Annotated in this window: 57 protein-coding genes and 1 other annotated feature (2 of these 58 only partly in view); of the genes, 31 read left to right on the top strand and 26 right to left on the bottom strand. The window is 72.9% G+C overall.

Annotation, left to right across the window (positions count from 1 at the left end; translation table 11 throughout):
* Window positions 1–308: the 5' portion of an RNA polymerase sigma factor gene (locus BKA00_RS17365; protein WP_230298706.1), read on the bottom strand. The gene continues 217 nt to the left of window position 1, outside the view; 308 of the gene's 525 nt are visible here — the first part of the coding sequence; its start codon is at window positions 306–308; the stop codon falls past the left edge of the window.
* Window positions 309–341: 33 nt separating this feature from the next.
* The gene (locus BKA00_RS17360) at window positions 342–1,532 is read right to left on the bottom strand and encodes a S8 family peptidase (protein ID WP_185026296.1); all 1,191 of its coding nucleotides are present in this window, start codon (window positions 1,530–1,532) and stop codon (window positions 342–344) included.
* A gap of 331 nt (window positions 1,533–1,863) precedes the next feature.
* Here BKA00_RS17360 and BKA00_RS17355 point away from each other — a divergent pair, with 331 nt between their 5' ends.
* The 3 genes from BKA00_RS17355 (at window position 1,864) to BKA00_RS17345 (ending at window position 4,470) form a co-directional block, all read left to right on the top strand.
* Window positions 1,864–2,358: a DUF3145 domain-containing protein gene (locus BKA00_RS17355; RefSeq protein ID WP_185026294.1), complete on the top strand. Its 495-nt coding sequence runs from the start codon at window positions 1,864–1,866 to the stop codon at window positions 2,356–2,358.
* Window positions 2,359–2,501: 143 nt separating this feature from the next.
* Window positions 2,502–3,329, top strand: coding sequence for an alpha/beta fold hydrolase (locus BKA00_RS17350; RefSeq protein WP_185026292.1), 828 nt, complete (start codon window positions 2,502–2,504; stop codon window positions 3,327–3,329).
* Window positions 3,313–4,470, top strand: coding sequence for a SpoIIE family protein phosphatase (locus BKA00_RS17345; protein ID WP_185026290.1), 1,158 nt, complete (start codon window positions 3,313–3,315; stop codon window positions 4,468–4,470). Before BKA00_RS17350 ends, BKA00_RS17345 begins: the two co-directional genes overlap by 17 nt.
* Before the next feature lie 100 nt (window positions 4,471–4,570).
* On the opposite strand, the gene BKA00_RS17340 is transcribed toward BKA00_RS17345, so the two are convergent.
* From BKA00_RS17340 to BKA00_RS17295, 10 genes are all read right to left on the bottom strand, one after another.
* Entirely contained in the window at window positions 4,571–5,878 is a 1,308-nt protein-coding gene (locus tag BKA00_RS17340) for a beta-ketoacyl-[acyl-carrier-protein] synthase family protein (protein ID WP_185026288.1), read from the bottom strand.
* Between the two features lie 78 nt (window positions 5,879–5,956).
* Window positions 5,957–6,208 carry an acyl carrier protein gene (locus BKA00_RS17335; RefSeq protein WP_185026286.1) on the bottom strand — a complete coding sequence of 84 codons (252 nt, stop codon included), beginning with the start codon at window positions 6,206–6,208 and terminating at the stop codon, window positions 5,957–5,959.
* A 56-nt stretch (window positions 6,209–6,264) separates the two neighbouring features.
* A complete protein-coding gene (locus BKA00_RS17330) occupies window positions 6,265–7,233 on the bottom strand; it encodes a beta-ketoacyl-ACP synthase III (protein WP_185026284.1) in 969 nt (322 codons plus the stop codon).
* A complete protein-coding gene (locus BKA00_RS17325; protein WP_185026282.1) occupies window positions 7,230–8,159 on the bottom strand; it encodes an ACP S-malonyltransferase in 930 nt (309 codons plus the stop codon). Before BKA00_RS17325 ends, BKA00_RS17330 begins: the two co-directional genes overlap by 4 nt.
* A gap of 157 nt (window positions 8,160–8,316) precedes the next feature.
* A complete protein-coding gene (locus BKA00_RS17320; RefSeq protein ID WP_185034371.1) occupies window positions 8,317–9,444 on the bottom strand; it encodes a PucR family transcriptional regulator in 1,128 nt (375 codons plus the stop codon).
* 115 nt (window positions 9,445–9,559) lie between these two features.
* Complete coding sequence (locus tag BKA00_RS17315) at window positions 9,560–10,585, bottom strand: alpha/beta hydrolase (protein ID WP_185026280.1); 1,026 nt, start codon at window positions 10,583–10,585, stop codon at window positions 9,560–9,562.
* Window positions 10,586–10,971: 386 nt separating this feature from the next.
* Window positions 10,972–11,118, bottom strand: coding sequence for a hypothetical protein (locus tag BKA00_RS17310; protein ID WP_185026278.1), 147 nt, complete (start codon window positions 11,116–11,118; stop codon window positions 10,972–10,974).
* On the bottom strand, window positions 11,111–12,058 hold the full coding sequence (locus BKA00_RS17305) for an alpha/beta hydrolase (protein WP_185026276.1): 948 nt from the start codon (window positions 12,056–12,058) through the stop codon (window positions 11,111–11,113). The genes BKA00_RS17310 and BKA00_RS17305 overlap by 8 nt, the downstream gene beginning before the upstream one ends.
* A gap of 150 nt (window positions 12,059–12,208) precedes the next feature.
* A complete protein-coding gene (locus BKA00_RS17300; RefSeq protein WP_185026274.1) occupies window positions 12,209–12,874 on the bottom strand; it encodes a response regulator transcription factor in 666 nt (221 codons plus the stop codon).
* A complete protein-coding gene (locus BKA00_RS17295) occupies window positions 12,871–14,148 on the bottom strand; it encodes a sensor histidine kinase (RefSeq protein WP_185026272.1) in 1,278 nt (425 codons plus the stop codon). Before BKA00_RS17295 ends, BKA00_RS17300 begins: the two co-directional genes overlap by 4 nt.
* 84 nt (window positions 14,149–14,232) lie before the next feature.
* Here BKA00_RS17295 and BKA00_RS17290 point away from each other — a divergent pair, with 84 nt between their 5' ends.
* Complete coding sequence (locus BKA00_RS17290) at window positions 14,233–15,261, top strand: PHP domain-containing protein (protein ID WP_185026271.1); 1,029 nt, start codon at window positions 14,233–14,235, stop codon at window positions 15,259–15,261.
* 52 nt (window positions 15,262–15,313) lie between these two features.
* Here BKA00_RS17290 and BKA00_RS17285 read toward each other — a convergent pair whose 3' ends face one another.
* Entirely contained in the window at window positions 15,314–16,642 is a 1,329-nt protein-coding gene (locus BKA00_RS17285) for a tannase/feruloyl esterase family alpha/beta hydrolase (RefSeq protein WP_185026269.1), read from the bottom strand.
* Between the two features lie 261 nt (window positions 16,643–16,903).
* Here BKA00_RS17285 and BKA00_RS17280 point away from each other — a divergent pair, with 261 nt between their 5' ends.
* Genes BKA00_RS17280 through BKA00_RS17260 form a run of 5 tightly spaced genes read left to right on the top strand, consistent with a single transcriptional unit; the run spans window position 16,904 to window position 21,465 of the window.
* Entirely contained in the window at window positions 16,904–17,677 is a 774-nt protein-coding gene (locus BKA00_RS17280; RefSeq protein WP_185026267.1) for an ABC transporter ATP-binding protein, read from the top strand.
* Entirely contained in the window at window positions 17,664–18,356 is a 693-nt protein-coding gene (locus tag BKA00_RS17275) for an ABC transporter ATP-binding protein (RefSeq protein ID WP_185026265.1), read from the top strand. The genes BKA00_RS17280 and BKA00_RS17275 overlap by 14 nt, the downstream gene beginning before the upstream one ends.
* A gap of 10 nt (window positions 18,357–18,366) precedes the next feature.
* Window positions 18,367–19,605: an ABC transporter substrate-binding protein gene (locus BKA00_RS17270; RefSeq protein ID WP_185026263.1), complete on the top strand. Its 1,239-nt coding sequence runs from the start codon at window positions 18,367–18,369 to the stop codon at window positions 19,603–19,605.
* Between the two features lie 13 nt (window positions 19,606–19,618).
* Window positions 19,619–20,479: a branched-chain amino acid ABC transporter permease gene (locus tag BKA00_RS17265; RefSeq protein ID WP_185026261.1), complete on the top strand. Its 861-nt coding sequence runs from the start codon at window positions 19,619–19,621 to the stop codon at window positions 20,477–20,479.
* Window positions 20,476–21,465, top strand: a complete 990-nt coding sequence (locus BKA00_RS17260; protein ID WP_221493191.1) for a branched-chain amino acid ABC transporter permease — start codon at window positions 20,476–20,478, stop codon at window positions 21,463–21,465. The genes BKA00_RS17265 and BKA00_RS17260 overlap by 4 nt, the downstream gene beginning before the upstream one ends.
* A 65-nt stretch (window positions 21,466–21,530) precedes the next feature.
* Here BKA00_RS17260 and BKA00_RS17255 read toward each other — a convergent pair whose 3' ends face one another.
* Window positions 21,531–23,414, bottom strand: coding sequence for a helix-turn-helix domain-containing protein (locus BKA00_RS17255; protein WP_230298708.1), 1,884 nt, complete (start codon window positions 23,412–23,414; stop codon window positions 21,531–21,533).
* An 11-nt stretch (window positions 23,415–23,425) separates the two neighbouring features.
* Complete coding sequence (locus BKA00_RS17250) at window positions 23,426–24,214, bottom strand: 3-hydroxybutyrate dehydrogenase (RefSeq protein WP_185026255.1); 789 nt, start codon at window positions 24,212–24,214, stop codon at window positions 23,426–23,428.
* Between the two features lie 172 nt (window positions 24,215–24,386).
* On the opposite strand from BKA00_RS17250, the gene BKA00_RS17245 reads away from it, so the two are divergent.
* The gene (locus BKA00_RS17245) at window positions 24,387–25,337 is read left to right on the top strand and encodes an alpha/beta fold hydrolase (RefSeq protein WP_185026253.1); all 951 of its coding nucleotides are present in this window, start codon (window positions 24,387–24,389) and stop codon (window positions 25,335–25,337) included.
* Window positions 25,338–25,366: 29 nt separating this feature from the next.
* Window positions 25,367–26,074 (top strand): helix-turn-helix transcriptional regulator, encoded by a 708-nt coding sequence (locus BKA00_RS17240; protein WP_185026251.1) that lies wholly within the window; start codon window positions 25,367–25,369, stop codon window positions 26,072–26,074.
* Window positions 26,075–26,129: 55 nt separating this feature from the next.
* On the opposite strand, the gene BKA00_RS17235 is transcribed toward BKA00_RS17240, so the two are convergent.
* Both BKA00_RS17235 and BKA00_RS17230 read right to left on the bottom strand, forming a co-directional pair.
* Window positions 26,130–26,411, bottom strand: coding sequence for a hypothetical protein (locus tag BKA00_RS17235; RefSeq protein ID WP_185026249.1), 282 nt, complete (start codon window positions 26,409–26,411; stop codon window positions 26,130–26,132).
* A gap of 22 nt (window positions 26,412–26,433) precedes the next feature.
* Window positions 26,434–27,189, bottom strand: coding sequence for a L,D-transpeptidase (locus tag BKA00_RS17230; protein ID WP_185026247.1), 756 nt, complete (start codon window positions 27,187–27,189; stop codon window positions 26,434–26,436).
* A gap of 93 nt (window positions 27,190–27,282) precedes the next feature.
* Between BKA00_RS17230 and BKA00_RS17225 the strand changes: the two genes are divergently transcribed.
* The 5 genes from BKA00_RS17225 (at window position 27,283) to BKA00_RS17205 (ending at window position 33,083) form a co-directional block, all read left to right on the top strand.
* Entirely contained in the window at window positions 27,283–27,972 is a 690-nt protein-coding gene (locus BKA00_RS17225; RefSeq protein WP_185026245.1) for a response regulator transcription factor, read from the top strand.
* A complete protein-coding gene (locus tag BKA00_RS17220; protein WP_230298709.1) occupies window positions 27,962–29,980 on the top strand; it encodes a sensor histidine kinase in 2,019 nt (672 codons plus the stop codon). Before BKA00_RS17225 ends, BKA00_RS17220 begins: the two co-directional genes overlap by 11 nt.
* A 137-nt stretch (window positions 29,981–30,117) precedes the next feature.
* Entirely contained in the window at window positions 30,118–30,675 is a 558-nt protein-coding gene (locus BKA00_RS40470; protein ID WP_185026244.1) for an RNA polymerase sigma factor, read from the top strand.
* On the top strand, window positions 30,672–31,823 hold the full coding sequence (locus BKA00_RS17210) for a hypothetical protein (protein WP_185026242.1): 1,152 nt from the start codon (window positions 30,672–30,674) through the stop codon (window positions 31,821–31,823). Before BKA00_RS40470 ends, BKA00_RS17210 begins: the two co-directional genes overlap by 4 nt.
* Window positions 31,824–32,255: 432 nt before the next feature.
* Window positions 32,256–33,083 carry a DMT family transporter gene (locus BKA00_RS17205; RefSeq protein ID WP_185026240.1) on the top strand — a complete coding sequence of 276 codons (828 nt, stop codon included), beginning with the start codon at window positions 32,256–32,258 and terminating at the stop codon, window positions 33,081–33,083.
* A gap of 168 nt (window positions 33,084–33,251) precedes the next feature.
* Here the strand turns inward: BKA00_RS17205 and BKA00_RS17200 are convergent, their stop codons facing one another.
* Together BKA00_RS17200 and BKA00_RS17195 are read right to left on the bottom strand one after the other, a co-directional pair.
* The gene (locus BKA00_RS17200) at window positions 33,252–35,546 is read right to left on the bottom strand and encodes an ABC transporter permease (RefSeq protein WP_185026238.1); all 2,295 of its coding nucleotides are present in this window, start codon (window positions 35,544–35,546) and stop codon (window positions 33,252–33,254) included.
* Window positions 35,543–36,217 (bottom strand): ABC transporter ATP-binding protein, encoded by a 675-nt coding sequence (locus BKA00_RS17195; RefSeq protein ID WP_185026236.1) that lies wholly within the window; start codon window positions 36,215–36,217, stop codon window positions 35,543–35,545. The genes BKA00_RS17200 and BKA00_RS17195 overlap by 4 nt, the downstream gene beginning before the upstream one ends.
* 139 nt (window positions 36,218–36,356) lie before the next feature.
* On the opposite strand from BKA00_RS17195, the gene BKA00_RS17190 reads away from it, so the two are divergent.
* The 3 genes from BKA00_RS17190 to BKA00_RS17180 all read left to right on the top strand — a co-directional run bounded on the left by BKA00_RS17190 (window position 36,357) and on the right by BKA00_RS17180 (window position 39,210).
* The gene (locus tag BKA00_RS17190) at window positions 36,357–37,133 is read left to right on the top strand and encodes a sensor histidine kinase (RefSeq protein WP_185026234.1); all 777 of its coding nucleotides are present in this window, start codon (window positions 36,357–36,359) and stop codon (window positions 37,131–37,133) included.
* Complete coding sequence (locus tag BKA00_RS17185; RefSeq protein WP_185026232.1) at window positions 37,130–37,777, top strand: response regulator transcription factor; 648 nt, start codon at window positions 37,130–37,132, stop codon at window positions 37,775–37,777. Before BKA00_RS17190 ends, BKA00_RS17185 begins: the two co-directional genes overlap by 4 nt.
* Window positions 37,778–37,966: 189 nt before the next feature.
* Window positions 37,967–39,210, top strand: a protein-coding gene (locus BKA00_RS17180) for an IS3 family transposase (protein WP_230298711.1) whose coding sequence is annotated in 2 segments (ribosomal slippage) — window positions 37,967–38,249 and window positions 38,249–39,210 — 1,245 coding nt in all. Because the reading frame shifts where the segments join, the coding sequence is not laid out codon by codon here.
* Window positions 38,245–38,376, top strand: a sequence feature (AL1L pseudoknot). It overlaps the preceding gene by 132 nt.
* 193 nt (window positions 39,211–39,403) lie before the next feature.
* On the opposite strand, the gene BKA00_RS39895 is transcribed toward BKA00_RS17180, so the two are convergent.
* Genes BKA00_RS39895 through BKA00_RS17170 form a run of 3 tightly spaced genes read right to left on the bottom strand, consistent with a single transcriptional unit; the run spans window position 39,404 to window position 40,624 of the window.
* Window positions 39,404–39,529: a hypothetical protein gene (locus BKA00_RS39895; RefSeq protein WP_268248208.1), complete on the bottom strand. Its 126-nt coding sequence runs from the start codon at window positions 39,527–39,529 to the stop codon at window positions 39,404–39,406.
* A 37-nt stretch (window positions 39,530–39,566) separates the two neighbouring features.
* Entirely contained in the window at window positions 39,567–39,773 is a 207-nt protein-coding gene (locus BKA00_RS17175) for a DUF397 domain-containing protein (protein WP_185026230.1), read from the bottom strand.
* Entirely contained in the window at window positions 39,770–40,624 is an 855-nt protein-coding gene (locus BKA00_RS17170; protein WP_185026228.1) for a helix-turn-helix domain-containing protein, read from the bottom strand. The genes BKA00_RS17175 and BKA00_RS17170 overlap by 4 nt, the downstream gene beginning before the upstream one ends.
* Window positions 40,625–40,858: 234 nt before the next feature.
* On the opposite strand from BKA00_RS17170, the gene BKA00_RS17165 reads away from it, so the two are divergent.
* The gene (locus tag BKA00_RS17165) at window positions 40,859–41,335 is read left to right on the top strand and encodes an ATP-binding protein (protein ID WP_185026226.1); all 477 of its coding nucleotides are present in this window, start codon (window positions 40,859–40,861) and stop codon (window positions 41,333–41,335) included.
* Window positions 41,332–41,706, top strand: coding sequence for a VOC family protein (locus BKA00_RS17160; protein ID WP_185026224.1), 375 nt, complete (start codon window positions 41,332–41,334; stop codon window positions 41,704–41,706). Before BKA00_RS17165 ends, BKA00_RS17160 begins: the two co-directional genes overlap by 4 nt.
* Before the next feature lie 306 nt (window positions 41,707–42,012).
* On the opposite strand, the gene aceE is transcribed toward BKA00_RS17160, so the two are convergent.
* Entirely contained in the window at window positions 42,013–44,802 is a 2,790-nt protein-coding gene (gene aceE / locus BKA00_RS17155) for a pyruvate dehydrogenase (acetyl-transferring), homodimeric type (protein ID WP_185026222.1), read from the bottom strand.
* Between the two features lie 318 nt (window positions 44,803–45,120).
* Here aceE and BKA00_RS17150 point away from each other — a divergent pair, with 318 nt between their 5' ends.
* The 6 genes from BKA00_RS17150 (at window position 45,121) to BKA00_RS17125 (ending at window position 48,591) form a co-directional block, all read left to right on the top strand.
* On the top strand, window positions 45,121–45,318 hold the full coding sequence (locus BKA00_RS17150) for a DUF1918 domain-containing protein (RefSeq protein WP_185026219.1): 198 nt from the start codon (window positions 45,121–45,123) through the stop codon (window positions 45,316–45,318).
* A gap of 73 nt (window positions 45,319–45,391) precedes the next feature.
* Window positions 45,392–45,799: a YjbQ family protein gene (locus tag BKA00_RS17145; protein WP_185026218.1), complete on the top strand. Its 408-nt coding sequence runs from the start codon at window positions 45,392–45,394 to the stop codon at window positions 45,797–45,799.
* A 277-nt stretch (window positions 45,800–46,076) separates the two neighbouring features.
* Window positions 46,077–46,505, top strand: a complete 429-nt coding sequence (locus BKA00_RS17140; protein ID WP_185026216.1) for a DUF3052 domain-containing protein — start codon at window positions 46,077–46,079, stop codon at window positions 46,503–46,505.
* Between the two features lie 18 nt (window positions 46,506–46,523).
* A complete protein-coding gene (locus BKA00_RS17135) occupies window positions 46,524–46,991 on the top strand; it encodes a peroxiredoxin (protein WP_185026214.1) in 468 nt (155 codons plus the stop codon).
* 81 nt (window positions 46,992–47,072) lie between these two features.
* Window positions 47,073–47,423, top strand: a complete 351-nt coding sequence (locus BKA00_RS17130) for a hypothetical protein (RefSeq protein ID WP_185026212.1) — start codon at window positions 47,073–47,075, stop codon at window positions 47,421–47,423.
* 109 nt (window positions 47,424–47,532) lie between these two features.
* Entirely contained in the window at window positions 47,533–48,591 is a 1,059-nt protein-coding gene (locus BKA00_RS17125; RefSeq protein ID WP_185026210.1) for a potassium channel family protein, read from the top strand.
* Window positions 48,592–48,747: 156 nt separating this feature from the next.
* Here BKA00_RS17125 and BKA00_RS17120 read toward each other — a convergent pair whose 3' ends face one another.
* Window positions 48,748–49,698 carry a phosphoribulokinase gene (locus BKA00_RS17120; protein ID WP_185034367.1) on the bottom strand — a complete coding sequence of 317 codons (951 nt, stop codon included), beginning with the start codon at window positions 49,696–49,698 and terminating at the stop codon, window positions 48,748–48,750.
* Window positions 49,699–49,877: 179 nt separating this feature from the next.
* On the opposite strand from BKA00_RS17120, the gene BKA00_RS17115 reads away from it, so the two are divergent.
* The gene (locus BKA00_RS17115) at window positions 49,878–50,534 is read left to right on the top strand and encodes a response regulator (RefSeq protein ID WP_185026208.1); all 657 of its coding nucleotides are present in this window, start codon (window positions 49,878–49,880) and stop codon (window positions 50,532–50,534) included.
* Complete coding sequence (locus BKA00_RS17110) at window positions 50,531–51,676, top strand: GAF domain-containing sensor histidine kinase (RefSeq protein ID WP_230298712.1); 1,146 nt, start codon at window positions 50,531–50,533, stop codon at window positions 51,674–51,676. Before BKA00_RS17115 ends, BKA00_RS17110 begins: the two co-directional genes overlap by 4 nt.
* Window positions 51,677–51,684: 8 nt before the next feature.
* Here the strand turns inward: BKA00_RS17110 and BKA00_RS17105 are convergent, their stop codons facing one another.
* Window positions 51,685–52,863, bottom strand: coding sequence for a saccharopine dehydrogenase family protein (locus BKA00_RS17105; protein ID WP_185026203.1), 1,179 nt, complete (start codon window positions 52,861–52,863; stop codon window positions 51,685–51,687).
* A 120-nt stretch (window positions 52,864–52,983) separates the two neighbouring features.
* Between BKA00_RS17105 and BKA00_RS17100 the strand changes: the two genes are divergently transcribed.
* The gene (locus tag BKA00_RS17100) at window positions 52,984–53,181 is read left to right on the top strand and encodes a hypothetical protein (RefSeq protein ID WP_185026202.1); all 198 of its coding nucleotides are present in this window, start codon (window positions 52,984–52,986) and stop codon (window positions 53,179–53,181) included.
* On the opposite strand, the gene BKA00_RS17095 is transcribed toward BKA00_RS17100, so the two are convergent.
* Complete coding sequence (locus tag BKA00_RS17095; protein ID WP_185026200.1) at window positions 53,138–54,064, bottom strand: LysR substrate-binding domain-containing protein; 927 nt, start codon at window positions 54,062–54,064, stop codon at window positions 53,138–53,140. The genes BKA00_RS17100 and BKA00_RS17095 overlap by 44 nt on opposite strands.
* A 210-nt stretch (window positions 54,065–54,274) precedes the next feature.
* Between BKA00_RS17095 and BKA00_RS17090 the strand changes: the two genes are divergently transcribed.
* Window positions 54,275–55,619: the 5' portion of a form I ribulose bisphosphate carboxylase large subunit gene (locus tag BKA00_RS17090; RefSeq protein ID WP_185026197.1), read on the top strand. It continues 89 nt past the right edge of the window; the window shows 1,345 of its 1,434 coding nt (coding positions 1–1,345); its start codon is at window positions 54,275–54,277; its stop codon lies off the right edge, out of view.

Raw genomic sequence — 55,619 nt, 5'->3', positions numbered from 1 at the left:
GGCTCGCGCGGCGCTGGCACGGTCGGCAGCGCGCGGCCGCGCCGGCGCGCCAGCCGTAAGCTCTCGTGGCGCGCCGTCGTGGCCAGCCAGCATGCGGCCGCGGCGGGCTCGCGGAGCTCGTCGATCCGCTCCACCAGCCGCAGCCACGTGGTCTGCACCGCGTCGCCCGCGTCGGCGTCGTTCAAACCGTACGAGCGGGCGATCGACCACAGCAGCCCGCTGTGCCGCTCGACCAGCCGGGCCCACGCGTCACCGTCGCCGTCGCGTGCCCGGACCACCAGCTCGTCCGTATCGTCCCTACGGGCCACCGAAGTCTCCTCCCGAGGCCCCCCGCTCCCCCTTCACCCTATGGCATCGATCGATGACACGGTGTGCACTTGGGTGCCGAGGCCCGGAAGTACCGGGTGCAGCGCGGGATCGAGCACGCGGTCGGCCGCCGCGGCCGCCTCGATGCCCTCCTGCGCGGCGAGGGCGGCGATCCGTCCCGCCACGACCGGCGTCGCGAACGACGTCCCGCTCCATGTCGCGTAGCCGTCGAACCGGTCGGGGTCGGAGCCGCCCGCCGCGGGCCGGGGGCCGTCGAACCGGACGAAGGAACTGGCCACGCCGACGCCCTGCGCGCACGCGTCCACCCACCATCCGTGGTTGGAGAACCAGGCCCGGTCGTCGCCGTCCAGGGCGGCGACGCCGATGACCGGCTTCATCGCGGCGGGCCAGAACGGGCGGTCCGTGGCCGCGTTCCCCGCGCACGCCACGACGACCGTGCGGCGGCCGAGCGCGGCGATCGCCTGGGAGAGCACCGGCGAGGGCCGGTCGTCGTAGGTGTGGCAGCCGAGCGAGATGTTGACGATGTCGGCGCGGCCCCAGGCGGCGAGCCACTCCAGCGCCCGGATCACGTCCAGCTCGTCGCCGATCCCGTGGCCGTCGAGCACGCGGCGGGCCCGCAGGTCGGCGGACGGCGCCTGCGACAGCACGACGCCCGCGATGAACGTGCCGTGCCCCGCCTGCGCGTCCAGCGCGAAGTCCAGATCGGCGTCCAGGGTCTCGGCCACCTCGTCGCGCTGCTCGCGGTACCACTCCTCGCCCTCGTACCAGGGGTGCGGCGACAGGCCGGTGTCCAGGACCGCGACCGTCACGTCCCGCCGGACCGGCCCGCGCCGCGGCGCGGGCACGGGTGGAGCCGGCCGGGGCAGGTCCGCGGGCCCGCTCCACCACATCGGCTGGCCGAGGACGAGGTGGTTCGGCGCGGCGCTCAGCCTCCGGTGCCGCCGGTCGGCGTTGCCGAGGACGGCCGCCAGCTCGCACACGTCGACCTTCGCGGGGGCGCGCAGGCGCAGCCGCGTGACGCCGCCCTCGTCGTGGCGCGAGTCGTACCAGCGCCGGACCAGCGACTCGGCCGCGCCGGCGTCCCGCCCGGCGACCAGGATCTCGTCCCGGCGGATCAGCGCCGGCCGCCCCGGCAGCGGTTCCACCACGACCGCGTCCGCGTGCCGGGCCAGCACCCGGTCCAACCGCGCCTGTTGATCGAACATCGAGCCTCGCCTCCGCCGGACCGACCGTTTCCGCTCATCGTGCCGGAATGATGACGCTGCGTGGCAGCGAACATGCGGAACGTGGCCGATGGTGGCATCCGTGACGAGACTCACTCCGGCGGGGACGCACACCTCCGTCCCCTTCGCAATAGTGGATCTTGACGGAGGTGCCGGGTGAACGATGTGCATCCTGTGTTCAAGCGTTCAACAAACTGCGAACTCGCGGTGGTGCGACTCCGGCCGATGATGCACAATGAGGGACGCGGACGCCGACTTGGGACGTACGAGGCCGTAGGGGAAGACGAGCCTCGGTACAGATCCAGGAGGTCCGGTGACCGCACGTGGCGTTTTTTACGTCCACTCCGCGCCACCTGCGCTGAGCCCGCACATCGAGTGGGCCGCCGCAGGTGTTCTCGGGGTGCCCGTTTCCCTTGAGTGGGCAGATCAGCCGGCCGCGCCCGGAACCCTGCGCGCCGAGCTGCATTGGGAGGGCAGGCCCGGTACCGCCGCGGGCATCACCTCCGCGCTGCGCAACTGGAAACTGGTGCGGTTCGAGGCCACCGAGGATCCGACGCCCGGCACCGACGGCGTCCGCTTCAGCTTCACCCCGACCCTCGGGGTGTTCACCGGGGTCATCGGCGCCAGCGGCGACATCATGGTCCCCGAGGACCGGCTCCGCGCGGTGATGGCGAACGCCGCCGTCGGCAAGGCGACGCTGGAGCAGGAGCTCGACCGGCTGCTCGGCACGCCGTGGGACAACGAGCTGGAGCCCTTCCGCAGGGCCGGCGACGGCGCCCCCGTCCGCTGGCTGCACGCCGCCGTCTGACGGACCGCGGCGCGGCCGGCGCCGCCCGCGCGGAGCGCGTACCCGTCCCGCGACCCGTACGGTCCCCGTCACCGGGAGGCGGTCCCGCCCGCCGCCGGGCGCCCGTGAGGTGTGGAAACGGGAGCCCGGGGCACGTTGAGTAGATGTCCGCTTTGAGCCGCAACAACGTGCAGGACCTGGGCCGACGGTCCGCGCAGCCCATGCTCTTCGCGCACGGGTTCGGCTGCGACCAGACGATGTGGCGGCTCACCGCGCCGGCCTTCGAGGCCGACCACCGGGTCGTCCTCTTCGACCACGTCGGGTTGGGGAACTCGGACGTGTCGGCCTACTCGGCCGACCGGTACGGCACCCTGGACGCCTACGCCGACGACGTGCTGGACATCGTCCACGAGCTGGACCTGCGGGACGTGATCTTCGTCGGGCACTCCGTCAGCGCGATGATCGGGGTGCTGGCGGCCAACCGGGAGCCGGACCGCTTCGCCCGCCTCGTGCTGGTCGGCCCCTCTCCCCGCTACGTCGACGACGGGGACTACGTCGGCGGGTTCACCGGCGCCGACATCACCGAGCTCCTGGAGTCGCTGGAGAGCAACTTCCTCGGCTGGTCCAGCCGGATGGGGCCGCTGATCATGGGGAACCCGGAACGGCCGGAGCTGGGCCGGGAGCTGACCAACTCCTTCTGCCGCACCGACCCCGACATCATGCGCCAGTTCGCGCGCGTGACCTTCCTGTCCGACAACCGGGCCGACCTGCCCGTGCTGAACGTTCCGACACTGGTTCTGCAGTGCTCGGAGGACATCATCGCTCCCGAGGCGGTGGGGGACTACGTGCACGGTGCCATCCCCGGAAGCGAGCTCGTGCGGCTGCGCGCGACCGGGCACTGCCCCAACCTGAGCGCGCCCGAGGAGACGATCGCGGCGATCAAGGCCTTTCTGAGGAAGGTCCCGAGTGGCCCCGATGTCCGGCACGGATGAGGAGCTCGCCCGGCTGCGGGACCTGTACGAGCACGCCCCCTGCGGCTACCTGTCGCTGACTCCTCCAGGGACGATCACCAAGGTCAACCAGACGCTGCTCGACTGGACGGGCTACCGCGCCGAAGACCTGCTCGACGGCACGCGCTTCCAGGAGCTGCTCCCCGTCGGGGACCGCATCTACTACGAGACGCACTTCAGGCCGCTGCTCACGATGCAGGGCGAGGTCCGCGAGATCGCCGTCGACCTGAGGTGCGCGGGCGGCGAGCGGCTGCCCGTGCTGGTCAACTCGACGCTGCGGCCGGAGGAGCCGGACGGGGCCCCCGGCGTCCGGGTGTGCGTCTTCCGCGCCATCGACCGCCGGGAGTACGAGCGGGAGCTCCTGTACGCCCGCCGGCGCGCGCGTGAGTCGGAGGCGCGCGCCCGGCGGCTCGCCGAGACCCTGCAGCGCAGCTTCATCCCGCCCGTGCTGCCGCCGGTGCCCGGCCTGGAGGTGGGCGACGCCTACCGTCCGGCCGGGGCGGGCGACGAGGTCGGAGGGGACTTCTACGACGTCTTCGAGATCTCCCCCGGCCGATGGGGGCTGGTACTGGGGGACGTGTGCGGCAAGGGAGTCGAGGCCGCGGTGGTGACGAGCCTGGCGCGGTACACGGTGCGGGCCGTCGCCACGGAGGCCGAATCGCCCGCCGACGTCCTCCGGAAGCTGAACTCGTCTCTGCTGGGCCACGACGCGGAGCGGTTCTGTACCGCCGTCTACGCGGGCATCGAGAGCGGCCCCGGCGGCGGGCCGCTCCTGACGGTCTCGCTCGGCGGCCACCCCGCGCCGATCCTGGCCGCCTCCTCCGGTGAGGTCCGCCCCATCGGCCGCCCCGGCGACCTGCTCGGCGTGCTCGACGACGTGGTGCTGACCGACGAGACCGTTGAGCTGCGGTCCGGCGACGCCGTGCTGTTCTTCACCGACGGCGTCAGCGAGGCGCGCCGCGACCGGGAGTTCTTCGGCGAGGACCGGCTCGCCGGCCTGCTGTCCGACGCGCGGGCCTCCGACGCGGGCGCCATCACCGCCCGGATCGTCGACCGCGTCCTCGGTTTCCAGGACGGCGTGCCGCGCGACGACATCGCGCTCGTCACCCTCAGGGTCCCGTAGGCCCTGATCACGGCCGGCGGCGGACCGGTGCCGGCGGAACCCGCGCACGCGCGAACGGCCCGGCGGGCGGGAAGCCTGCCGGGCCGTTCGGACGAGACGGTCAGAGAGCGCGCTGGAAGGCGACCGACACGTTGTGCCCGCCGAATCCGAACGAGTTGTTGAGCGCCGCCGCCGGGCCGTCCGGCAGCTTGCGGGGCTCGTCGCGCGCGATGTCGAGGTCGACCTCGTCGTCGAGGTCCTCCAGGTTGGCCACGAACGGGACGCGGCCCTCCTTGAGCGCGAGGACCGTGAAGATCGATTCGAGCGCGCCGGCGCCGCCGAGCAGGTGCCCGGTCATCGACTTGGTCGCGGTGATGACCACCTGGCGCGCGGCCTCCTCGCCGAGCCCCGCCTTGATGGAGGCGAGCTCCGCGACGTCGCCGGCGGGCGTGGAGGTGGCGTGCGCGTTGATGTGGACGAGGTCGGCGGGCTCCAGGCCCGCGTCCTTGAGGGCCCGCTGCATCGCCTTGGCCTGCCCGGAGCCGGACGGGTCGGGCAGCACGATGTCGTAGGCGTCGCCGGAGTAGCCGCAGCCGGCCGCGATGCCGTGGATCTCCGCGCCGCGGGCGCGGGCGTGCTCCTCCGATTCGAGGATCATCACGGCGGCGCCCTCGCCGAGCACGAAGCCGTCGCGGTTCTTGTCGTAGGGCCGGGACGCGCGCGCCGGCTCCTCGTTGCGGGTCGACATCGCCCGCATGGCCCCGAACGAGGCCATCTGCAGCGGGTGTATGCACGACTCGGTGCCGCCGCAGATCACCACGTCGGCGCGGCCCGCGCGGATCATGTCGATGGCGTACCCGACGGCCTCGCCGCTGGACGCGCACGCGCTGACCAGCGCGTGCGAGCCTGCCATCGCGCCGAACTCGATGCCGACGTGCCCGGAGGCGCCGTTCGGCATCAGCATCGGGACAGTGAAGGGCGAGACCCGCGACCAGCCCTTCTCCCGGAAGACGTCGTAGCTGTTGAGGGCGGTGTGCAGGCCGCCGATGCCGCTGGACAGCACCACGCCGAGGCGCTCGCCGTCCACGGTGAAGCCGCCGTCGACGCCGGGGCGGTCCATGCCCTTCTGGCCCTTGCCGCCCGCCGGCACGGCGAACCCGGCGGAGGCCCACGCCTCGCGCGCGGCGATCAGGGCGATCGCCTGGTTGCGGTCGAGGCGGCGCAGGTTCTGCTTCGGCATCACCTCGGACGGGTCGACCTTCAGGGTCGCGGCGAACTGGACCGGCAGGTCCTCGACCCCCTCCCAGTCCAGTTTGCGGATACCGGACTCGCCGGCGAGCAGGGCGGACCAGGTCGACGGCATGTCGCCGCCGAGTGGGGTCGTTGCACCGAGACCGGTCACCACGACCCTGGTCTGGCTCTTGCTCATAGTTCGTGCTCCTTGCGGACTGTGAGGGGAGGAGGAAGGGCGCGCCGCCTCCCGGGCGGCGGCGCGCCCTCCCGCGGCTCAGCTCTGCAGGTTCTGGACGAAGTTGACGACGTCCTTGACCGTCTTCAGGTTGCGCAGCTCGTCGTCGGGGATCTCGACGTTGAACCGGTCCTGGGCGGCCACCGCGATCTCCACCATCGACAGCGAGTCGATGTCGAGGTCGTCGATGAAGTTCTTCTCCGGGGTGACCTCGGACTTGTCGATGCCGACGATCTCGTCGATGATCTCGGCGAGGCCGTCCAGGATCTGCTGTTCGGTGGCGACTGCCATGGTTCTGCGTTCTCCTTCGGTGGGTTGGTCCAGAGGCTCCGAGCAGGCGTGACGGCCTACGGGATCTGGATGACTTGGGCAGCGTAGGACAGCCCGGCGCCGAACCCGACCAGCAGGGCCGGGGCGCCGGACGGCACGTCGCCGCGTTCGATCATTCGGGACAGCGCCAGCGGGATCGAGGCGCCCGAGGTGTTGCCGGACTGCACGATGTCGTTGGCGACGACGGCGTTGGACGCCTTCACCTTGCGGGCGATCGCCTCGATGATCCGCAGGTTGGCCTGGTGCGGGACGACGGCGGCGAGCTCCTCGGGCTTGACCCCGGCCCGCTCGCACGCCTGGAGCGCGATCGGCGCGATGGCGGTGGTGGCCCAGCGGAAGACCGCCTGCCCCTCCTGCCGGATGAACGAGTTGCGGTCATCAATGATGATCTTGTCGTACTTGTCGCCGGCGCTGCCCCACACGACGGGGCCGATGCCGGGCGCCTCGCTGGGCGCGACGACCGCCGCGCCCGCGCCGTCGGCGAAGATGATGCAGGTGGAGCGGTCGGTCCAGTCGATCCACTGGGACATCTTCTCGGCGCCGATGACCAGCACGTTGCGGGCGCTGCCGGCCCGGACCGCGGCGCTGGCGGTGCCGAGCGCGTAGCAGAAGCCGGCGCAGGCGGCGTTGAGGTCGAAGGCGCCGGGCGCCTCGATGCCGAGGCGGTGCGCGACCTGCGCGGCGTGGCCCGGCATCGGCGTCTCCGCCGAGCAGGTCGCCAGGATCACCAGGTCGATGTCGGAGGGGGCGAGGCCGCTGTTCGCCAGCGCCTTGCCGGCGGCGTGCACGCCGAGCTCGACGATGCCCTCGTCGTCGCCGGCGATGCGCCGCTCGGAGATGCCGACGCGGCTGCGGATCCACTCGTCGTTGGTGTCGACGGTGCGCGCGAGGTCGTCGTTGGTGACGATGCGGGCGGGGCGGTAGTCGCCGAACGCGAGGACGCGGGCGCCGGGCGCCGCCTCGGGGATGGTGAGCCCGGCGGTCATGACGCGTCCGCCTCGATCAGCTCGCGGGCCTTGTCCAGGTCGGCGGGGGTCTTGAGGGCGACCAGCTCGATGCCCTTCAGCTCGCGCCGGGCCAGCCCGACGAGCGTCCCGGCGGGCGGCAGCTCGATGATCCCGGTGACGCCGATCTCCCGCATGGTCTCCATGCACGCGTCCCAGCGGACGGGGGCGCTGACCTGCTCGACGAGCCGGGCGACGAAGTCGCGGCCGCTGTCGACGACGGCGCCGTCGCGGTTCTGGAGCAGCGCGGCCCGCGGGTCGGCGACGGGCACGCCGGGCGCCAGTCGGCGCAGGACGCCGACGGCGGGCTCCATGTGCTCGGTGTGGAAGGCGCCCGCGACCGACAGCGGCCTCAGCCGCGCCTTGGCGGGCGGCTCGTCGGCGAACTTCGCGAGCCGCTCGGTCGTCCCGGCGGCGACGACCTGCCCGGCGCCGTTGACGTTGGCGGGGGTGAGCCCGTGCTTGTCGATCGCGGCGAGGACCTCGTCGGCCTCGCCGCCGAGCACGGCCGTCATGCCGGTCTCGGTGACGGCGGCGGCCTCGGCCATCGCCCGGCCCCGCTCCCGGACGAGGACCAGCGCGGCCTCGGGGGTCAGCACCCCGGCGATCGCGGCGGCGGCCAGCTCGCCGACGCTGTGCCCGGCGACGGCGTCCGGCCCGGTCCTCCCGCCCGGCGCGCCGTCGTAGAGGGCCTCGGCCGCGGCGATCGCGGCGGCGACGAGCAGCGGCTGCGCGACCGCGGTGTCGCGGATCTCCTCGGCGTCCGCGGACGTCCCGTAGCGCACCAGGTCCAGACCCGTGACCGCCGACCACCAGGCGAACCGGTCGGCGACTCCGGGTTTCTCTAGCCATGGCTGCAGGAAGCCGGGGGTCTGGGCGCCCTGGCCGGGCGATGCGAGGAGAATCACAGCGTCCAGCCTGCCGTCATGTGCCCGCGCCCACGATGCCGATCACGACGAACTTTGGTCTTGGCGCTTTGTACGACCTCTACAAGAAACCCTGGTGAGCGCCTGTAGCTCGGGCTGAGACCCTCGGTGCGACGCTCCTCACTCCCGAGGGTCCCCGCTACCCGGTCGTCCTGGCGGCGCGGGCGTGGAAGCGGCCGAGGACCAGGGCGATGCGGAGGGTGAAGGCGTTGCGGCCGTCGGTGGGGGCCAGGCCGGTCAGCTCGGCGACGCGGCGCAGCCGGTAGCGGACGGTGTTGGGGTGGACGAACAGGAGCCGGGCCGTGGCCTCCAGCGACGATCCCTGTTCGAGGTAGGTGGTGAGGGTGTCCAGGAGAGGGGCCCCGGCGGCGAGCATCGGGTTGTAGACACCGTCCACCAGGTAGCGGCGCGCGTCGTCGTCGCCGTCTAGGGCGCGCTCGGGGAGGAGCTCGGTGGCGAGGACGGGGCGGGGCGCGTCCGGCCACCCGGAGGCGGCCCGCAGCCCGGCGACGGCGGCGCGGGCCGACGTCGTGGACTCGTAGAGGTCGGCGACCTGGGGGCCGACGACGACCGGCCCGGGCCCGCACTTGGCGGCGATCGGGCGGGCGGCCTCCATGGGGTCGGTGTCGCCGCCCACGATCACCACGACGCGGTGCCCCTGGACGCCGGCCAGCACGTCGGCGCGGGCGCGGCGCGCGGCCAGCTGCATCTGGTCGATGGTGACCTCGGGCTCCTCGTCCTCCGGGGTGAAGCCGGCGATGACGGTGACGGGCTTGGACGTCCAGCCGAGCGCGGCGGCCCAGGAGTGCATGCCGTCGTCGACCTCGTCGCGCAGCACCGCGTTGACGACGAGGGCCTCCAGGCGGGCGTCCCAGGCGGCGCGCGTCTCGGCGGCGCGGGCGTAGACCTGGGCGGCGCCGAACGCCACGTCCCGGGTGTAGCGCAGGATGGCCTCGCGCAGCTGGGCCTCGCCGCCGGGCGCGGCGAGCTCGCCGAGCCGGGTCTCCACCACGTCGATGATGACGCGGATCATGTCGATGGTGTGCTGGAGCTTGATGGAGCGCAGCAACTCGCGGGGCGCGGTGCCGAACACCTCCCCGGCGATGGCCGGGCGGCTCCGCTCGTTGCTCTTGAACCACTCCACGAACGCGGCGATGCCGGCCTGCGCCACGAGGCCGATCCAGGAGCGCTGGTCGGCGGGCATGCGCCGGAACCAGGGGAGCTGCTCCTCCATGCTGGTCAGCGCCGCGGTGCCGAATGTCCCCATCGCCTTCTCCAGACGCTGGGTGGTCTGCTCGCGGATCTCGGCCTCGTTCGCGGTGTTCACCACAACAGAGTGCCACCACACCTGCGGTGTCCTAACCGGAAGTCGGTAAACCGGGTCAGCCGGGGGTCACCGCGGAGGCGCGCCCGAGCGCGATGTCGGTGAGGTTGCGCAGCGACGCCGAGCGCGGGGCGAGGTAGTCGCTGTGGCCGCCCTGCCCGGTCTCGAAGACCCGGGCGCCGAACCCGGTGGAGACCGGGTCGGGACCGAGCCCGAGCCCGAGGAACCGCACGTGCGGGACGTCCTCCATCCAGTCGGTCGAGCCCCGTCCCGCCCAGACGCGGGTCGTCCCGCCCAGCCTGGACGCCGACCAGGCGGTCGTCCCCGGGCTGCCGTAGAGGGCGATGTCGGTGACCTGTTTCCAGGCGGCACGGTTGGAACCGCCCAGGGCGGCCTGGCCGCAGACCACCGAGCCGTAGCTGTGGCAGAGCAGGCCCACGCTCGCACCGGGGTTGACCTGGTGGACGCCCTTCATGAACTTGCGGAGCCGGACGGCGCCTTCGGCGGCCCGCTCGGCGGTGAGGACGTCGCTGCTGAACGTCTTGGGCGCCGCGTAGCCGAGCCAGGCGACGACCGCCAGGCCGGGCTCGGGCGACAGGGAGCGGGCCTGCTGGTAGACGGCGCGTGCGCCCCCGCCGGGCGTCGACCAGGGCTTGCCGCCCCGCTTGTCGAACGTGGACAGCGTGGTGTCGGCGCCGGGGACGAGCACCGCGACCCGCCGGGCCCGGGTGAGGTCGCCGACGACCTCGATGGCCCGCCCGCGGCCGCGCGGATCGAAGTAGAGGAAGCGGCGTCCGGGCTGGAGGAACGCGCCGAGCGTCCTCCGCCGGTCGGTGTCGCCGACCTTCTCCGCCGTCTTGAGGGCCTCCTCGATGGACCGGCGCTCGGCGGCGTACCGGACGTCCAGCGTCGACGGCGCCATCCCCGGGACCGCGACGGGCGCCGCGTAAGGGTCGGCATGGCCCGTCCCGGCGGTCGTCAGCAGCACCACCCCGATGGACGCCGCGGCGGCGGTGGCCCGGCGGAGGCGGCGGGCCTGCCGTCGCGCGGGGCGCGGCGAGGTCGTCGTGAGGTGCGGCGGCATCGGCGCCTTTCTACCATCGGAGATCGTTCAGCGTGGGTTCGGCTCACCCCCGGTGGATCAGGAGACGCCTCTGCGGAAGTACGGGCGGGGGACGGGGATGGTTCCCTCGGGTGGTGTCCCGCGCGTGCCGCCGCGGTCGCGCGATGGCGGCGGCCAGTGCCCGGCCGGCGGCGAGCGCGCCGCCGAAGGCGACCAGCCACGCGAGGCGCTCGGCGATCCATTCCGGCTGGTCGGGAACGGTGCAACCCAGGTCAGCCTACCGAACGCGAGCAGCGCCCCCACGGTGACGAAGATCATTACGGTCTGGTGCCAGAGGTAGCTCCCCATGGCGGAGCGGTTGGCCGCCGTGATCGCCGACCGCGCCCCGGCGTGTCGCGTCCAGCGGGTCAGGGCCCGTCCAGAAGCGTCGCCGCGTAGACGCAGAGGAACCACGCCGAGTATCCGGCGATGAGGAAGAGCACGGTGAGCGTCTGCAGGGCGTCCACGGCCCGGTCGCGTTCTCCGTATTCGTCGTGGCTCCGGTCCTCAGGCATGGGCGACCTCCGCGTCGCGGCCGAGAGCGATCAGGGTGAGGTTGCGCAGCGCGAGGGAGCCGGGCATCAGGTAGCCGCTGTGCGGGCCCGTCCCGGCGTCGAAGCGCAGGGCGCCGAAACCGGGCGAGGCGGGATCGGCGCCGAACCCCAGCCCGGCGAACCGAACATGGGGGACGTACCGCACCCAGTCGCCCCTCGACCTGCCCGCCCAGACCCGCGCGGACGTCCCGAGGTCGGAGGCGTGGCGCAGGGTCGTTCCGGGGCTGCCGAACAGGGCGATGTCGTCCACCGGCAGGGGCGCCAGCCGCCGGGCGGCCCTGCCGCAGAGCACCGAGCCGTAGCTGTGGCAGAGCAGGGCGAACCGGGCCCGCCCGTTCACCGCGTGCACGCCGGCGAGGAGGCGTGCGAGACTCCGCGCGCCCTCCTCCGCACGTCCGCTCGTCAGGGCGCCGGCGCTCAGCGTCGAAGGGGAGCCGTAGCCGAGCCAGGCGATGACGGCGATCCGCGCGCCGGGCGCGGCGGCGCGGGCCTGCCGGTAGAGCGCCCGGCTGCCGCCTCCGACGAACTTGGGCGAGTCGTAGTTGGCCAGCGAGTTGTCCGCGCCGGGCACCACCACCGCGATCCGGTGGGCGTGCCTGAGGTCGCCCAGGACCTCCACAGCGCGCCCGTCGCCTCGCGGGTCGAACGACAGGAACCGCCGGTCCGCCCCGTGGAGCGCGGACAGGGCCCGTGTCCGTCCCGTGTCGTGGACGCGCGCCGCGGTGGCCAGGGCGCGCGTGATGTCCCGGCCGGTCGCCTGGTAGCGGGCGTCGAGGGCCGACGCCGACAGGGCGCGGGCCGGGGTCGGCGGCGCGTACACCTCGGCGTGCCCCGCGGCGGCCGTCGAGCCGGCGGCCGCCAGCACCGAAACGGCGGCGGCGGTTCTGCGAACGCTGGGCATCCGGCGGGTCCTTCCTGGTCAGCGGTTGGAGCACTGATCAGGAAGGTAGGAATCAGACGTGTTGGCGCACATCGGCCCGCGGTGCCGTCCCGCGCCGTGCGCCCCCGGTATGACGGCATGCGCCCCAGGTATGACGGGAGGCGCCCGGCGTCAGTCGCCGGGCCGCACCAGCCCCACCTCGTAGGCGTAGACGATCGCCTGCGGGCGGTCGCGGAGCCCGAGCTTCATCAGGATCCGTCCGAAGTGCGTCTTGACGGTCTGCTCGGCGACCACGAGCCGCCCGGCGATCTCGCCGTTGGACAGGCCGCGCGCCACCAGCGAGAGCACCTCGGTCTCCCGCTCGGTCAGCTCCTCCAGCCGCTTGCGGGACGGCGCGCGCGGGCCCCCGAGCCGGGAGAACTCCGCGATGAGCCGCCGCGTGACCGACGGGGACAGCAGCGCGTCGCCCGCCGCCACCACCCGGACCGCGTCGGCGAGCTCGGTCGCGGACGCGTCCTTGAGCAGGAACCCGCTGGCCCCGGCCCGCAGCGCCTCGTAGACGTAGTCGTCCAGGTCGAACGTCGTGAGCATGAGGACCTTGGGGGCGCCGTCCCCGGCGTCCGCGAGCAGCCGGCGGGTCGCCTCCAGGCCGTCCATCACCGGCATCCGGACGTCCATCAGCACCACGTCGGGACGCACCTCGGCGACGCGGCGCAGCCCCTCCGCGCCGTCGGCGGCCTCGCCCGCGACCTCGATGTCGGGCTGGGCGTTGAGCAGCACGCCGAACCCGGTGCGCACCATGCCCTGGTCGTCGACGATCACGACCCGGATCGTCACGTCGCCTCCCGCGCCTTCACCGGCAGCGATGCGGTCACGGCGAATCCTCCCTCGGACGTGGGGCGGGCGGTCAGCTCGCCGTCCAGCGCGGCGGCCCGCTCCCGCATCCCGACCAGCCCGTGGCCGCCGCCCGGAAGCGGCGGAACGGACCCCGGCCCGCCCGCGGGCGGGCCGTTGACGACGCCGAGACACACTACGCCGCCCTCGCGGGAGACCTCGACCTCGACGCGGGAACCGGGCGCGTGCCGCATGGCGTTGCTCAGCGCCTCCTGGAGGATCCGGTACGCGGTGAGCCCCACCCCGGGGGGCAGGCCCGCCAGGTCACCGCCCAGCCGGGTCTCGACGCGCAGGCCGGCGCCGCGCGCGTTGCCGACGAGCTCGTCCAGCCGCTCCAGGCTCGGCTGCGGGGCGGTCTCGGCGCCGTCCTCCGCGCGCAGCACGCCGAGGACGCGGCGCAGCTCCGTCAGCGCGTCCAGCGCGGTCGCGCGGATCTCGGCGAGGTCGCGGCGCGTCTCGTCCGGGACGGTCTCCACCTTGTACGGGGCGGCCTCCGCCTGGATGGCGATCATCGACATGTGGTGCGCGACGACGTCGTGCAGCTCCCGCGCGATCCGCTGCCGCTCGGTCAGCACCGCCTCGGCGTCCTGGTGCCGCCTCTCCTGCTCGGCCAGCTCGCGCCGCGAGGTCTGCCGGACGCGGACCGCGTAGCCCACCGCCAGCGGCAGCAGGAGCAGCACCGACGCCCCGGCCCCGGACGCCGGATCCTTGATCCACACCCCGGTGAACGAGATGATCGCGACGCCCAGCGTGACGTCGCGCGAACAGCGCACCGCGACCGTGTACACGGTCACGACCGCCGTGAACGCGCCCGCCGGGACGTAGGGGACGGTCAGCCAGTCGCCGACGTCGACCAGCGCCATCGCCGCGAAGCTCAGCCGCCACGCGCCGAGCGGGTGGCGGTCGCGCAGCGCCAGCGGCGCCGTCACCGCGACGGCGATGAGGAACTTCGTCCCGTCGGAGACGTAGATCCCGCGCCGCAACGTCTCGGTGGACAGCAGCGACACCGTCCCGGCGACGAGCCCGACGGCGAGGGCCAGCCCGAACAGGTTCGCCACCAGCCCGTACGGCAGCCGCCCCACGCCGATGTACCGCGTCCAGCGCAGCGGCAGGGGCCACGGCCGGTTCAGCGGCGCCGGTTCGGCCCTTCCGGTCACGGCGGCGGCGAGCAGCACGTCCCGCAGGACGCCGCGCAGCGTCAGATTCTCCCCGGCCATGAGCACCAGGCTAGGGAGCTCCGGTCTCGCCCGGATGACACCGTGGTGGGACGTGCCGGGTCATACCTGGGTACGGTGCGAGGCGTGGAGCCCGTCGAAGCGCTGCGCCGCATCGCGTTCCTGCTGGAGCGCGCCCATGAGCCGACCTACCGCGTGCGGGCGTTCCGCACGGCCGCCGACCGCGCCGGGCGGACGGCCCCGGACGAGCTGGCCGGCCGGGTGCGCGACGGGACGCTCACCGCGCTGCCCGGCATCGGCAAGGTCACCGCCCTGGTGATCGAGGAGGCGCTGCGCGGCGAGACGCCCGTCTACCTGCGCCGCCTGGAGGCCACCGAGGGCGAGCCGCTGGACGAGGCCACGGCCGCGCTCCGCTCCGCCCTCAAGGGCGACCTGCACACCCACAGCGACTGGTCCGACGGCGGGTCCCCGATCCTGGAGATGGCCGAGACCGCGCGTTCCCTCGGCCACGAGTACCTCGCCCTCACCGACCACTCGCCGCGCCTGAAGGTCGCGAACGGCCTGTCCGCCGACCGCCTGCGCCGCCAGCTCGACGTCGTCGACGAACTCAACGCCTCCCTGGCGCCGTTCCGCATCCTCACCGGTATCGAGGTCGACATCCTGGAGGACGGCGCGCTCGACCAGGAGCCCGAACTCCTCGACCGCCTCGACGTCGTCGTCGCCAGCGTGCACTCCAAGCTCCGCATGGACCGCGTCGCCATGACCAGGCGGATGGTCGCGGCGATCGCGAACCCGCGCGTGAACGTCCTCGGCCACTGCACCGGGCGCATCGTGAAGGCCGGCGGAAGGCGCGGCGGCCTGCGCCCGGAGTCGGAGTTCGACGCGGCGCTCGTCTTCGACGCCTGCGCCGCCTACGACGTCGCCGTCGAGATCAACTCCCGCCCGGAGCGCCTCGATCCGCCGAAGCGGCTGCTGCGCCTGGCGGTCGAGGCGGGTTGCCGCTTCTCCGTCGACTCCGACGCACACGCGCCCGGGCAGCTCGACTGGCAGCCGTTCGGCTGCGAGCGGGCCGCCCGGTGCGGGGTGCCGGCGTCGCAGGTCGTCAACACCCTCGGCGCCGACGACCTGCTCGCCTGGACGCGCTCGAAACTCTGAAGGTCAGCCGCCCAGCGCGCGGACCATGGGGCGGGCGGAGCCACGAATTCTCTTAGTTGAGGGAGCAGGTGTTCACGGGGTCGCCCGAGGTGGGGCGGGGGAGCGTGGCGCTCTTCGGTGGCGTGGTGCCGTGCTGCGTCCAGGACTCCAGGGCCGTGAAGGCCGTGCGCATGCAGGGCAGGAGCGGGCGCAGGCGGTCGGGGAAGGAGTCGTAGAGGCCGTCGACGTGGTTGGCGGCCTCCAGGCGGTAGTAGCGGTAGGGCGCCTTTCGCTTGGCGCGGACGAGTTCGGCGTAGACGTCGGAGTCGGTGGTGATGGGCAGGAGCGTGTCGTAGGTGCCGTGCAGGGTGATCAGGGGCTTGCGGATGCGGCCCGTGAGCGCCACGCGGGCGACGGCGCGGTGGACGCTCTTCGGACGCGCGGCGTAGTTGTAGGCGGCCTCCTCTCCCGTGTAGGCGGGGTCGAACTCCGCGCGGTAGATGCGCTGGGTGAGCTCCCAATAGACCTGGTTGTGGAATGGCCAGAGGAACTCCGAGCCGGGGGCGAGGCCCGCGTTGAGAAGCGCCTTGTGGGCGGACGGGGCGCCGGTGGCCGCGTATGACGGGTAGGCGCGCAGCACCTGCGGGAGGTAGGTGAACAGGTTCGGGCCGTCGGCGCGCCAGAGCGTGCCCTCCGCGTCGATGCCGCCGTCGTACAGCTCCGGGCGGTTCTCCAGTTGCCAGCGGACGAGGTAGCCGCCGTTGGAGATCCCGGCCGCGTACGTGCGTCGCGGGGTGCGTCCGTACCGTTGCGCGACGACCTTCTTGGCGGCCCGCGTGAGCTGCGTGACCCGCTCGTTCCATTCGACGACGGCGTCGCCGGGGCGGCGGCCGTCCTTGTAGAACTCGGTGCCGCTGTTGCCCTTGTCCGTGGCGGCGTAGGCGTAGCCCTTGGCGAGCGCCCAGTCGGAGATGGTGAAGTCGTTGGCGTACTGCCGCCGGTTGCCGGGAGGGCCGGCGACGACGAGTCCGCCGTTCCAGCGCTCGGGCAGGCGGATGACGAACTGGGCGTCGTGGTTCCAGCCGTTGTTGGTGTTGAACGTCGAGGTGTCGGGGAAGTAGCCGTCCAGCTGGATGCCGGGCACCCCGGACGGGTTGCGCGTACCGGCGGCGTGCAGCCCGGCCCAGTCGGCCGGGACGGTGTGGCCCGAGCCGGCCGTCCCCGCGGTCGTGAGGTCTCCGAGGCAGGCGGCCACCTGCTTCTCCGCCCCCGGCACCGCGAGCCCGGGCGCGCAGCCGGGGCTCCGCCGCGCGTCGGCCTGCGCGGCCAGGGGCACGGCCAGCGCCGCGGTGAGGGCGCCGGCCGCGATGCCGGCGGTAAGGGCGGGACGGGCGATGGGCATTCCGGCTCCTCGGGACGGACGTCAGATGTCCGCCATGGTGAGCGCCGGTTGTGACCGCTGCCACGTGGCCCGCGCACATATCCGATCGACCCGCCATGTGCCCGTGGTCGTGACCTGCGCGTGATGTGTCTCACACCCGTATCCGGCCGCCCGAATGTGGGTGCCGGTCACATGGTCCGGTCCGCGGGTGCCACCTAGCGTTCCCGGTCACGGCGGCCCGAGCGCGATTCGGGCCGTCCACGACGAGCGCGAGGAGGGCGCATGGGCGACCCGGACCGAAAGGCCCCGGTGCTGGCGGCGCGCGGCCTGGTCAGGGAGTTCCGCGGCTTCAGGGCCGTGGACGGCGTGGACCTCGACGTCGCCGAGGGGTCCGTCCACGCGCTGGTGGGGCCGAACGGCGCGGGCAAGACCACGCTGTTCAACCTGCTGACCGGATTCCTGAAGCCGACCGCGGGCAGCGTCCGGCTCGGCGCGCACGAGCTGGCCGGGCGTCCCCCCGAGCTGATCGCCAGACTGGGCCTTGCCCGGTCGTTCCAGATCACGAGCCTGTTCGCCGAGCTCACGCCGCGCCAGCACGTGGAGCTGGCGCTCGCCGGGCGCACGGGGCTCGGCTGGCGGTTCTGGCGCTCGGACAAGGCGCTCGGCCGCCACTCCGAGCGCGCCGCCGAGCTGCTCGGGCAGGTCGGGCTGGACGACCACGCGGACGTCCCGGCCGGGTCCCTGGCCTACGGCCGCAAGCGCGCCCTCGAACTGGCGCTGGCCCTCGCGCTGGACCCGAAGGTGCTGCTCCTGGACGAGCCGACCGCCGGCATGGGCGTCGAGGACGTCGGCCGCACCGTCGAGCTCATCAAGAAGGTGCGCGACGGGCGGACCGTGGTGATGGTCGAGCACAACATGAGCGTCGTCTCCAGCCTCGCCGACCGGGTCACCGTCCTGCAGCACGGCCAGGTCCTCGTCGAGGGCCCCTACGCCGAGATCCGCCACGACCCCCGCGTCGTCACCGCCTACCTCGGAGACTCCAATGCTGCGCATTGACGGACTGTCCGCCTGGTACGGCGAGGCCCAGGCCCTGCGCGAGGTGTCGCTGCACGTCGACGAGGGGGAGATCGTCACCCTCGTCGGACGCAACGGCGCCGGGAAGACCACGCTCCTGCGCTCCCTGATGGGCCTGCACCGGGGCGCGTCCGGGACCGTCCGGTTCCTCGACGAGGACATCTCCGGGCTCGGCCCGCACAAGCGCGCCCGACGCGGCCTCGGCTACGTCCCCGACGACCGCGGCGTCTTCGCGACGCTCTCGGTGGAGGAGAACCTCACCCTGCCGCCCGTGACCGGCCCCGACCCCTGGTCGCTGGACCGGGTGTACGAGACCTTCCCGCGCCTGCGGGAGCGGCGCCGGTTCCCCGGGACGAAGCTGTCGGGCGGCGAGCAGCAGATGCTCGCGCTGGCCCGGGTGCTGCGGACCGGCGCCCGCCTGCTGCTGTGCGACGAGCCCACCGAGGGCCTGTCGCCGCTGATCGTCCAGCAGATCGGCGACATCCTCCGCGAGGTCAAGGCGGCCGGGGTGACCGTCCTGCTCATCGAGCAGAACGTGCACTTCGCCGCGACCGTCGCCGACCGCCACCACCTGCTCGCCGAGGGCCGGATCGTCGAGTCCATGGACAACGACGAGGTCCGCGCCCGCGAGAGCGAACTCCTCCAGTACCTCGGAATATAGGGAGACCCCGATGAGAGTTCTCGGACGCTCGGCCGCGCTCGCGACCGCCGGAGCGCTGCTGGCCGGCTGCGCGGGCGGACCCGGCGGGGGCGGGGGCAAGATCAGCGACGAGAAGCTGGTGCTGGCGGTGCTGACCGACCAGTCCGGCGTCTACGCCGACCTTTCGGGCAAGAACGCCGTCGAGGCCGTGAAGATGGCCGTCGCCGACTTCAAGGCCAAGTACGGGGACAAGGCGGTGACCGACAAGATCGAGGTCATCTCCGCCGACCACCAGAACAAGCCCGAGATCGCCAACTCCAAGGCCCAGGAGCTCTACGACCGCAAGAAGGCCGACCTGATCCTGGACGTGCCCACCTCGTCGGCCGCGCTCGCCGTCGCCACCGTCGCCAAGAACAAGAAGAAGCTGTTCATCGACGTCGGCGCCGCGACGACCGAGCTGGAAGGCAAGCAGTGCAACAAGTACACCTTCCACTACGGCTACAACAGCTACATGCTCGCCCACGGGACGGGCACCGGCGTCACCAAGGACGGCGGTAAGAACTGGTACATCGTCTACCCGGACTACGCGTTCGGGCAGGACATGCAGAAGACGTTCACGACGGCCATCAAGGGCGCCGGGGGCAGCGTCGTGAAGAGCGACCCGACGCCGTTCCCGAACGACAACTTCTCCACGTTCCTGCTGAAGGCGCCGGGCCTGAAGCCCAAGCCGCAGGTGCTCGGCGCCATGCAGGCCGGCGGCGACCTCGTCAACCTGGTCAAGCAGTACAACGAGTACAAGCTGCGCGACAAGGGCGTGAAGCTCGCCGCGGGCCTGATGTTCATCACCGACATCCACTCGCTCGGCTCCGACGCCCTCGCCGGGACCCGCTTCACCGACTTCTGGTACTGGAACGCCAACGCGGGCAACCGCGCCTGGGCCGACAAGTTCAAGGCCAAGACCGGAGCCCGCCCGACGGCCGTCCAGGCCGCCGACTACTCGGCGGCGCTCCAGTACCTGGAGGCCGTGCAGCGCGGCGGCACCGACAAGTCCGACGACGTGGTGAAGCAGCTCGAGGGCGCCAAGGTCAACGACGCCTTCACCTCCACCGGCACGATCCGCGCGGAGGACCACCTGCTCACCCACGACGCCTACGTCGCCGAGGTCAAGCCAAAGAGCGAGGTCAAGGAGCCCTGGGACTACGAGAAGATCGTCAGCACGATCCCGGCGGCGGAGGCGTTCCAGCAGCCCGACCCGTCCTGCTCCCTCTAAGGCGGGCCGCGACGTGCTGCAACAGGCGTTCAACGGGCTGGTGGGCGGGGCGTTCTACGCCCTGCTCGCCCTCGGCCTGGCCGTCATCTTCGGAATGCTGGGCGTGGTCAACTTCGCGCACGGCGCGTTCTACATGCTCGGCGCCTTCGGCTCCTTCGTCCTGCTCGACTCCTTCGGCGTGAACTTCTGGCTCGCGCTGGTGATCGTGCCCGTCGTTCTCGGGATCGCGGGCGTGCTGCTGGAGCGGCTGTTCATCCACCGGCTCGCGCCCCTGGACCCGCTCTACAACTTCCTGTTCACCTTCGGGCTCGCGCTGATCCTCCAGGACCTGGTGAAGCGCAAGTACGGGGTGCAGTCGCAGCCCTACCCGCGCCCGTCCGCGCTGGACGGGTCGATCGACCTCGGCCTGTTCACCTACCCGACCTACCAGGTGTTCGTGCTGGCGGTGTCGGTGCTGGTGTGCGGCGCCGTGTGGGTGGTGCTGACCCGCACCCGCGTCGGCATGATCGTCCGGGCGGCTACCGAGCGGCCAGAGCTGTCGCGGGCCCTCGGCATCGACGTCGCCCGCTGGGTGACGCCGGTGTTCGGGTTCGGCATCGCGCTCGCCGCGTTCGCGGGCGTGCTCGCCGCGCCGATGCGGGCGGTCAACCCGCTGATGGGCTCCGACCTGATCATCACGGTGTTCGCGGTGGTCGTGATCGGCGGCCTCGGGTCGGTGTTCGGCTCGGTCGCCGCCGGGTTCGCGGTCGGCCTCGTGTCGGCGCTCGGCAACTACTACGTCCCGTCGCTGTCGCAGACGCTGGTGTTCATCCTGATGGCCGCCGTGCTGCTGTGGCGCCCCGCCGGCCTGTTCGGACGCGAGGAGGCCCTGTGATCCTCTCCAAGCTGGCCGGGCGGCCGGTGCTGCTCGCCGCGGGACTGGTGGTGGCGCTCGTCCTGCCCTGGTTCGTCTACCCGCCGGTCGCCCTGGACATCGTCTGCTGGGCGCTGTTCGCGGCCGCCGTCGACTTGCTGCTCGGCTTCACCGGGCTCCTGTCGTTCGGGCACGCGGCCTTCTGGGGCGGTTCGGCCTACGCCACCGGCCTGATCGCGCTGCATTCCGGGCTGCCGTTCCCCGTGGCCGTGCTGGGCGGCGCCGCCTTCGCGGCCGCCCTCGCCGTCCCGATCGGCTTCCTGTCGGTCCGGTTGCGCGGCATCTACTTCGCGATGGTCACACTGGCCTTCGCGCAGATGGTGTACTTCATCGCCAACCAGTGGAGGGACGCGACCGGCGGCGAGAACGGCCTGCAAGGCATCCCCAGGGAGCTGTTCGGGGTGGACCTGTCCGACCCGTTCTTCTTCTACTACGCCGCGCTGCCGTTCATCCTGGTCGGACTGCTCGTCGCCTGGCGCATCGTCCGTTCCCCCTTCGGCAGGGTCCTGATGTCGATCCGCGACAACCCGAACAGGGCGCGGGCGCTCGGCTACAGCATCGACCGCTACAAGCTGCTGGCCTTCGTCCTGTCGGCGGCCCTGTCGGGGCTCGCGGGCGGCCTGTTCACCGTCGGGCACGGCTTCGCGTCCCTGCAGGGCGTGTACTGGACGACCTCGGGCCAGGCCGTGATGATGGTCGTCCTCGGCGGCATCGGCACCCTGTGGGGTGGAGCCATCGGCGCCGCGCTGATCGTGGAGCTGAACGACTACCTCGCCACCGCCGGGTTCGAGGAGACCGGGATCATCACCGGCGCGATCTTCATCGTGGTCGTGCTGCTGTTCCGCCGCGGCGTCTGGGGCACCGCCCGCGACCTCATCGCGGCCCGCACGTCCCGCGCCCGTCCGGCTGCCGAGAACGAGGACGCCAAGGTCGAAGCCCCCGTCTGACGCGAACCGAGCGCGCGGCGCGCCGTCCCGGGAGGGGACGGCGCGCCGCTTCGGTGTGCGGGCCCTCAGCGGGAGAGGCGGTGGAGGCGCAGGGCGAGCTGGAGTTCCAGGGCCCGCTCCGGGGTCTGCCAGTCGTCGCCGAGGAGGCGGGCGATGCGGTCGAGGCGCTGGCTCACGGTGTTGACGTGGATGTGCAGGCGTTCGGCCGTCCGCGACAGGCTGCCGCCCGTCCCGAAGTAGGCCTCCAGGGTCTGGACGAGGGCTGTGCCGCGCCGCTCGTCGTAGTCGAGGACGGGACCGAGCGCCCTCCCGAGGAAGCCCGTCACGTCGCGGTCGTCCCCGATGAGCAGGCCGACGAAGCCCAGCTCGGACGCGCCGGCGCCGTCGCCGCGGCGCCCGAGGGCCAGCAGCGCGTCGGCGCAGCGCTGCGCCTCCCGGTGGGCGGAGGCGACCCCGCCCGGGCCGCCGACCGGGCCGGCCGCGCCGACCGTGGCGGGCCCGCCGAGGGAGGCGCCGAGCTCCTTGGCGACCCGGCGCGCCGCGTCGCCCGGCCGGTCGCCCGGCAGCAGCAGGACGATCTCCTCCGCCCGCGAGGCGGCCAGGCCGTGCTCCACCGCCGCGAACGACGACGCCCAGAAGGCCGCGCGGGGCCGGTGCTCGCGCGAGTCGTACTTGGCGCACAGCACCACGTGCGGGGCGCCGAGGTCGACGCCGACGCGCCGCGCCCGCGCCGTCAGCGCCTCGGCGCCCGCCCGGCGGCCGGACAGCAGGTCGTCCAGCAGTTCGCCGCGCACCCGGCCCTCGGCCTCGGTGGCGCTGCGCTGGAACAGCAGCAGCAGCGCGGTGACGAGCGCCGCGCGCTCCAGGATCCGCTGGTCGGCGTCGTCCACCTCGTCGGCGGTGCGCAGCACCAGCGTGCCGAGCATCTCGTCGCCGGTGGAGACCGAGGCGATCCACAGGTCGCCGCGCCTGACCGTCCGGCCCTGGGCGCGCGCGGAGTGCGCCGACGCCGAGACACCGCCCAGCTCGTCGTCGCCGAGGAGCCTCGACGCGGCGCCGGTCGTCGCGAGCCGGCGGCCGTCGGCGTCCAGGACGTACAGGGTGCCGCCCAGAAGCTCGGTCACCACGGCGCCGACGTCCTCCACGCCGCCGCCCCGGACCACCACGGCGGTCATCCGGTCGTGCGCGCGCGCCGCCCGCTCCACGGCCGCGCTCCGCGCCTTGACCTCCTCGTTGGCGGCGCTCAGCTCGGTCAGGGCGGTACGGGTCTCCTCCAGCAGGCGGGCGTTGTCGATGGCGATCGCGGCGTGCGCGGCGAGCGAGCCGAGCAGCGCCACCTCCTCCTGGTCGAACGGGCGCTGGCTGCGGTTCGCGGCCGTCAGCACCCCGATGACCCTGCTGCCCAGCCGCATCGGCACGCCGAGGATCGCGACCAGGCCCTCCTCGGCGACCGCGTCGTCGATGAACCCGCGATGCTCGAACTGCGCGTCCCCGAGGTAGTGGGCGCTGTTGTAGGGCATCGCGGTCTGCGCGACCAGGCCGACCAGCCCGGTCCCCATCGGCAGCCTGAGCCGCCGGAACGCCGCCGACACCGACCCGTCGGTCACCCGCATGTAGGTGTCGCCGCGCGCGTCGTCGTTCAGCGTCAGGTAGGCGATGTCGGCGTTCAGCAGCCGCCGCGCGCGGCGGGTGATCGCCTCCAGTACCGCGTCGAGGTCGCGCAGCCCGGCCAGGTCGCCCGCGGTGTCGAACAGCGCCGCGAGCTCGTTCTCCCGGCGGGCGTGCCGCCGCATGATCGTCCGGACCCGCAGCGCGGCGAGCTTGGTCGCCTCCAGCTCCTCCAGGACATCCGGGGGCGCGCCCTCCGCCCGCGCCTGGACGAGGGGGCCCTCGAACTCGACGGGGGAGGCCTCCCGGGCCAGCAGTTCGAGGAAGACGCCGCAGGTCATACGGCTCATTCTTAGTGCGCCGTCCAGCCGCCGTCGAGTGCCAGGGAGGCGCCGGTCACCATCGAGGCGGGCGGCGAGCACAGGTAGGCGACGAGCTCGGCCACCTCGTCCGGCTCGATCAGCCGCTTCACGGCGGCGTGGTCGAGCATGATCCGCTCGACGACCTCGTCCTCGTGCAGGCCGTGCGTGCGCGCCTGGTCGGCGATCTGGTTCTCCACCAGCGGCGTCCGGACGTAGGCGGGGTTGACGCAGTTGGACGTCACGCCGTGCGGGGCGCCCTCCAGCGCGATCACCTTGGACAGCCCTTCGAGGCCGTGCTTGGCCGTCACGTAGGCCGACTTGTACGGCGAGGCCCGCAGCCCGTGCACCGACGAGATGTTGACGACGCGGCCCCAGCCCCGCTCGTACATGCCGGGCAGCGCGTCTCGCACCAGCCGGAACGGCGCCTCGACCATCAGCCGCAGGATCCGCGCGAACGTGTCCGGCGGGAAGTCCTGGAGCGGCGCCACGTACTGGATTCCGGCGTTGTTGACCAGGATGTCCGCCCCGGCGGCGAGCCCGTCGAGCGCGTCCATGTCGGCCAGGTCGGCGAGCAGGGGGACACCGCCGATCTCGGCAGCGGTCCGCTCCGCCGCGTCCCCGTCTATGTCGGCCACCACCACCTCGGCGCCCGCCGCGGCGAGCCGCCGGGCGCAGGCGCGGCCGATGCCGCTCGCGCCGCCGGTGACCAGGGCGCGCCGGCCCGCCAGGTCCAGCGTCCCCGAAGTCCCCGCGTCCGCCCGCGGTGTCACGCTCGTCATGCGCAGAACCTATGGAGCGCGGCCCCGCCCTCCCATGTGGGCCGCGCACACAATCCACCGCCGGACGGTATGGGTGCGCCTGATCCGGCCGTTTCCTCCTCCCGAGTCCCGAGCATTCACCGGGGCGGCTACCGTTGGCCCGCACCGGCCGACCACGCCGCGAGGAGTAGGGATGCACGAGATCAGGCACCGCTTCGTCCGGTCGGACAGCGGGCTGCGCATGCACGTCGCCGAGGCGGGCGAAGGCCCCCTCGTGCTCCTCCTGCACGGCTTCCCCGAATGCTGGTACTCCTGGCGGCACCAGCTCACCGCCCTCGCCGAGGCCGGGTTCCACGCCGTCGCCCCCGACCAGCGCGGCTACGCCCGCACCGGCGGCCCCGCCGATCCCGGCCAGTACACGATCCTGCACCTTGCCGCGGACGCGGTCGGGCTCATCGGCCCGCTCGGCGCGGACCGCGCCGTCGTCGTCGGCCACGACTGGGGCGCGCCCGTCGCCTGGGCCGTCGCCCAGATGCGTTCCGACAAGGTGCGCGGCGTGGTGGGCATGTCGGTGCCGCACCGCCCGCGCGGGGGCAGGCCGCCGGTGGAGTCCATGCGCCGCCTGTTCGGCGACGGCTTCTACATGGTGCGCTTCCAGCAGCCGGACGTCCCGGAGGCCGAACTCGACCGCGACCGGGCCGCCACGTTCCGCCGCATGCTGTACGGGGTGTCCGGAGACGGCCCGTGCCCGCCGCTCGTCGCCCCGGAGGGCGGCGGCTTCCTCGACGTCCTCCCCGACCCGGAGAAGCTGCCCGGCTGGCTCACCGGCGACGACATCGCCGCCTACGTCGAGGAGTACGCCGAAAGCGGCTTCACCGGCCCGGTCAACTGGTACCGCAACCTCGACCGCAACTGGGAGCTCACCGCCGCCTGGCACCGCGCCCCCGTCGGCCCGCCCGCCCTCTACATCGCCGGCGACCGCGACCTCGTCGCCGTCGGCGCCCGCGACGCCGTCGCCTCCATGCGCGACTTCGTGCCGAACCTGCGCGAGACCGTCTGGCTGTCCGGATGCGGCCACTGGACGCAGCAGGAGCGCCCCGCGGAGGTCAACGAGGCCCTGATCGGCTTCCTCCGGGCCCTCTGACTGTCGGACCCGCCGCGTACGGTCGGCGCGTGAACCGCACCGACCGCTTGTACGCCCTGGTGGAGGAGCTGCGCGCCCGCGCGCCGCGCCGGCTCAGCGCGCGGGAGCTGGCCGCGCGGTACGAGGTGAGCGTCCGCACGATCGAGCGCGACATCGGCGCCCTCCAGCAGGCCGGTGTGCCGATCTTCGCGGACGTCGGCCGGGGCGGCGGCTACACGCTCGACAAGAGCCGGACGCTGCCGCCGCTGAACTTCACCCCCGCCGAGGCCGTCGCCCTCGCGATCACCCTGTCCCGGGCCGGCGGCTCCCCGTACTCCCGGGCCGCCCGCACCGCGCTCCACAAGATCGTCGCCGCGATGTCGGCGGCCGACAGCGCCTCCGCCCGCGAGCTGGCCCAGCGCGTCCGCTTCCTGACCCCCGCCGAGGGCGACGACCCGGCCTCCGTGCCGGCGGTGCTGGAGGAGGCCATCCGGACCCGCCGGGTGGTCCGCCTCACCTACGTCGACCGGACGGGCGCCGAGACCGAGCGCGACGTCGAGCCCGTCACGTTCACCGCGTCCGGCGACGGCTGGTACCTGACGGCCTGGTGCCGCATGCGGGGCGGCAGCCGCGTGTTCCGCACCGACCGCGTCCGCCGCGCCGCCCTCCTGGAGGAGACCGCCCCCGTCCGCCCGGTCGAGGCCATGCACGACGACATCCCGTCCGACTACACCGTCCGGCCCCTGGAGTTCATCTAGCGGTCTACGGCGGCGGGCCCGCACGACGGGGAGACGTGCGGGCCCGCGGTCACGGTCAGCCGGTGTAGTTCGGCACCCTGGGGATGGCCTTGCCGGGAGGCATGGGCGTGGGCGCCTCGCTGGGCTCCGGCAGGCCGCCGGGCCTCTCGGTCGGGGACGGGGCCGGGGCGCCGGGCGGGGCCGACGGGGTGGGGGTGGCGGCCGGGTCGCTCGCCGTGGGGGTGGCCGCCGGGGTGGACGGCCTGGGGGTGGCCGTGGTGGCCTCGGCGGCGGCCATGCCGGTGCCGGCCAGGCCGACGCCCAGGGCGACGGCCGCGATGAGGGACTTCAGGCGCATCGATGTTCCTTCCGGTGCTGTTTCATTCCTTGACGACGACAGGCGTGCCGATCGCCAGGTTCTTGGCCATCCAGGTGATGTCGTCGTTGCCGACCCGCACGCAGCCGTGGCTGACCTCGCGTCCCAGCGCCGACGCCTTGTTCGTGCCGTGGACGGCGAGCTGCCCGGGCCCCCCGGCGAACCGCCTCAGCGTCGGCGAGAACCCGCTCAGCCCGAAGGCGTACGCGCCGTAGTCGCCGTCGGGGTTCGGCGGCCGGATCAGCTCGGTGAAGTAGAAGCGGCCGGCCGGGGTCGGGGTGCCGCCCTCGCCGGTGGCGACCTTGCCGGTGCGCAGCACCTTGTCGCCGTCGAAGACGGTGAACGTGAACGCCTTCGGGTCGATCTCCACGCGGTGGGACGTCGACGACAGCCTGACGTCGGACGCCTTGACCCACCCGGTGCTGCCGTTGGGCCGTATCGGCAGCAGCACCCTGAGCCAGTCGCCGTCCTTGGCGTCGACGAGGAAGACCCGGGTGGCGCCCATCTCGTTGGGGCTGGACAGCGTCTTCCAGGCGGACCCGTCGCCCTTCTGCCTGTGCACGGCGATCCGGCGGCCGCGCACGGTCGCTATCTCGGCACCGCCCTGCCGGCCTGACTGCCGCGGCCCGGCGGCCGCCGGCCGGTCCGCGCCGGGCGGGCCGTCCCCTGATCTGCCGTTGTCCGGCGAGCCGCAGCCGGCCAGCCCGGCGACCAGGCCGGCGGCGAGCAGGGCGCCGGTGTGGATCTTGACTTGGCGCATGCCGCGAGATGCTGGCCGAGGAGTGTGAAGAACCTGTGAGGCCGGTGTGATGATCCCGTGGTGCCGGTCGCGGTTTGGCTAGCCTCAGGGGCCATGTGCGCGAATGTCCTGGTCGCGGAGGACGACACGAAACAGGCGGAGTTGCTGCGCCGCTATCTCCAGCGTGAGGGGCACCGCGTGGTCGTCGTCCACGACGGGCGGACGGCGATCGAGGAGGCCCGCGCGCGCCGCCCCGACCTCGTGCTGCTCGACGTGATGATGCCCGGGGCCGACGGCCTGGAGGTGTGCCGCGCGCTGCGCGCCGAGTCCGACGTCCCGGTGCTCATGCTGACCGCCCGCTCGACGGAGGACGACCTGCTGCGCGGCCTCGACCTCGGCGCCGACGACTACGTCACCAAGCCCTACAGCCCGCGCGAGCTGATGGCCCGGGTGCGCACGCTGCTGCGGCGGACCGGGCGGGGGAGCGGCGAGCGGGTGTACCGGGTCGGCGCCATCGCGGTGGACCCCGAACGGCACACGGTCCTCGCGGACGGGAGCGAGGTCGAGTGCACGCCCGCGGAGTTCCGCATCCTGGAGGCGCTGGCCGCGCGGCCGGGCCGGGTCCTCACCCGGGCGCAGCTCCTGGAGCACCTGCACGGCTTCGACCGCTTCATCACCGAGCGCACGGTCGACGTGCACGTGAAGAACCTGCGCAAGAAGATCGAGCCGCAGCCGCGGCGGCCGGTGCGGCTGTGCACCGTGTACGGCGTCGGGTACAAGCTGGTCGGCGACCGTGCGCCATAGCCTGCTCGTACGGCTGGTCGCCAGCTCGGTGCTGATCGCGGTGTGCTCGATCGTGGCGACCGCGTGGCTCGCCGCGCGCGGCACGTCCGGCGAGATCCGGCAGCGGCAGGGCCGCACGCTCGCCCGCGACGCCCGGATCAACGACGCGCTGCTCGGCTACGCGGCGACCCACCCGCGCTGGGACGGCGTCCAGGAGACCGTGCGCGCGCTGGCCCGGCAGAGCGGCCAGCGGGTCGCGCTGGCGACCGAGGGCGGCACCCGGATCGCGGACTCGGCCGCCGGCCGCCCGCCGCTGCCGGCGCGCCCCTCGGCCGTCGTCGACCCGCTCGCGGTCGACGTCTCGCTGGCGCCCGGCGCGGCCACCGACCGGATCGACGGGCGTGCGGCCGGGCCGTTCCGGCTGCCGGATCCCGAGCGGGCGCGGCTGCGCCGGGAGGTCGACGCGCAGGCGGCGTGCCTGCGCCGCGAGGGCCAGCGCGCCACGGTCCTCGCGGGGCCGGGCGGCCGCCCGTACCTGCGCCGCGAGGGCGGTCCGACCGAGCCGGCACCGAGCGCGAGCCCTCCGGGCGCGCCCGTCGGCGCGCCCGCCGGACACGGCCCCTTCCCGGCGCGGGCCGCGCTCGCGCGAACGTCCGGTGGCGGAGCGGTCCGGTTCGCCGGCGTCACCACCACGCCGTCGGCCACGGTCCCGCCGAGGCCGCGGCCTTCCCCGACGGCCGGGCCGGTGGAGAGCCCTCAGCGGCCGGAGCCCGCGCCCGGGGTGCCGACCGTCACGCCGACCGGCGCCCCGACCGCCCCGCCCGGCGGTGGGCCGTCGAGCCCGCCCACCGCGACACCGGGCCCCGCAGCGCCACCCGCGTCGTGCTCCCCGGACGCGCCAGGTCCGACCGCCACCGAGAAGCGCGCGCTCAACCAGCTCGCCGCCCTGGTGCGGCAGTGCCACGGAGGCCGGGTCGACGTGTGGCTGGACGAGACCGGCACGCCGGACGCTCCGGCGTCGGCCGCCGAGTGCCTGGCCACCGCGCGCCGCGCCCAGCTGAAGTCGTACGTCGCGCCGGCCGCGCTGCTCTACATCGGCTCGTCGGAGGACCGCGCGCCCGTCATCGACCCGTACGGCATCGCGGGGGTCACCGCGGTGATCCTCGTCCTGGCGGTCGGGGGCAGCGTCCTCGTCGCCACCCGGCTGGCGCGGCCGGTGCGGGCGGTCACCGCGGCGGCCCGGCGGATGCGGGCCGGCGACGGCTCGGCGCGGGTCGCGGTGCGCTCCAGGGGCGAGGTCGGCGAGCTGGGCGCCGCGTTCAACGAGATGTCCGAGCACCTGGACCGCCTGGAGCGGCAGCGCAAGGCGATGGTCAGCGACGTGTCGCACGAGCTGCGCACGCCGCTGAGCAACATCCGGGGCTGGCTGGAGGCCGCCCAGGACGGCGTGGCCGACCTGGACCCGGCGCTGACCGCCTCGCTGGTCGAGGAGGCCACGTTGCTCCAGCACATCGTCGACGACCTCCAGCAGCTCGCGCTGGCCGACGTCGGCAAGCTCCGGCTGCACCCCGAGCCGGTCGACGTGGCCGACCTGGTCGAGCAGACCGCGACCGTCTACCGGGCCGCGGCCGAGGCCGCCGGGCTGGTGCTGGCCGCCGAGGTCACCGGCCGGCCGCAGCTGGACGCCGATCCGGTACGGCTGCGGCAGGCGGTCGGCAACCTGCTCGCCAACGCGGTCCGCTACACGCCGGCGGGCGGGCGGGTGAGCCTGCGCGCGTACGCCGACGGCGACGACGTGCTGATCGAGGTCGCCGACACCGGGCCGGGCATCGCGTCCGAGCACCTGCCGCACGTCTTCGACCGGTTCTGGCGGGCCGAGAAGTCGCGCAGCCGGCAGACCGGCGGCAGCGGACTGGGCCTGGCCATAGTGCGGCAGCTCGCGGAGGCGCACGGCGGCGCGGCGGAGGTAAGCAGCGAGCCGGAAAAGGGCGCCACGTTCACCCTAAAACTGCCCCGCCCCCTCCGTTGACTTGCGGCGTGTTGCCCTCATAAGGGCAACACGCCGCAAGTCAACGGAGGGGGCGAAGATTTTCTCGGACTTCGTGTAATCCGCGGGGGGCTTCTCGGACTTCTCGGCGTACCTGTTCCGAGAAGAGAGGAGGTGGCGTGGACGAGCGAGAAGCCCGATTCACCCGCCTCTACGAGACGCACTACCGCAACGTCTTCGGCTATGTCGTGCTGCGGGCCGCCCCCCAGGCCGCCGAGGACCTGACGGGCGAGGTGTTCACCGTCGCGTGGCGGAAGATCGAGGAGATCCCCGACCAGGCGCTGCCGTGGCTGCTGGGCGTGGCCAGGAACGTGGTCCGCCAGTCGCACGGTGCTGCGGGGCGGGCGCGCGGGCTGGCCGACCGGCTGGCCGGCCTCACCACCGACGCCGACCTGCACGCGTGGGACGTCGCCGAGCACCTCATCGCCCGCGACCAGGCGCTGGCCGCCCTGCGGGCCCTTCCCGCCAAGGAGGCCGAGGCGGTCGCCCTGACCGCCTGGCACGGGCTCGGCCCCGCGGAGGCGGCCCGCGCGGCGGGCTGCTCCCGCACCGCCTTCATCGTCCGGCTGCACCGGGGACGCCGCCGGCTGGCCAAGGCGATCGAGGCGTCCCAGGAAAGCCCCGCGCGAGCGCACGGACGCGCCCCGCGCCCGCGAGTCATCCAGGAGAAGCAGTGAAGCAGGACGAACTCGACAACCTGATCGCCGCCCTGAAGCCCGCGTCGGTCGCCGAACTCGCCGAGGACGCCTACGCGCGGCGCCCCGAGGCCGCGCAGGTACGTGCGCGCGCCGGCGCCTCGAACCTGAACTCGCGCCTGGTCCCGGCGCGGCGGCCGGTCCGGCGGACGGCCCTCGCCGGCGGCGTGGCCGCGGTCGCGGTGGCCGCGGCGGCCCTGGCCGTCACCATGCCGTCGGACGGCACCGGCACCGGCACCGGCCCTGGCCCCGGACACGACGGGACGCTCGACACCCGCACCTTCCTGCTGGCCAGTGCGAACACGGCCGCCCAGCAGCCCGCCACCAGCGGGGCCTGCTGGTACAAGCGGACCCGCATGTGGCAGGACATCCTGCCCTTCAAGCCCGGCCCGGGCGTGCCGACGCCCAAGCGCCGGCCGCCGGGCAAGCCCCAGAACTTCCAGGCGCGGACCGCGAGCAGCGTCGAGGACTGGGCGTGCGCTCAGAGCGGGACCGGCATGCGCTTCGGAACCAACGGACCGCTGGACATCAAGGTCACCTTCCCCACGGGGAAGGACGAGGCCGCCTGGAAGGCGGCGGGCTCGCCCCCGCTCGACGTCAACGACGGCACGACCGTCTCGAAGCCGCGCATGGTCACCTACCGCAAGGGCTCGCACCTGGTGAACCCCGTCATCGGGTCCCACAAGATCGAGTGGAAGACGATCGCGAAGCTGCCGGCGACCGACGGCGCCCTGGAGAGCTACCTGCGCAAGCTGTGGCAGCAGGACCGCCGGGGCGGTGCGCACGGCTACACCGCCCCGGCCGATTTCGGGGAGTACGTCTTCGTCAGCGCCTGGGACCTGTTCATGGCCCCGACCACCCCCGGCACCCGGGCGGCCCTCTACCGGATCCTGGCGCGAACGCCGTCCGTGCGCGTCACCGGGCAGATCAAGGACCGGCTCGGCAGGCCCGGCGTGGCCATCACCGCCAAGGGCACCGGCGTGCGGCTGGTCGTGGACCGCGAGAGCGCCCAGCTCCTCGACTTCGAGGACCAGTCCTCCGCCCTCCCCGGCAAGCCGGCCGGCAGTGAGTACCTGGCCTTCGAGAGCCAGGGCTGGGTGAACAAGCTCGGAGCCGCCCCCGCCCGCTGACCGCCGACGACACGGGGACGCCGCACACTCCGCGGCGTCCCCGTCCTCGTCTCCGCCGTCCGCACCCTGGAATTCCGCTGAGCCGAGGAACGGTCGCCGACCGAAGCGACGGTATTGCGGTGGGCGTCCTTTCCGTGACGGTCTCCTTTGCCTGGCCGATGTGGTCGGGTACCGGCGAAACAGCCGGTCGGAACAAAGGAGATGCTCATGAGCAGACTATGGGGGGCGCTCACGGAAGCGCTCTCCCTGATTCTCGCAGCGACTGGAGCGGCGTTCGCGACGAGGCTCTACCCGGAGCACTCGCCGGCAGTGGTGGGTGCCCTCATCACGATCCTCGGGGCCGTTCTCTACAGCCTGGCCACGCGTCTTTCGCCTGGCGGGGCGAAGCGAAAGGCTCCCAAGGCCCGATGGAACCGGCACCAGTGGAAGTGGGTGCTCATTCTGCTGGTTCCCAGCATTTTCCAGGGGCAGGTCCACCAGGCCGCGCTGGAGAGTGTGAACATCGGAACCCTGATGACGGTCGTGACGCTGGGGGCGCTCGGCCTGGCCGCGTGGAGGCTGCTCTTCTCCGCGCACAGGTCACGCGTGCGGTGGCACGCCCTGTGGTTCGTGATCGGCGTGGCCGGGGTCATTCTGCTGACCAGGCCGTTCACGGACGGGGCGGAGATCGTGGGCCTGGCCCTGGCGGGCGTGGCCGCCGTCATCGGCGTCAACGCCACGATCGCCTCGGGCAGGCTGACCGAGATGGGCGCCCTCTCCCGGGTCGTCGAGCTCAACTGCTGGGGCGCCGCCTGCCTGGTCGGAGTGCCCGTCCTCGTCTGGACCGACGATCACTGGGTGACCGGGTACGTGCTGTCGACCGTGGCGGTCACGTCGCTCCTGAACATGATCGCCAACAAGCTGCACGTCCGCGCCTACGAGCTCGTCCAGTCCGATGACGGGTTGATGAGCTCGGTGAAGTGCCTCAACCCCGTGCTCGCGTGCCTCGTCGGAATAGCCGTCGGGACAGGCGGGTCGCCCGGGTTCTCCGGATGGATCGGTGCCGTGCTGGTGGTGGGGGCTTCCTTCACCGCTTTCCGGGCTCTCCATCGGTTGGGGGACCACTCCGAGTCGCAGACCGTCAAGGGCGCCGTCTGGAAGGAACTGCTTCCGGACATCGCCCCGAACGGCGGTGCTTGGAGCGGCATCGCGCCTTCCAGGTTCCAGCTTCCGAGCGTCTGGAAGGAGGACCGGGGCTACTGGAAGTACAACTTCGCCTGACGGTTCCAACGCCGTCTGGCCGGAACGGTCCGTGACCGTCCGAGGGCACGGACGGCGTGACGCAGACGCGTGACGCCACATCACCCACGGGGGAAGGGACGCCGCGCACTCCGCGACGTCCCTGCCCCCGCCTCCGACCGCCCACCCGGCCCGAGCCGGGTGGGCGGGTCACTCCGAGCGCAGGGCCGCCGCCGTCTTGATCCGGGATGCCCGGCCCGCCGGGATCAGCGCGCCGAGCAGGGCGATCGCCATGCCCGCCAGCACGGACAGCAGCATCAGGGGCCAGGGGAAGGTCTCCAGGAGGCCGTAGGGGAGGACGAGGCCGCCCGTGCCGGCCATGGCCGGCAGCACCACATGGTGGGCGGCCAGGCCCAGCGGCAGTCCGATGAGTCCGCCGGCCAGCCCGAGCAGGGCCATGGAGGCGAGCACGACCGTCAGGACCTGCCGCGGTGTCGCGCCCAGCGATTTCAGGACGCCGAAGTCGCGCGCCCGGTCCTGGGTGTTGAGGATCACCGTGTTGAACACTCCGAGCCCGGCGACCGTGGTCAGCCCCAGGGTCAGCAGGGTGAGGAGCCCGAGAAGGATCACCTGGCCGGACTCGACGCCCTCGGCGGCGGGCTCGGCCGGGATCCCGTCCGCACTGAGCGCGGCGGCGTATTCCTTCGGGGAGGTGCCGGGGGTGAGGGTGATCTCCATGAGTGAGGTCACATCGGCGGTGCGCGGGCCGGAGGAGGACGCGGCCGGCTTCTCGGGGGCGGCGAGCGAGGTGAGGGACGCCCAGTCCGTGAGGACGGTGTCGCCGCCGTCCACGAGCGCCGTCCCGACGATCCGCAGTGCGGCCTTCCTGCCGTTCGCGGTCACGACGACCGTGTCGCCGATCTTCTTGCCGCCGGTCTTCAGGAACGGGTCGCCCACGACGGCCTCACCCGGCCCGCGGAGCCAGCGGCCGTGCACCATGCGGTAGCCGTGCCGGTCGGTGACGTGCCCCTGGTAGGCCTTGACCTGCACCGGGCGGTCGAACCCGGGCACGTGGGCCTGCTCGAAGCGCGTGACCGCGACCTTGGCGGTGCCGGGCCGGCCGGCCAGCGAGACCGGCCGGCCGCCGTCGACGGGGACCAGGACGTGGACGGTGTCGGCGAGCTCCGCGTCGGCGATGTAGGCGTTGACGGACCGGTCGAGGCCGGAGGCGAACGTCACCGCCGCCACCCCGAACGCGACGGCGGCGACGGTCAGCGCGGTGCGGCCCGGCCGGGTGAACGGCAGGCCCAGGCCCAGGCTGACCGGCCGCGGCAGCCGCGTCCGTGCCAGCGCCCGCTGCACCCGCAGGGCCCGGCCCCGCCGCGTCGCGGCGCCCGCGCTGACCGCGACCGCCGTCGGGATCCGGCCCGCCCGCACGGCGGGCACCAGAGCGGTGACGACGGCGACCGCGAGCACGCCCGTGAAGGCCAGGACGTCCACCCGGGGCGAGACGCCGCTGGCGGTCGGCAGGTCGAACGAGTCGCCCAGCGAGGTGGTGACCGTCCCGGCCACGGCGTTGCCCGCGGCGATCCCGGCCAGGCTGCCCAGCACGCCGGGTATCGCGATCATCACCAGGTAGACGCCGGTGACCTGGGCGGGGGTGAAGCCGAGGGACTTCAGGACGCCGATGTGCCGGAATCCCGACACGACCGCGCCGCTGACCACGTTGCCGATGACGAGCACCGCGACGATCAGTCCGGCGATCCCGAACGCGACCAGGAACGGGATGATGGTCGTCCCGGCCTCGGTGGCCTGCTGCCGGGAGACGAGATAGCTCTGGCTCGCGGTCGCCGGCAGGCCGGCGGTGACCGTGCCGGCCGGGGCGGACGGGTCGGCGAGCCGGTAGAGCATCTGCAGGCCGTCCGGGGCGGTCAGCTGCCCGGGCGCCACCCACGCCTGGGAGGACCGGGTGATCGACCGGCCGATCCCGACGACCGTGAAGGTCCGACCGTCGCCGAAGGTCACCTTTCTCCCGATCGGGTCGAACGGGAACCGCGCGTAGTCGGTGCCCAGCACGATCTCGCCGGGGCCGGTGGCCCACCGGCCGCTCCTGAGCTTCAGGCGGTCGACCGGGTCGCCGGCGCGGACGGTCCGCTCGGTGACCGTGAAGGGGCCGGGCGGAAGCAGCCCCGGTCGCGTCCGGTCGGCCTCCTCCGGGACGTTGACGACCTGTGAGCGGTACGGGCCGCCCGCCGCCGTCACGCCCGGCCGGGACGCCGACGCCGCGACCTGCGCGGCCGTCGCCTTCGCGGGGTCGTAGGAGACCGTCAGATGGGCACCGTGCTGCCGCGCGAACGCCTTGTCGTACGGGCCGTCCACGGTGGCGAGCAGGCCCAGTGCGAGCACCACCGTCCCGGTGGAGACCAGCAGGACCAGCGAGATGATGGACGTCTGGAGCTTGCGCCGCCGCACCGCGAACCGCGCGGCCTGCCACACCGCCCTCACCGGGTCACCTCGGCGGACACGCGGCCGTCCTCGAACGCGACGACCCGGTCGGCGACCCGGGTCGCCAGCCGCTCGTCGTGGGTGACGATGAGCAGGGTCTGGCCGATCTGGTTGAGGTCCAGCAGCAGGTCCATGACCTGTTCGCCGGCCCGCGAGTCGAGCGCGCCGGTCGGCTCGTCGGCCAGCAGCAGGGCGGGCCGGTTCATCAGCGCGCGGGCGACGCCGACCCGCTGCCGCTCCCCGCCCGACAGCACCACCGGGTAGGCGTTGCGGCGATCGGCGATGCCCAGCTCGTCGAGCAGCTCCATCGCCCGGGCCTGCGCCTGCTTCCGCCCGGTGCCGAGCAGTTGGGCGGCCAGCATCACGTTCTCCAGCACGGGCAGGTCGTCGAGCAGGTTGAAGAACTGGAAGACCATGCCGATGCGGCGGCGCCGGTACCGGGCCAGCTCGGCCTCGCCCATCGCCGTGATGTCCTCTTCGCGCACCACCACGGTGCCCGAGGTGGGCCGGTCCAGGCCGGCGATCATGTTGAGGAGGGTCGACTTGCCCGACCCCGAGGGGCCCATCACCGCGACGGCCTGACCGGCCTGGATGTCGAGGCTCACTCCGGCGAGCGCGGCGGTCTCGCCGTACTCCTTGCGCACGTCCATCAGCTGGACCATCGGTTCCATGGCCGTGACGGTACGAGCCGCGCCACCGCCCGCGCGTCGGGTCCGGGATGTAACTGCGGGACCGGGTCAACCGAGGGATGTACGGTCCTGGACCGCCAGGATGATGCGCTCCGTCCGGGTCTGGCGGCAGGATGGGCGGATGCTGCCCGCGTGGCTCGTGCCCCTCCTCGCCGCGATCCCGTGCGCATGGGCCCTGTGGGAGCGGCGCAGGCGCCGCGCCGAGCTCGGGGCGCGGACCTGGCTGCTGGAACGCGAACGCGAGGGCGCCGCGCGCAGGGCCGTCGAGGAGGAGCGGTCCCGGGTGGCCCGGGACCTGCACGACATCGTCAGCCACAGCGTCAGCGTCATGGTCGTGCAGGCGGGCGCGGCCCGGCACGGCGTCGACGGCGAGGCCGAGGAGGCGCTGCTGGCCGTCGAGCGGACCGGCCGGGAGGCGATGACCGAGCTGCGGCACCTGCTCGGGGTGCTCGCGCCCGCCCCGGACGGCGACGGCGAGGCGTTCGCTCCGCAACCGTCGCTGGCGCACCTGGGGACCCTCGTCGACCGGATCGCGTTCGCGGGCCTGCCCGTGGACGTGCGGGTGGCCGGCGAACCGTGCCCGCTGCCCGCCGGGATCGACGCGACCGGATACCGCATCGTCCAGGAGGCGCTCACCAACGCGCTGAAGCACGGCACCTCCGGGGCCACGGCGGAGGTGACGGTGAGCTACGGGACGCGGAACCTGCGGCTGGAGGTGCTCAACACCGGCCCGAGCGTCCTCACCGGGACAGGTCCCGCCCCGCCCGAGGGCAGCGGCGGCCGGGGCCTGGCCGGCCTGCGCGAACGGGTCGCGGTGTACGGCGGCGACCTCGACGCGCGGCGGCGGTTGGGCGGCGGCTACCGGGTGCGGGCGCGGATCCCCCTGGAGCGGCCGTGACACGGGTTCTGATCGCCGACGACCAGACCCTGGTGCGCGGCGGGTTCCGGATGATCCTCAGCAGGGCCGGGATCGAGGTGGTCGGCGAGGCCGCCGACGGGCTGGAGGCGGTCACCGCCGCGCGGCGGCTGCGGCCGGACGTGGTGCTGATGGACATCCGGATGCCCGGGATGGACGGCCTGGAGGCCACCCGCCGGGTCCTCGCCGACGACCCGGCGTGCCGAGTGCTGATCCTGACGACCTTCGATCTCGACCGTTACGTGTACTCCGCGCTCGCCGCCGGTGCCAGCGGCTTCCTGCTGAAGGACGTCACCCCCGAGCACCTCGTGGCGTCGGTACGGCTGCTCGAGACCGGGGACGCGCTGCTCGCCCCCTCCATCACCCGCCGCCTCGTCGAACGGTTCGCCCGCCCCGCCCCGCTGCCGCAGGGCCTGGACGTCTTGACCCCGCGCGAGAAGGAAGTGCTCCGCCTGGTCGGCGGCGGCCTGTCCAACACCGAACTGGCCGCCCACCTCCACCTGAGCGAGGCAACGGTCAAGACTCACGTGACCCGCATCTTCGCCAAACTAGGCCTACGCGACCGGGCCCAAGCGGTAGTGGTCGCCTACGAGTCAGGCCTGGTCGTCCCCGGCACTTCCGAGTAACCGCCCAAGCAAGGCCCCCGATCAGGCTCAGGAGGCCGGTGCAAGCGAGCTCGCACGGCATGGATCAGCCGTTCTCATCCAGAAGTTGAGCGGCGGCCTTAGGTTCCATGACGGCGGACCAGCCGGGTGCCGGCACATGTGAAGCGCCCCGGGTCGGATGGAGGCTCGATTCCCTGAGAGGATCGAGTCATGGCACGTCAGTCCCCCTATCCCCCTGAGCTGCGCAGGCGCGCGGTCCGCATGGTGGCTGAAGTCCGCCCGGACTACCCCAGCGAGTGGTCGGCGATGAGGGCCGTCGCAGCCAAGCTGGGAGTCACCTCGACCGAGACGGTGCGGTCCTGGGTGCGTCGGGCCGAGGTCGACGCCGGCGCCCGGCCGGGGACCACGACCGAGGAATCAGCGGAGCTCAAGCGGCTCAAGCGCGAGAACGCCGAGCTGCGCCGGGCGAACGAGATCCTGAAGGCGGCGGCGGGTTTCTTCGCGGCCGAGCTCGACCGGCCACACACGTACTGATCGCGTTCATCGACGCGTTCCGCGAGGTGTTCGGGGTCGAGCCGATCTGCCGGGTGCTGTCCGCGCACGGCACCAAGATCGCACCGTCCACCTACTACGCCGCCAAGTCACGTCCAGCCTCCACTCGGGCCGTGCGTGACGAGTGGCTCAAACCCGAGATCACCCGCATCTACGAGGACAACTACCGGGTGTATGGCGCTCGAAAGGTCTGGCGGCAGCTTCAGCGCGAGGGCCATGCCGTGGCGCGCTGCACGGTCGAGCGGCTGATGCGCGAGCTCGGCCTGCACGGTGCCCGCCGCGGCCGCAAGGTCCGCACCACCATCCGCGACGACCGGCATGAGCGGGCCACCGATCTGCTGCGCCGCGACTTCACCGCCGGCAGCCCGAACCGCCGCTGGGTCGCCGACTTCACCCACGTGACCACCTGGGCCGGCGTCGTCTACGTCGCTTTCGTGGTCGACATCTTCTCCCGTGCCGTTGTCGGCTGGGCAGCGGCGACCAACAAGCGGACCCGGCTGGTGCTGGACGCCCTCGACATGGCGCTGTGGCGACGCGATCGAGCCGGACGACCCGTCGGGCCCGGCCTGGTCCATCACAGTGACGCCGGGTCCCAATACACCTCTTTTCGGTTCACCACGCATCTAGTCGACGCTGGGATCGACGCCTCCATCGGCACCGTCGGCGACGCGCTGGACAACGCGTTGATGGAGTCGGCGATCGGGCTCTACAAAACCGAGCTGATCAAACCTGGTGGGCCGTGGAAGAACCTGACCGGCGTCGAGCTGGCCACCGCCGAGTGGGTCGACTGGTACAACACCACCCGACTGCACGGTGAGATCGGCCATATCCCACCCGACGAATACGAGGCGCTCTACTACTCCCAAAACCACACAGAGCTGCAGGTCACAGCCACAACCTAGAGCCTCCATCGAAACCGGGGCGCTTCACATGACCGACGCAGCTCCCGCCGCCTACCGCAGCACCAGTTGACTTGCGGCGTGTTGCCCTTATGAGGCGGCCGGAAAGGGCAACACGCCGCAAGTCAACGGACCGCGTGTGTGGGTGGACAGCGCACGAGCGGTCTGGGCGTCGCGCGTTAGGGCCTGGTAGAGATCAGGTGTCCTCGCTGATCCCGCCGAGTCGTTCGATGTCCTCGGCTGGGAGGTCGGTCAGGAGGGAGACGCTGGAGGCGGCCGACCCGTCAAGCTTGCGGAGCTTGTCGAGCCTGGCCTGACGCATCTCCTCGCGGCGGGCCGCCGGGGAGGCCCGGACAGCCTCATTCCCCAGACGACTGTGATGCCAGGTGGGCCAGGAGGCTGGTGAAGTGTTGGCGGGTGAGGGTGAGGTGTCCGGCGGCCGGGTTCTTGCTGTCGCGGATGCCGATGTGGCTCGACAGTTCGGCGACCTCGACGCATTCATTCTCGTGGGCGCCGCTATGGGTGCTCTTGCGCCAGTGGGCCCGGGTCGATTCGGGGGTGTTCATGGTCGTGACGCTATCTCGTGGATAAGCCTTAGCGAAGCGGTCCGACTCAGGGCCACTGAGAGCAGCCGTTCGAAGATCTCCTCATGGGCTGCGACCTCGTTCTCGTCCTCTACGAAGACGCTTTTGGTGAGTTGATCGCCTACGCACACGGTGAGCCGTCCAGGTGGTCGCAGCGAGAGGAGATGGAACGGCGTGCTGAGGCCGAGGTACTCGCTCGCTCTGCTGGGCAGTACGCGGAGTTCGACGTGATCAAGCCGAGCGGCTCCAGCCAGGCTCTGAACCTGCGCATGCATGATGGCGGCATCGCCACCGACCTGATTGTGAAGTACGGCCTCCGCGATGATCGGCACGTAACGGGGCGGGTCAGGACGGCTCAGCACTCGCTGGCGAGATATTCGAAAGTCGACCAGCGTCTTGATCCTGTGTGGGTGTTTGGCGTTTCCGAGCGCGATGATCTTTCGGGCGTAGTCGGGAATCTGGAGGAGCCCTGGGACGATATTGGACTGGAAAGTCCGAATCTCGGCGGAGTCCTCCTCCAGGCTGGCCAGATCGAGAGCAGCGGCCGAGATCCTGTCCTCGTACGTCCGTTCCCACGAGCCGGGTTTGTGGGTTGCCAGGTGGAGGAGGGATTCGCGGAGGGGGCCGTCCTCGATCTCGTAGAGGTCGAGTAAGTCGCTGAGTTCTTCGGGGGCGATGGCCTGGAGGCCGTTCTCGACCATGCTCATCCAGCCCTGGGAGCGGCCGAAGCGGCGGGCCACGGTGGCGACGGTCAGGTTGTGGTGGTCGCGGGCTTTGCGGAGCGCCGAGCCGATCCGGCGCTGGCGAACGGTGGGGGCGTTCCCGGAAGGCATCTTCCAAGCGTGTCACTGAGTGTGGCGATCCGTACACGGAATGGCGGGCGATTGAACGTTCAGTCGGAGAACGTTCAGGCCGCAGGACGCAAGGGCTTCGGGCGGTGAGTGTGGCGTGCGACTCCGAAACGAAGGGAGGCGCACGATGGGAGCGCCCGAGACGAGAAGGACCCCGCCGAGACGGGAGGCGCCACCCGCTGCGGCCCGGCGCGGAGTGTCGTGGGTGGCGGGGTGATGAGCGGCGAACTGGTCGTGCTCGGCGCGGTGACGCTGCCGGGCGTCCACCGATCGGTGCGGAACGCGCGGCGGTTCCTGCGGGACATGCTGCCCCCTGGCCATCCTGGGCTGGACGACCTGACGACGGTCGGGAGCGAGACCGTCTGCAACGCCATCACCCACACGGCCTCGGGCGACGGCGGCTGGGTGACGGTCAGCCTGCTGGCGGGGGAGGGCGTCCACCGCCTGGAGGTCGCCGACGACGGGGCGGACGGCAGGCGTCCCCGGGTCAAGGCGGAGGACGGGTCCGAGAGCGGGCGCGGGATGCGGGTCGTCGAAGCCCTCTCCGACCGCTGGGGATACCGGACGGACGGCGACCGCACGGTGGTGTGGGCGGAGTTCCTGTTCGCAAAATCTTCTGGAAACTCCGACATGGGGCTGTCGCGGGGCTCTTCCACGCTGTTGGCAGCAGCGTTTCAAGGAGGAGAACAATGACCGTTCCCGCGTTCAACACCGTCACGTGGTTCCAGGTGGGCACCGACGCGCCGGAGGAGACCCGCCGCTTCTACGGCGACATGTTCGGCTGGCGGTTCGCGAGCGACCCGAACAGCGAAGGGTACGACCTGGTCAGCTACGCGGTCGCCGCCGCGCCGTCCGGCGGCATCTCCCACGAGCCGGACGCGTCCCGGAACCACGCGATGTTCCTGGTCCTCGTGGAGGACGTCGAGGCCGTCTGCGACCAGACCGTGAAGGCCGGCGGCAAGGTCGCCATGCCGCCGCTGAGCACGGGCAACGGCCTCAAGTTCGCGTACTTGCAGGACCCGTCCGGCAACACCTTCGGCGTGTTCACCCCGGCCGCGCCCTAGACGCGGACATGGCAAGGGCCCCGAGGCCAACCTCGGGGCCCTCACAACACGGTCCCGCTGGTGATTGCGGCCTACACCTCCGCAATCACCGCCACGGCCACCGTCACTGCCCTGACCTCAGCCAACGCCGCGGGTCGGGCGGCCGGAAGGCGCTCTGAGCGCCTGGAGGTCGCACGACCCGCCGAGCCGGGCGACCGCAGCGCCACGACACGAACCCGCACGGGCACGGAAACCCGCACTGTGGCGTGAGGATCGCCCGGCTCGTGACGGGGGTTCCAGGGGGTCGCCCCCCTGGGCCAACACAGCTCAGGCGTCGCCGCCGGTGTTGCTCTCGGCGCTGCCGACGCCGCCCGCGAAGACGTCGCTGACGTCGGAGTCCAGCTGGTAGCGCCGGATCGCCTCCGTCAGGGTCTCCGGCTTGGTCTCGCCGTGGCGGGCGAGGCGGGTGAGCACGGCGAGGACGATCGACGCGGCGTCCACGTTGAAGAACCGGCGGGCGGCGGCGCGGGTGTCGGAGAACCCGAACCCGTCCGTGCCGAGCGAGGTGTAGTCGCCGTGCACCCACGGCGCGATCTGGTCGGGCACGGCGCGCATGTAGTCCGACACCGCCACGATCGGCCCCGCGACGTTGTCGAGGACCCGGCTGACGTACGGGACGCGCTGGTCGGCGTCGGGGTTCAGCAGGTTCCAGTCGTCGCACTCGCGGGCCTCGCGGGCCAGCTCGTTCCACGACGTGGCCGACCACACGTCGGCGGCGACGCCCCAGTCCTCGGCGAGCAGGCGCTGCGCTTCGAGGGCCCACCGGCCGCCGACGCCGGAGGCGAGGATCTGCGCCCGCGGCGCCTCGCCGTTCCCGGAGGCGACCCCCGGGGCGGCCTTGTGCCGGTACAGGCCCTTGAGGAGCCCGTCGACGTCGAGGCCCTCGGGCTCGGCGGGCTGCTGGTAGGGCTCGTTGTAGACGGTGAGGTAGTAGAAGATGTCCTCGCCGTTGGGGTGCTCCTCGGACGACCCGTACATGCGGCGCAGCGCGTCCCGCACGATGTGGGCCAGCTCGAACGCCCACGTCGGGTCGTAGTGGACGCACGCGGGGTTGGACGCCGCGAGCAGCGGGGAGTGGCCGTCGGCGTGCTGGAGGCCCTCACCGGTCAGCGTGGTGCGGCCGGCGGTGGCGCCGAGCAGGAACCCCCGGCCCATCTGGTCGCCGAGCGCCCACATCTGGTCGCCGGTCCGCTGGAACCCGAACATCGAGTAGAAGATGTAGACCGGGATCATGTGCTCGCCGTGCGTGGCGTAGGCGGTGGCCGCCGCGATGGTGGAGGCCATCGAGCCCGCCTCGCTGATGCCCTCGTGGAGCATCTGGCCGCTTTCGGCCTCCTTGTACGACAGCAGCAGCTTGCGGTCCACCGCGTCGTAGGTCTGCCCGTGCGGCGAGTAGATCTTGGACGTGGGGAACAGCGAGTCCATGCCGAACGTGCGGTACTCGTCCGGGGCGATCGGGACGAACCGGGCGCCGATGTTCTCGTCCTTGATCAGGTCCTTGAGCAGCCGGACGAACGCCATGGTCGTCGCGATGTTCTGCTTGCCGGACCCCTTCTTCAGCTCGCTGTAGACGGGGTCGCCGGGCAGCTTGAGCGTCTTGGCCCGCACGACCCGCTTCGGCAGGAACCCGCCGAGGGCGGCGCGGCGCTCGCGCATGTACTGGATCTCTTCGGAGTCCTCGCCCGGGTGGTAGTAGGGCGGCAGCGGCGCCTCCAGCGCCGAGTCGGGGATGTCCAGGTACAGGCGGTCCCGGAACTCCTTCAGCTCGGCCTTGGTGAGCTTCTTCATCTGGTGGGTGGCGTTGCGGGCCTCGAAGTCCGAGCCGAGCGTCCAGCCCTTGATGGTGTGCGCGAGGATCACGGTCGGCTGCCCGACGTGCTCGCGGGCCGACTTGAACGCCGCGTACACCTTGCGGTAGTCATGCCCGCCGCGCGACAGCTTGCGCAGGTCGTCGTCCGACAGATGCTGGACGATCTTGCGCAGCCGCGGGTCGTCGCCGAAGAACTTCTCCCGGATGTACTCGCCGGACTCGACGGAGAACGTCTGGAACTGGCCGTCGGGCGTCGTGTTCATCTGGTTGACCAGCACGCCGTCGACGTCCTGCGCGAGGAGCGGGTCCCAGTCGCGGCCCCAGATGACCTTGATGACGTTCCAGCCCGCGCCGCGGAAGAACGACTCCAGCTCCTGGATGATCTTGCCGTTGCCGCGCACCGGGCCGTCGAGCTGCTGGAGGTTGCAGTTGACGACGAAGGTGAGGTTGTCGAGCTCCTCGCGGGCGGCCAGGCCGATCGCGCCGAGCGACTCCGGCTCGCCCATCTCGCCGTCGCCGAGGAACGCCCACACGTGCGAGCGGGACGTGTCCTTGATCTTGCGGTTGTACAGGTACCGGTTGAACCGGGCCTGGTACACCGAGTCGATCGCGGTCAGGCCCATGGACACCGTGGGGAACTCCCAGAAGTCCGGCATGAGCCGCGGGTGCGGGTAGGACGACAGGCCGCCGCCGGGGTGCGAGTGCTCCTGCCGGAACCCGTCGAGCTTCTCCTCGGGCAGCCGTCCTTCGAGGAACGCGCGCGCGTAGATGCCGGGCGCCGCGTGGCCCTGGATGAACACCTGGTCGCCGGACTCGCCGTGGTCCTTGCCGCGGAAGAAGTGGTTGAACCCGACCTCGTAGAGGGAGGCGGCGGAGGCGTAGGTGGCGATGTGGCCGCCGACGCCGAGCTCGGGGCGGTTCGCCCGCGACACCATGATCGCGGCGTTCCAGCGGATGTAGGCGCGGATGCGCCGCTCCACGTGCTCGTCGCCGGGGAACCAGGGCTCGGACTCCGGCGGGATCGTGTTGATGAAGTCGGTGCTGCGCAGGCCGGGCACCCCGACCTGGAGTTCGCGCGCCCTCTCCAGGAGCCGCAGCATCACGTAGCGCGCCCTGCCGCGTCCCTCGGTCTTGATGACCGTGTCCAGCGACTCCAGCCACTCCCGGGTCTCGTCCGGGTTGATGTCGGGCAGCTGGCTCGGCAGCCCGTCGCTGATGATCGAAAAGCGTTGACGTCCGGAAGCCACGGGGTCCCCTCTGTCCTTACCGTCTGTGCAGGTCAGACCTGGGCCGCCGCGCGGGAGGCCACCGGTCCCGGCAGACTGTTCGTCGCCATGGTTCGTGATCCATCGTCGCCGGTTATCACGGCTAACGCATCTCTACCAACCAGTAACCATCCTCCCCGGTCAGGGCGTGGACCGACCCGGCCCGAACCGCCTTTTTCACTCGGTCGGGAGATTCCCTCCGGCGAAGTGCGGGGAACGTATCAGGCGGGGGAGCGAACGAGCGCTCACATGCCGGCGCGGCCCGTCCCGGGGGCGCGCGAGCGATCCTGGGGGTGGAGGATGAACGGAAAGACCGGAGACCGGCTGCACGTGCACGGCAACGTGGTGGGGCAGCCCGACCGGACCGGCGAGATCATCGAGGTGCGGGGCCCGGACGGCGGCCCGCCCTTCCTGGTCCGCTTCGACGACGGCCACGAGGGGCTCGTGTACCCGGGGCCGGACGCGGTCATCGAGCCGCGCGCGAAGGCGTCCCGCTAGCCGCGCGGAGCCGGCCGGGGATCCGTCCGGGCGCGGATGCGTCCGGGGCCGCGGATGGGGTAGACACGGGATCATGGAGAGCACCGTGGTCCGGGTGGCCACCGGTACCGGCGAGGCCGTGCACGACATCACGGCCGAATGCGAGCGTTTCGCCGCCTCGGCGGGCGGGGACGGGCTGCTGCACGTCTTCGTCCCGCACGCCACCGCCGGCGTGGCGATCATCGAGTTGGGCTCCGGCAGCGACGACGACCTCCTCGCGGCCCTCGGCGACCTGCTGCCGGCGGACGACCGCTGGCGGCACGCGCACGGATCGCGGGGGCACGGGCGCTCGCACGTGATGCCCGCGCTCGTGCCGCCGTTCGCGACCCTGCCGGTCGTGGGCGGGCGGCTGGCCCTGGGGACGTGGCAGTCGGTGGCCGTCGTCGACCTCAATGTCGACAACCCGGACAGGCAGGTCAGGTTGTCCTTTCTCAAAGGATGAGTAGCGTGGGGCCTGTCGAGGGTCGTCTTCCGTCACAGTGCGGGAATGAGCAGCGCGAACCCTCCGGGGGTCACCGTGGGTGGGCGTCCGGTGACGGGGATCTTCGTAATCGGGCCAATGGGGCCACCAAAAGCCGGGAAGACACTTGCGCAAGGGGCCCACACTTGTGTGGACTGTCCGGCAAACACCGCACAGGTGCGGACGGGCCGCCCGTCACGGGGGGCCGAGAGCCAAACGGGCACGGACCGTGCGGACTGACGACAATGGGAGGACTTTCGTGAGCGCGACCGCGGGTCAGGCGCAGTCTGAGCGCAGCCTGGCCGAACGGCTCGGCCTGAAGGCGGGCCAGGTGGTGCAGGAGATCGGCTACGACGAGGACGTCGACGAGGAGCTCCGCCGCTCCGTCGAGGAGCTCACGGGGAACGAGCTGGTCGACGAGGACTACGAAGACGTGGTCGACATCGTGCTGCTGTGGTGGCGCGAGGAGGACGGTGACCTGTTCGAGGGCCTGACCGATGCCATGATCCCGCTGACCGGGGGCGGCAACATCTGGCTGCTGACGCCGAAGGCGGGCCGTGACGGGCACGTCGAGCCGAGCGACATCGGCGAGGCCGCGCAGACCGCCGGCCTGTCGCAGACCAGCAGCGTCAGCGCCGCCCGGGAGTGGTCCGGCACGCGGCTCGTCGCGCCCAAGGGACACAAGTAGAGCCGGGCTGGAGACGATTTGTCGGTCAACGTAGGCGACGCCGCGCCGGACTTCGAACTGAAGGACCAGCACGGCGCCCCGGTGAAGCTGTCGGACTTCCGCGGCAGCAGGAACGTCATGCTCGTGTTCTATCCGCTGGCGTTCAGCGGCGTCTGCACGGGTGAGCTGTGCGCGCTGCGCGACGAGCTGTCCGGCCTCGTGGCGGGGGCGGGCGCCGACGTGCAGGTGCTCGCGGTCTCGGTCGACTCGATGTTCGCGCTGCGGGCCTGGTCGGACCAGGAGGGCTTCAGCTTCCCGCTGCTGGCCGACTTCTGGCCGCACGGCGGGACGGCGCAGCGCTACGGCGTGTTCGACGAGGCCAAGGGCGTGGCGCTGCGCGGCACCTTCATCATCGACACCGAGGGCGTGGTCCGCTGGAAGGTCGTCAACGCGATCCCGGACGCACGCGACATCGACGAGTACCGCAAGGCGCTCGCCGGGCTCTGAGCGAAACGGACCGGTTCCGGCACACCCCACGGCCATCCGGACCGGGTGGCCGGAACCGGCCCCCGCACCCCTGGAGGTGTGATGCCCTGCTTCCGCTGCGGGGCGCGGCAGACCGACCCCGTGCGCGGCGCGAGCCCGTGGAAGCGCGGGGTCCGGGCGGACCACCAGGTCCTGATCTGCCCCCGGTGCCAGGCCGTCCACGACTGGGCGGACGCCCTGGACCGCTGCTCGGAGTGCGGCTCGGCCGCGCTGGTGTGCCGGCTCGGCGAGGTGGAGTGCCGCGACTGCGGCCACACCCGCGACGCCGTCCGGGACGAGCCGGGCACGGCCGATCTCGTGCACTCGGGCGCCCAGCCTCCCGCCGACGGCGGCCTCTCCGAGGAGGTCGCCGCGGCGCTGTCGCGCGTCCTGAAACGGGGCCCGGCCGCCTGAGGGCCTCCCTCCCCGTAGGCCTCGCCGTTCCGGACGGAGACCCTGACCTGGCCCATCACCGGGCATTTCGGGCTTGACGCGGCATTTTGCCCGGTGCCACGCTTCGCGGATGCCGATCGTGCTGATGCGCCTGGTGCACCGGATCACCGGGCGGACGTGGCGCGCGCCCGCGCTCGTCCTCCTCACGGCCTTCGTGGTGGGCTGGCTGCTCATCGCGGTGTTCGAGGAGCCGGGCGCCGACATCAAGAAGCCCCACGAGTACGTCTGGTACTTCCTGGTCAGCGGCACGACCACCGGCTACGGCGATCTGGCCCCGGCCACGGTCGGCGGCCGGATCGGCGGCGTGCTCATCATGATCGCCGGGCTCACCGCCGGGCTGGTGATGTTCGCCGAGCTGACGCTCTGGATGGGGAAAGGACGCATGATGAGGGCCAACGGCCAGGCGCGGCTGCACCGGCGGCGGCACATCGTGATCGTCGGTTACGAGCGGGACGGGCTGGTCGCCATCATCCGGCAGCTGCGCGCCGACCCGCAGTTCGCGAGGACGCCGGTCGTGACCGTCTTCTGGCCGGGTGAGCTGGCGGGGGAGAACCCCGACCCTGAGCTGTACGACGTCGTCGTGTTCGACGACACCGCCTTCGAGCGGGCGTGCCTGGAGGAGGCGCGGACGGTCCTGGTGGTCGGCCGCAGCGACGACGAGACGGTGCGGGTGATGCTGACCGTCGAGGCCTACCTGCGGCGCAACGGCGACCCGGCCGTCCACCTGCTGGCCGGGGTGCGCGACGGCGGCCGCCGGGCCGAGATCACCGAGGCGCTCCGGCTGGTCGGCGAGAACATCGAGCCGGTGGACATCGACGATCCCGCGGTGACCGCGGTCGCGATCCGCAACCCGGGCATCGCCGCGATCTACCACAACCTGGCCAGCACGCTCGACAGCGACGGCACCCTGTACCGCGTGGACATCCCCGAGGACGCCGGCGAGTGGGCCCGCCTCGACGTGGCGATCTCCCTGCTGCACCGGGGGAGCACGCTCCTCGCGGTGGGCGACTCGCACCGCCCGGACGCCCGCTTCCGCCTGGCGCCCGAACCCGGCGAGAAGGTCCGCGGCGGCCAGTCGCTGGCGGTCGTCGCCACCCACCGCCCCGAGATCCCCTGGCACGAGCTGTAGGAGCCGGGAGGACGCCCCTCGCGCCCGCTGAGGGCGCCCTCCCGGCGGCCGCGGGCGCGCGGCCCGGGGCACAGGTCCAGGCCCCGGGGCCTCCCCGCGCGCACGCGGAGCCATCATCGTGACCCGTATGGGGGGCGCCCCGCACCCCCGGTTCGGTCAGGCGGCTTGACGCTGGTCGGCGTCCAGCAGGTGGTACAGCAGCAGCAGCTGGGTGATGGCGAGCGGATCGCTGGTGCCGGTGTCGCCGATGCGGCCGAGGGCGTCAGGGGCGGGCAGGGCGGTCCCGGCCCGGGGGCCGAGACGCTCCCAGATGGCCTTCTTGACCACCCGCGACTCCTCCGGCGACACGTACCCGTGGACGTGCAACGCGTCCACGGGGCGGCCGTCGGTGTCGCGGTGCAGGCGCAGGTGCATGGCGGTCCCGGTGTCGCCGGGCCCGCTCTCCAGGACGTCGGCGAGCTCCGGGTGGTCGATGGTGGGGCGCAGCAGCAGCTCGGCCGACAGCGGCGTGCCGGGCGGGTCGAGGCGGCCGGCGACGGGCGCGAACCGGACGACGATGTCGGCGTGCTTGCGCTGCGGGCGGATGTAGGCGGCGCTCTCGGGCTCGCGGCGCGCCAGCTCCGCCCTCACCTGCTCGGGGCTGTAGCCGCGCTTGTCGCAGTCGCGCCGGACCTTCCAGGAGTGGCGCAGCGGCTCGGGCGGGTCGAGGTAGACGGTGATGTCGAAGCAGGCCCGCGCGAGCCGGGTGTGCAGCGGGAGCAGCCCCTCGACGATCACGAAGTCGCGGGGCTCGACCAGTTCCGGCCGCACGAGCTCGCCGGTCGCGTGGTCGTAGACCGGTTTCAGGATCGGCTCGCCCATCGACAGCAGCTGGAGGTGCTGCTCCATGACGTCGATGTGGTTGCAGTCGGGGTGCAGCGCCGTGAACGGCTTCCCGGCCCGCTCCGCGCGGTCGTAGCGGTGGTAGTCGTCCACGCAGACCGCCGTCATCCTGTCCGCCCCCAGGCACCGCACAAGCCCCCTGGTCAGGGTGGTCTTGCCCGCCGCGCTGTCCCCCGCGATGGCGAGCATGACGGGGCGGCGGCCCGACCCGCGCGCCCGGAGCATATGCACGATCCGATGGGGCACTGACTCCTCCGTCCTGCGGAATCCGGTTTTCGCTGTGCAGCGTAGGCCGGTCCGCGCGGCGGCTCGTCCCCCATTCAGGGGAGAGCGGGGGTGAAACGGCGGGAGCCCCGTCCCGAAGGGGGCTACTGGCGAGTAGCTTTGGTTGTTATCGTGCCGGGATGGGTGTCCCCGTACGCGTCGTCCTGGTCGACGACCACGAGATGATCCTCGCCGGACTGACCGCGATGCTGGCCGGGTTCTCCGGCCGGGTGCGCGTCGTCGGGCAGGCGGGGACGGGGGACGAGGCGGCCCGGCTGGTCACCGCGCTGCGCCCCGACGTCGTCCTGCTCGACGTGCGGCTCGGCCCCGAGAGCGGCCTCGACCTGTGCCGCCTCATCACCGGGCGCGTCCCGGAGGCCCGGGTGGTGTTCCTGTCGGTGTACGACGACGAGCAGTACGTCTTCGAGGCGCTGCGCGCGGGGGCGGGCGGCTACCTGCTCAAGCGGGTCGACGGCCCGGAGCTGGTCCGGCGGCTGGAGGAGGTGGCGCAGGGCGAGACGGTCATCGACCCGACGCTCGCCGGGCGGATGGCGGTGACCGCGGCGCGGCTCACCCGCGGCGAGTTCTGGCCGGGCGCCAACCGCGGCCTCACCCAGCGCGAGAGCGAGGTGCTGTCGCTGCTGGTGGGCGGCCTGTCGAACAAGGCGATCGCCGCCCGGCTCGTGCTCAGCGAGGAGACGGTCAAGAGCCACCTGCGCGCCCTCTACCGCAAGCTGGAGGTGGCCGACCGGTCGGCGGCGATCGCCGTCGCGCTGCGCGAGGGGCTGTTCCGGTGACCGGCGAGCGGCCGCTCGAACTGCTCGCCTCGCGCGGGAGCGACCTGCTCGTCCGCGTCGCGGGCGTGGCCTGCTCCGACCGCGAGCTGCCGCGGATGGCCGAGAAGCTGGCCGAGCTGGTCGTGCGGTCCGCGCGGGCCCTGACGTTCTGCGACGTGTACGTCCTGGACGACGAGGAGCGCGTCCTGGAATGGCGGGGCGCGCCCGTCCCGCTGGGGGAGGGCGAGGTCGGCCGGGTCGCCGCCCACGGCCGCGCCCGCACCCATCCCGACGGGCGGGGCGCCGCGATCCCCGTGCACGGCGACGGCATCGTGATCGCCGTCGTGGACGTCCGGTCGGCCGGGCCGTGCCCGCCCGACGACCTCGCGCTCGCCACCGCGCTCGCCGGGCTGTTCGCGCCGGTCCTGTCGTCGTGCCGGCGGCTGCGGACGGCGCGCGAGCGCGAGCACGCGGCCGAGCGGTTCGCCGAGCGGGCCGTGGAGGCCCAGGAGGCGGAGCGGTCGCGGCTGAGCCGGGAGATCCACGACGGCATCGCCCAGCGGCTCGCCAGCCTCGGCTTCCACCTGTCGGCCGCGGAGCGGGCGCTGCCCGAGCACCATCCCGAGGGGCTGGCGCAGATCATGATGGCGCGGCGGCTGTGCGAGCTGGCCGCCGCCGAGACCCGCGCGGCCATCGGCGGACTGCGCCCGCCCGTCCTGGACGACCTCGGCCTGTCGGCGGCGCTCGCCACCCTCGCCCGGGAGGCCGGGAACGGATCCGGCGCGCCCGGCGCCCTCGACGTGACCGTGACCGTCGAGGGCGAACTGGAGGACGAGCTGCCCGACCACGTGCAGACCGCGCTGTACCGGATCGCGCAGGAGGCGGTCGGCAACAGCCTGCGGCACGCGTCGGCGACCCGTGTCGACCTGCTGCTGGAGCACGCCAGCGACCGCGTCCGGCTGGAGGTGGCCGACGACGGGGCCGGCTTCTCGATGCGGGACGTCCTCGCGCGGGGCGGCCGGGGCCGCAGGCCCGACTCCTACGGCTTGCGCGGCATGCGCGAGCGCGCCGAGCTGCTCGGCGGCCGGGTCGCGGTGACGAGCCGCCCCGGCGTCGGCACGACCGTCGAGGCCGTCATCCCCGTCCCCGGCCGCCGCCCCTGAACCCGGGCTCAGCCCGCGTCGAGCGCGCGGAAGGTGATCCCGGCCTTGACGAGCCGGTCGATGAGCGCGTCGCCCATCGCGGCGGCCGTCGTGACCTGCCCGGACGTCGCGGGCAGATCGTCGTGGGCGAGGCACAGCGCCGACTCGGCGAGCATCTTCGCCGTCTCAGTGTAACCGGGGTCGCCGCCCGCGACCTCGGTCACGACGCGCCTGCCGCCGCCCTCCCCGACGAACTTCACGCTGAACCAGTTGCGGGCGCGCCGCTCCTCCGACGGCCCGTCCCCGGGCGTCCGGAGCCGCAGCAGGAGGCTGCGGGTCGGCGGGAGCGCGGCGAGGGCGAGCAGGGCGCCCGAGCCCGCCGCCATCCCCGCCGCGGTGGCGAGCCGCTTGACCGCGACGTAGTGGCCGTAGGAGAAGTCGGGCCCGTACCGGTCGAGGGCCGCGGCCGAGCGGACGACGATCCGCGGGTCGATGGTGGGCAGCGGGAGCGTCCAGCCGCCCCCGACGCGGGCCTTCGGCGCCGGGCGCCGCGAGATCCGCACGGTGCGCCCGGCGGGGCGGTCCTCCACCTTGCGGCGCTCGCGCTCGGCGCGCACCATGCCGGCGGCGTCGCCGAAGATGCCGACGGCCGAGTGCAGGGTGCCGCCGGAGGCGTCCCCGCGCACCCGCAGGAACCCCTCGACGTGCAGGGGGACGCCCTCCGGGAGCTGCTTGACCGTGAAGTAGGCGCCGAGGTCGTGCGGGATCGAGTCGAACCCGCAGGCGTGCACGATCCGGGCCCCGCTGCGCACCGCGGCCTCGTGGTACTTCACGTACATCTGGTCCACGAACGTGGGCTCGCCGGTGAGGTCGACATAGTCCGTGCCGGCGCGCGCGCACGCCGCCACCAGGGGCTCGCCGTACTTGACGTAGGGGCCGACCGTCGTGATGACGACCCGCGCCGACTCCGCGATCTGCTCGATCGACGCCGCGTCGGTGGTGTCGGCGTGCAGCAGCGGCAGCTCGGCGCACGCCGGGTCGAGTTCCGCCAACCGGTCGCGCACGGCCGCCAGCTTCGCCTGGTTGCGGCCCGCCAGCGCCCAGCGCGTGCCGGGCCCGGCGTGCCGGGCGAGGTACTCGGCGGTGAGGGCGCCGGTGAAGCCGGTGGCGCCGAACAGGACGACGTCGTACGGGCGGTCGGCGGTCATGGAGGCCCCTTTCACGGTTTCGAGCACGATTTTGTCGCGTCGGCAGCCGTTCATGCGTATCGGCCCGCCGATGTGAGGGACCGCACTCGCGGAGGGCCGCACTCCTCTAGGGTTGCTCCGATGATGCGGATGGTTGTCGGTACGACGGGACTCGCCGTGGCGATGGACGTCGCCGCCGCAGGCTTCCTCGTGACCTTCGTGGTCCTGCTGGCGCGCCGGAGCACCGCCCCGTCCGGCGAGGGCGGGCGGTCCGCCGCGATGATCCTGATCGCGGTCAGCCTGGGGCTGCTGTCGGTGTCCCTGTGGAACCTGCCCTAGCCGCATCGGGGCCCGCCGCGGCGGGGCGCCAGCCGGGCGCGCCGAGCAGGTGCCGGACGAACAGCAGCGTCGTCGCGGTCGGCGCCGCGCCCGCCACCGCGTGCCACGGCCGGTCCAGCGGCATCCCCGGCGCGTCGACCACCACGAGCCGCCCGGCGTCCAGCTCCGCGCCGACGGCGTCCCGCGAGACCAGCGCCACGCCGAGCCCGGCCGCCGCGCCCGCGATCACCGCGCCGTTGGAGCCGAGCACGAGCCGCGGCGGCGCCGCCTCCCGTTCGGCCAGGTAGGCGTCCGCGCTCGCCCGCGTCCCCGACCCGGGCTCGCGCATCACCCACGGCGTGCGGGCCAGGGCGAACCCCGCGGCGAGATCCGGCGCGCCGACGACGACCAGCTCGTTCGGCCGCCTGGCCAGCACGGTCGCCGCCACGCCGGCCGGCGGGCGGCCCGCCAGTACGAGGTCGGCCTCGTGCGCGGCGAGGCTGCTCCACACCTGGCGGCGCGGCCCCACCTCCAGGGCCAGCTCCACGTCCGGCCAGCGCGCCCGGAACGAGGCCAGCAGCTCCGGGAGGACCTGGTCGGCGGCCGTCGTCACCGCCGCCAGCCGCAGCGGCCCGCGCCCCGGATCGGCCGCGCCGCGCGCCGCCGCCCGCCCCTCCTCCAGCAGCCCGAGCACCTGCCGCGCGTACCCGGCGTAGACCGCGCCCGCGCCGGTCAGCCGGACGCCGCGGCCCTCCCGCGAGACGAGCGGGACGCCGAGCTCCCGGGTCAGCGCCGCGACCGCCGCCGACACCGCCGACTCGGTCACGTACAGCCGCCGCGCCGCCGCCCGCACCGACCCGGTGTCGGCGAGCGCGACCAGCGCCCGCAGTCGCGCCTCCGTCACGTCCCGCCTCCTCGTTCAAGCGAATGCTTGAACGTCAACGTAGAACACTTGATGGACACCGCAAGTGTCAGGAGGCGATTCTCGGACGCGTCACGGTTCCACGTGGCCGGGACGCGGCGCTCCACCCCGAACCCCTGGGACATGCCGTCCTCCACCGGGGCGGCGCGCCGCGTCCCGCCACGTCCAGGCTTCGGCTGAAGGAGAGCGGCGATGAGCGCGGGCAGATGGTCGGCGGGCGTGATCCCCTACGCGGAGATGGGCTACTGGCGCCCGGACTACGAGCCGAAGGACAGCGACATCCTCGCCGCCTTCCGCATCACGCCCCAGCAGGGGGTGCCGCCGGAGGAGGCGGGCGCGGCCGTCGCGGGCGAGTCGTCCACCGCGACCTGGACGGTCGTGTGGACCGACCGGCTCACCTCCTACGAGAACTACCAGGGCAAGTGCTACAAGGTGGAGCCCGTGCCCGGGCAGGGCGACCAGTTCATCGCCTACATCGCCTACGACCTCGACCTGTTCGAGGAGGGCTCGATCGCGAACCTGACGTCGTCCATCATCGGGAACGTCTTCGGGTTCAAGGCGCTGAAGGCGCTGCGCCTGGAGGACATGCGGATCCCGCCCCACTACGTGAAGACGTTCCAGGGCCCGGCGCACGGCATCGTCATGGAACGCGAGCACCTCGGCAAGTTCGGCCGCCCCCTGCTGGGCGCGACCGTCAAGCCGAAGCTCGGCCTGTCGGCCCGCAACTACGGCCGCGTCGTCTACGAGGCCCTCCGCGGCGGCCTCGACTTCACCAAGGACGACGAGAACATCAACTCCCAGCCGTTCATGCGCTGGCGCGACCGCTTCCTGTACTGCATGGAGGGCGTCAACCGCGCGCAGGCCGCGACGGGCGAGGTCAAGGGCCACTACCTCAACGTCACCGCCGCGACGATGGAGGACATGTACGAGCGCGCCGAGTTCGCCAAGGAGCTCGGCAGCGTCATCGTGATGATCGACCTCACCATCGGCTACACGGCGATCCAGTCGATGGCCAAGTGGGCGCGCGGGAACGGAGTCATCCTCCACCTGCACCGCGCGGGCCACTCCACGTACACGCGGCAGAAGACCCACGGCGTGAACTTCCGCGTCATCGCCAAGTGGATGCGCCTGGCGGGCGTCGACCACATCCACGCCGGGACGGTCGTCGGCAAGCTCGAAGGCGACCCGAACAGCGTCCGCGGCTACTACGACACCCTCCGCCTCGACCGCGTCGAGGCCGACCCGGTGAAGGGCCTGTACTTCGACCAGGAGTGGGCGTCGATGCCGGGCACGATGCCCGTCGCCTCCGGCGGCATCCACGCCGGGCAGATGCACCAGCTCCTGCACTACCTGGGCGAGGACTCCATCCTGCAGTTCGGCGGCGGGACGATCGGCCACCCGATGGGCATCGCCGCCGGCGCCGCCGCCAACCGCGTCGCGCTGGAGGCGATGATCAAGGCGCGCAACGAGGGCCGCGACTACCTCGCCGAAGGCCCGGACATCCTGCGCGCCGCCGCCAAGCACAGCCGCGAGCTGG

The organism is Actinomadura coerulea (assembly GCF_014208105.1).
Taxonomy (GTDB): Bacteria; Actinomycetota; Actinomycetes; order Streptosporangiales; family Streptosporangiaceae; genus Spirillospora; species Spirillospora coerulea.
The sequence above is the reverse complement of the archived record's forward strand: the minus strand, read 5'-3'. Positions and strand labels throughout refer to the sequence as shown.

Coding starts and splice junctions, on each gene's coding strand:
- BKA00_RS17360 (WP_185026296.1), bottom strand. CDS start 1,532: ATGTTCGATCAACAGGCGCGGTTGGACCGGGTGCTGGCCCGGCACGCG.
- BKA00_RS17350 (WP_185026292.1), top strand. CDS start 2,502: ATGTCCGCTTTGAGCCGCAACAACGTGCAGGACCTGGGCCGACGGTCC.
- BKA00_RS17345 (WP_185026290.1), top strand. CDS start 3,313: ATGTCCGGCACGGATGAGGAGCTCGCCCGGCTGCGGGACCTGTACGAG.
- BKA00_RS17340 (WP_185026288.1), bottom strand. CDS start 5,878: ATGAGCAAGAGCCAGACCAGGGTCGTGGTGACCGGTCTCGGTGCAACG.
- BKA00_RS17335 (WP_185026286.1), bottom strand. CDS start 6,208: ATGGCAGTCGCCACCGAACAGCAGATCCTGGACGGCCTCGCCGAGATC.
- BKA00_RS17330 (WP_185026284.1), bottom strand. CDS start 7,233: ATGACCGCCGGGCTCACCATCCCCGAGGCGGCGCCCGGCGCCCGCGTC.
- BKA00_RS17320 (WP_185034371.1), bottom strand. CDS start 9,444: ATGGGGACATTCGGCACCGCGGCGCTGACCAGCATGGAGGAGCAGCTC.
- BKA00_RS17315 (WP_185026280.1), bottom strand. CDS start 10,585: ATGCCGCCGCACCTCACGACGACCTCGCCGCGCCCCGCGCGACGGCAG.
- BKA00_RS17310 (WP_185026278.1), bottom strand. CDS start 11,118: ATGCCTGAGGACCGGAGCCACGACGAATACGGAGAACGCGACCGGGCC.
- BKA00_RS17305 (WP_185026276.1), bottom strand. CDS start 12,058: ATGCCCAGCGTTCGCAGAACCGCCGCCGCCGTTTCGGTGCTGGCGGCC.
- BKA00_RS17295 (WP_185026272.1), bottom strand. CDS start 14,148: ATGGCCGGGGAGAATCTGACGCTGCGCGGCGTCCTGCGGGACGTGCTG.
- BKA00_RS17285 (WP_185026269.1), bottom strand. CDS start 16,642: ATGCCCATCGCCCGTCCCGCCCTTACCGCCGGCATCGCGGCCGGCGCC.
- BKA00_RS17280 (WP_185026267.1), top strand. CDS start 16,904: ATGGGCGACCCGGACCGAAAGGCCCCGGTGCTGGCGGCGCGCGGCCTG.
- BKA00_RS17275 (WP_185026265.1), top strand. CDS start 17,664: ATGCTGCGCATTGACGGACTGTCCGCCTGGTACGGCGAGGCCCAGGCC.
- BKA00_RS17270 (WP_185026263.1), top strand. CDS start 18,367: ATGAGAGTTCTCGGACGCTCGGCCGCGCTCGCGACCGCCGGAGCGCTG.
- BKA00_RS17255 (WP_230298708.1), bottom strand. CDS start 23,414: ATGACCTGCGGCGTCTTCCTCGAACTGCTGGCCCGGGAGGCCTCCCCC.
- BKA00_RS17250 (WP_185026255.1), bottom strand. CDS start 24,214: ATGACGAGCGTGACACCGCGGGCGGACGCGGGGACTTCGGGGACGCTG.
- BKA00_RS17245 (WP_185026253.1), top strand. CDS start 24,387: ATGCACGAGATCAGGCACCGCTTCGTCCGGTCGGACAGCGGGCTGCGC.
- BKA00_RS17235 (WP_185026249.1), bottom strand. CDS start 26,411: ATGCGCCTGAAGTCCCTCATCGCGGCCGTCGCCCTGGGCGTCGGCCTG.
- BKA00_RS17230 (WP_185026247.1), bottom strand. CDS start 27,189: ATGCGCCAAGTCAAGATCCACACCGGCGCCCTGCTCGCCGCCGGCCTG.
- BKA00_RS17225 (WP_185026245.1), top strand. CDS start 27,283: ATGTGCGCGAATGTCCTGGTCGCGGAGGACGACACGAAACAGGCGGAG.
- BKA00_RS17195 (WP_185026236.1), bottom strand. CDS start 36,217: ATGGAACCGATGGTCCAGCTGATGGACGTGCGCAAGGAGTACGGCGAG.
- BKA00_RS17190 (WP_185026234.1), top strand. CDS start 36,357: ATGCTGCCCGCGTGGCTCGTGCCCCTCCTCGCCGCGATCCCGTGCGCA.
- BKA00_RS39895 (WP_268248208.1), bottom strand. CDS start 39,529: ATGCGTCAGGCCAGGCTCGACAAGCTCCGCAAGCTTGACGGGTCGGCC.
- BKA00_RS17175 (WP_185026230.1), bottom strand. CDS start 39,773: ATGAACACCCCCGAATCGACCCGGGCCCACTGGCGCAAGAGCACCCAT.
- BKA00_RS17170 (WP_185026228.1), bottom strand. CDS start 40,624: ATGCCTTCCGGGAACGCCCCCACCGTTCGCCAGCGCCGGATCGGCTCG.
- BKA00_RS17165 (WP_185026226.1), top strand. CDS start 40,859: ATGAGCGGCGAACTGGTCGTGCTCGGCGCGGTGACGCTGCCGGGCGTC.
- BKA00_RS17160 (WP_185026224.1), top strand. CDS start 41,332: ATGACCGTTCCCGCGTTCAACACCGTCACGTGGTTCCAGGTGGGCACC.
- BKA00_RS17150 (WP_185026219.1), top strand. CDS start 45,121: ATGAACGGAAAGACCGGAGACCGGCTGCACGTGCACGGCAACGTGGTG.
- BKA00_RS17145 (WP_185026218.1), top strand. CDS start 45,392: ATGGAGAGCACCGTGGTCCGGGTGGCCACCGGTACCGGCGAGGCCGTG.
- BKA00_RS17130 (WP_185026212.1), top strand. CDS start 47,073: ATGCCCTGCTTCCGCTGCGGGGCGCGGCAGACCGACCCCGTGCGCGGC.
- BKA00_RS17125 (WP_185026210.1), top strand. CDS start 47,533: ATGCCGATCGTGCTGATGCGCCTGGTGCACCGGATCACCGGGCGGACG.
- BKA00_RS17120 (WP_185034367.1), bottom strand. CDS start 49,698: ATGCTCCGGGCGCGCGGGTCGGGCCGCCGCCCCGTCATGCTCGCCATC.
- BKA00_RS17115 (WP_185026208.1), top strand. CDS start 49,878: ATGGGTGTCCCCGTACGCGTCGTCCTGGTCGACGACCACGAGATGATC.
- BKA00_RS17105 (WP_185026203.1), bottom strand. CDS start 52,863: ATGACCGCCGACCGCCCGTACGACGTCGTCCTGTTCGGCGCCACCGGC.
- BKA00_RS17100 (WP_185026202.1), top strand. CDS start 52,984: ATGATGCGGATGGTTGTCGGTACGACGGGACTCGCCGTGGCGATGGAC.